The 57,671-nt window shown below is 72.5% G+C and carries 44 protein-coding genes, 1 tRNA gene and 1 other RNA gene (1 of these 46 running past the window's edge); 34 read left to right on the top strand and 12 right to left on the bottom strand.

From position 1 onward, the window contains the following. Positions 1–536, bottom strand: the 5' end (the start) of a protein-coding gene (locus tag ACFVWY_RS30725; protein WP_389878096.1) for a CDP-glycerol glycerophosphotransferase family protein. It extends 2,962 nt beyond the left edge of the window; 536 of the gene's 3,498 nt are visible here — the first part of the coding sequence; the start codon lies at positions 534–536; the stop codon falls past the left edge of the window. A 384-nt stretch (positions 537–920) separates the two neighbouring features. Here ACFVWY_RS30725 and ACFVWY_RS30720 point away from each other — a divergent pair, with 384 nt between their 5' ends. The 3 genes from ACFVWY_RS30720 to ACFVWY_RS30710 all read left to right on the top strand — a co-directional run bounded on the left by ACFVWY_RS30720 (position 921) and on the right by ACFVWY_RS30710 (position 4,215). After that, a complete protein-coding gene (locus tag ACFVWY_RS30720; RefSeq protein ID WP_389878095.1) occupies positions 921–2,162 on the top strand; it encodes a glycosyltransferase family 39 protein in 1,242 nt (413 codons plus the stop codon). Positions 2,163–2,210: 48 nt separating this feature from the next. Further along, positions 2,211–3,725, top strand: a complete 1,515-nt coding sequence (locus tag ACFVWY_RS30715; RefSeq protein ID WP_389878094.1) for a methyltransferase domain-containing protein — start codon at positions 2,211–2,213, stop codon at positions 3,723–3,725. 115 nt (positions 3,726–3,840) lie between these two features. After that, positions 3,841–4,215: a hypothetical protein gene (locus ACFVWY_RS30710; protein WP_389878093.1), complete on the top strand. Its 375-nt coding sequence runs from the start codon at positions 3,841–3,843 to the stop codon at positions 4,213–4,215. A 60-nt stretch (positions 4,216–4,275) separates the two neighbouring features. On the opposite strand, the gene ACFVWY_RS30705 is transcribed toward ACFVWY_RS30710, so the two are convergent. From ACFVWY_RS30705 to ACFVWY_RS30690, 4 genes are all read right to left on the bottom strand, one after another. Beyond that, positions 4,276–5,187 (bottom strand): carbohydrate ABC transporter permease, encoded by a 912-nt coding sequence (locus ACFVWY_RS30705; protein WP_389878091.1) that lies wholly within the window; start codon positions 5,185–5,187, stop codon positions 4,276–4,278. After that, the gene (locus ACFVWY_RS30700; protein WP_389878089.1) at positions 5,184–6,611 is read right to left on the bottom strand and encodes a carbohydrate ABC transporter permease; all 1,428 of its coding nucleotides are present in this window, start codon (positions 6,609–6,611) and stop codon (positions 5,184–5,186) included. Before ACFVWY_RS30700 ends, ACFVWY_RS30705 begins: the two co-directional genes overlap by 4 nt. Positions 6,612–6,615: 4 nt before the next feature. Beyond that, positions 6,616–7,977 (bottom strand): ABC transporter substrate-binding protein, encoded by a 1,362-nt coding sequence (locus ACFVWY_RS30695; protein WP_389878088.1) that lies wholly within the window; start codon positions 7,975–7,977, stop codon positions 6,616–6,618. Between the two features lie 142 nt (positions 7,978–8,119). Continuing rightward, on the bottom strand, positions 8,120–11,494 hold the full coding sequence (locus ACFVWY_RS30690; protein ID WP_389878086.1) for an FHA domain-containing protein: 3,375 nt from the start codon (positions 11,492–11,494) through the stop codon (positions 8,120–8,122). A 509-nt stretch (positions 11,495–12,003) separates the two neighbouring features. Between ACFVWY_RS30690 and ACFVWY_RS30685 the strand changes: the two genes are divergently transcribed. The 4 genes from ACFVWY_RS30685 to ACFVWY_RS30670 all read left to right on the top strand — a co-directional run bounded on the left by ACFVWY_RS30685 (position 12,004) and on the right by ACFVWY_RS30670 (position 17,671). Further along, positions 12,004–13,659 (top strand): serine/threonine-protein kinase, encoded by a 1,656-nt coding sequence (locus ACFVWY_RS30685; protein ID WP_389878084.1) that lies wholly within the window; start codon positions 12,004–12,006, stop codon positions 13,657–13,659. Between the two features lie 262 nt (positions 13,660–13,921). Continuing rightward, positions 13,922–15,160, top strand: a complete 1,239-nt coding sequence (locus ACFVWY_RS30680) for a serine/threonine-protein kinase (RefSeq protein ID WP_389878082.1) — start codon at positions 13,922–13,924, stop codon at positions 15,158–15,160. A gap of 124 nt (positions 15,161–15,284) precedes the next feature. Continuing rightward, positions 15,285–16,391 (top strand): peptide chain release factor 2, encoded by a 1,107-nt coding sequence (gene prfB / locus ACFVWY_RS30675; RefSeq protein WP_389878081.1) that lies wholly within the window; start codon positions 15,285–15,287, stop codon positions 16,389–16,391. A gap of 356 nt (positions 16,392–16,747) precedes the next feature. Continuing rightward, complete coding sequence (locus tag ACFVWY_RS30670; protein ID WP_389878079.1) at positions 16,748–17,671, top strand: LPXTG cell wall anchor domain-containing protein; 924 nt, start codon at positions 16,748–16,750, stop codon at positions 17,669–17,671. 108 nt (positions 17,672–17,779) lie between these two features. On the opposite strand, the gene ACFVWY_RS30665 is transcribed toward ACFVWY_RS30670, so the two are convergent. Beyond that, positions 17,780–17,980 (bottom strand): hypothetical protein, encoded by a 201-nt coding sequence (locus ACFVWY_RS30665; RefSeq protein ID WP_376689374.1) that lies wholly within the window; start codon positions 17,978–17,980, stop codon positions 17,780–17,782. A gap of 270 nt (positions 17,981–18,250) precedes the next feature. Here ACFVWY_RS30665 and ftsE point away from each other — a divergent pair, with 270 nt between their 5' ends. From ftsE to ssrA, 5 genes are all read left to right on the top strand, one after another. Continuing rightward, positions 18,251–18,940, top strand: a complete 690-nt coding sequence (ftsE, locus tag ACFVWY_RS30660) for a cell division ATP-binding protein FtsE (protein WP_148838248.1) — start codon at positions 18,251–18,253, stop codon at positions 18,938–18,940. Positions 18,941–18,963: 23 nt separating this feature from the next. Further along, on the top strand, positions 18,964–19,881 hold the full coding sequence (gene ftsX / locus ACFVWY_RS30655) for a permease-like cell division protein FtsX (RefSeq protein ID WP_389878077.1): 918 nt from the start codon (positions 18,964–18,966) through the stop codon (positions 19,879–19,881). A 67-nt stretch (positions 19,882–19,948) separates the two neighbouring features. Next, on the top strand, positions 19,949–21,133 hold the full coding sequence (locus ACFVWY_RS30650; protein ID WP_389878075.1) for a S41 family peptidase: 1,185 nt from the start codon (positions 19,949–19,951) through the stop codon (positions 21,131–21,133). A gap of 18 nt (positions 21,134–21,151) precedes the next feature. After that, positions 21,152–21,640, top strand: coding sequence for an SsrA-binding protein SmpB (smpB, locus tag ACFVWY_RS30645; RefSeq protein WP_389878073.1), 489 nt, complete (start codon positions 21,152–21,154; stop codon positions 21,638–21,640). Positions 21,641–21,759: 119 nt separating this feature from the next. After that, positions 21,760–22,129: a transfer-messenger RNA gene (gene ssrA, locus ACFVWY_RS30640) on the top strand. Between the two features lie 67 nt (positions 22,130–22,196). On the opposite strand, the gene ACFVWY_RS30635 is transcribed toward ssrA, so the two are convergent. Beyond that, a complete protein-coding gene (locus ACFVWY_RS30635) occupies positions 22,197–23,531 on the bottom strand; it encodes an NAD-dependent succinate-semialdehyde dehydrogenase (RefSeq protein WP_389878071.1) in 1,335 nt (444 codons plus the stop codon). Between the two features lie 647 nt (positions 23,532–24,178). Between ACFVWY_RS30635 and ACFVWY_RS30630 the strand changes: the two genes are divergently transcribed. Then, the gene (locus ACFVWY_RS30630) at positions 24,179–25,429 is read left to right on the top strand and encodes a beta-ketoacyl-[acyl-carrier-protein] synthase family protein (RefSeq protein ID WP_389878070.1); all 1,251 of its coding nucleotides are present in this window, start codon (positions 24,179–24,181) and stop codon (positions 25,427–25,429) included. A 4-nt stretch (positions 25,430–25,433) separates the two neighbouring features. Here the strand turns inward: ACFVWY_RS30630 and ACFVWY_RS30625 are convergent, their stop codons facing one another. Continuing rightward, complete coding sequence (locus tag ACFVWY_RS30625; protein WP_389878068.1) at positions 25,434–26,696, bottom strand: MFS transporter; 1,263 nt, start codon at positions 26,694–26,696, stop codon at positions 25,434–25,436. A gap of 82 nt (positions 26,697–26,778) precedes the next feature. Between ACFVWY_RS30625 and ACFVWY_RS30620 the strand changes: the two genes are divergently transcribed. The 3 genes from ACFVWY_RS30620 to ACFVWY_RS30610 all read left to right on the top strand — a co-directional run bounded on the left by ACFVWY_RS30620 (position 26,779) and on the right by ACFVWY_RS30610 (position 29,750). Continuing rightward, positions 26,779–27,789: a LysR family transcriptional regulator gene (locus ACFVWY_RS30620; protein WP_389878067.1), complete on the top strand. Its 1,011-nt coding sequence runs from the start codon at positions 26,779–26,781 to the stop codon at positions 27,787–27,789. A gap of 202 nt (positions 27,790–27,991) precedes the next feature. Further along, positions 27,992–29,158: a uroporphyrinogen-III synthase gene (locus tag ACFVWY_RS30615; RefSeq protein WP_389878066.1), complete on the top strand. Its 1,167-nt coding sequence runs from the start codon at positions 27,992–27,994 to the stop codon at positions 29,156–29,158. A 220-nt stretch (positions 29,159–29,378) separates the two neighbouring features. Then, entirely contained in the window at positions 29,379–29,750 is a 372-nt protein-coding gene (locus ACFVWY_RS30610; RefSeq protein WP_389878064.1) for a DUF4259 domain-containing protein, read from the top strand. A gap of 166 nt (positions 29,751–29,916) precedes the next feature. Here the strand turns inward: ACFVWY_RS30610 and cpt are convergent, their stop codons facing one another. Next, positions 29,917–30,450: a chloramphenicol phosphotransferase CPT gene (cpt, locus tag ACFVWY_RS30605; protein ID WP_389878063.1), complete on the bottom strand. Its 534-nt coding sequence runs from the start codon at positions 30,448–30,450 to the stop codon at positions 29,917–29,919. A 166-nt stretch (positions 30,451–30,616) separates the two neighbouring features. On the opposite strand from cpt, the gene ACFVWY_RS30600 reads away from it, so the two are divergent. From ACFVWY_RS30600 to ACFVWY_RS30580, 5 genes are all read left to right on the top strand, one after another. Next, positions 30,617–31,180: a GNAT family N-acetyltransferase gene (locus tag ACFVWY_RS30600; RefSeq protein WP_389878062.1), complete on the top strand. Its 564-nt coding sequence runs from the start codon at positions 30,617–30,619 to the stop codon at positions 31,178–31,180. 109 nt (positions 31,181–31,289) lie between these two features. Beyond that, a complete protein-coding gene (locus ACFVWY_RS30595; protein ID WP_389878129.1) occupies positions 31,290–31,892 on the top strand; it encodes a CGNR zinc finger domain-containing protein in 603 nt (200 codons plus the stop codon). A 145-nt stretch (positions 31,893–32,037) separates the two neighbouring features. Then, the gene (locus ACFVWY_RS30590; protein ID WP_389878060.1) at positions 32,038–34,422 is read left to right on the top strand and encodes a HelD family protein; all 2,385 of its coding nucleotides are present in this window, start codon (positions 32,038–32,040) and stop codon (positions 34,420–34,422) included. Positions 34,423–34,899: 477 nt separating this feature from the next. Next, positions 34,900–36,336, top strand: a complete 1,437-nt coding sequence (locus ACFVWY_RS30585; RefSeq protein WP_389878058.1) for an NAD-dependent malic enzyme — start codon at positions 34,900–34,902, stop codon at positions 36,334–36,336. A gap of 333 nt (positions 36,337–36,669) precedes the next feature. Further along, positions 36,670–36,951: an HU family DNA-binding protein gene (locus ACFVWY_RS30580; protein ID WP_003968811.1), complete on the top strand. Its 282-nt coding sequence runs from the start codon at positions 36,670–36,672 to the stop codon at positions 36,949–36,951. Between the two features lie 202 nt (positions 36,952–37,153). Here ACFVWY_RS30580 and murA read toward each other — a convergent pair whose 3' ends face one another. Further along, a complete protein-coding gene (murA, locus tag ACFVWY_RS30575) occupies positions 37,154–38,494 on the bottom strand; it encodes a UDP-N-acetylglucosamine 1-carboxyvinyltransferase (RefSeq protein ID WP_389878056.1) in 1,341 nt (446 codons plus the stop codon). Positions 38,495–38,770: 276 nt separating this feature from the next. On the opposite strand from murA, the gene ACFVWY_RS30570 reads away from it, so the two are divergent. From ACFVWY_RS30570 to ACFVWY_RS30525, 10 genes are all read left to right on the top strand, one after another. Then, positions 38,771–39,331, top strand: coding sequence for a YqgE/AlgH family protein (locus ACFVWY_RS30570; protein ID WP_389878054.1), 561 nt, complete (start codon positions 38,771–38,773; stop codon positions 39,329–39,331). A gap of 30 nt (positions 39,332–39,361) precedes the next feature. Continuing rightward, the gene (locus ACFVWY_RS30565) at positions 39,362–39,655 is read left to right on the top strand and encodes a DUF3039 domain-containing protein (protein WP_072484142.1); all 294 of its coding nucleotides are present in this window, start codon (positions 39,362–39,364) and stop codon (positions 39,653–39,655) included. Positions 39,656–39,901: 246 nt separating this feature from the next. After that, complete coding sequence (locus ACFVWY_RS30560) at positions 39,902–41,206, top strand: extracellular solute-binding protein (protein WP_389878052.1); 1,305 nt, start codon at positions 39,902–39,904, stop codon at positions 41,204–41,206. A gap of 2 nt (positions 41,207–41,208) precedes the next feature. After that, the gene (locus ACFVWY_RS30555) at positions 41,209–42,162 is read left to right on the top strand and encodes a carbohydrate ABC transporter permease (RefSeq protein WP_389878050.1); all 954 of its coding nucleotides are present in this window, start codon (positions 41,209–41,211) and stop codon (positions 42,160–42,162) included. Further along, a complete protein-coding gene (locus ACFVWY_RS30550; protein WP_389878048.1) occupies positions 42,159–43,007 on the top strand; it encodes a carbohydrate ABC transporter permease in 849 nt (282 codons plus the stop codon). The genes ACFVWY_RS30555 and ACFVWY_RS30550 overlap by 4 nt, the downstream gene beginning before the upstream one ends. Before the next feature lie 3 nt (positions 43,008–43,010). Then, a complete protein-coding gene (locus ACFVWY_RS30545; protein ID WP_389878047.1) occupies positions 43,011–44,660 on the top strand; it encodes a beta-N-acetylhexosaminidase in 1,650 nt (549 codons plus the stop codon). A 344-nt stretch (positions 44,661–45,004) separates the two neighbouring features. Next, on the top strand, positions 45,005–45,901 hold the full coding sequence (locus tag ACFVWY_RS30540) for an FAD binding domain-containing protein (RefSeq protein ID WP_389878046.1): 897 nt from the start codon (positions 45,005–45,007) through the stop codon (positions 45,899–45,901). Then, positions 45,898–47,769 (top strand): 2Fe-2S iron-sulfur cluster-binding protein, encoded by a 1,872-nt coding sequence (locus tag ACFVWY_RS30535; protein ID WP_389878045.1) that lies wholly within the window; start codon positions 45,898–45,900, stop codon positions 47,767–47,769. Before ACFVWY_RS30540 ends, ACFVWY_RS30535 begins: the two co-directional genes overlap by 4 nt. Next, a complete protein-coding gene (locus tag ACFVWY_RS30530; RefSeq protein ID WP_389878044.1) occupies positions 47,766–50,099 on the top strand; it encodes a xanthine dehydrogenase family protein molybdopterin-binding subunit in 2,334 nt (777 codons plus the stop codon). The genes ACFVWY_RS30535 and ACFVWY_RS30530 overlap by 4 nt, the downstream gene beginning before the upstream one ends. After that, positions 50,096–50,686, top strand: a complete 591-nt coding sequence (locus tag ACFVWY_RS30525; protein ID WP_389878042.1) for an AAA family ATPase — start codon at positions 50,096–50,098, stop codon at positions 50,684–50,686. Before ACFVWY_RS30530 ends, ACFVWY_RS30525 begins: the two co-directional genes overlap by 4 nt. Before the next feature lie 294 nt (positions 50,687–50,980). Here ACFVWY_RS30525 and ACFVWY_RS30520 read toward each other — a convergent pair. Continuing rightward, positions 50,981–51,055, bottom strand: a tRNA-Cys gene (locus ACFVWY_RS30520). A gap of 186 nt (positions 51,056–51,241) precedes the next feature. Between ACFVWY_RS30520 and ACFVWY_RS30515 the strand changes: the two genes are divergently transcribed. Continuing rightward, positions 51,242–52,705 carry an MFS transporter gene (locus tag ACFVWY_RS30515; protein ID WP_389878040.1) on the top strand — a complete coding sequence of 488 codons (1,464 nt, stop codon included), beginning with the start codon at positions 51,242–51,244 and terminating at the stop codon, positions 52,703–52,705. A gap of 381 nt (positions 52,706–53,086) precedes the next feature. Then, a complete protein-coding gene (locus ACFVWY_RS30510) occupies positions 53,087–54,868 on the top strand; it encodes a DEAD/DEAH box helicase (protein ID WP_389878039.1) in 1,782 nt (593 codons plus the stop codon). A gap of 82 nt (positions 54,869–54,950) precedes the next feature. On the opposite strand, the gene ACFVWY_RS30505 is transcribed toward ACFVWY_RS30510, so the two are convergent. Beyond that, positions 54,951–55,481, bottom strand: a complete 531-nt coding sequence (locus ACFVWY_RS30505; RefSeq protein WP_389878037.1) for a hypothetical protein — start codon at positions 55,479–55,481, stop codon at positions 54,951–54,953. A gap of 442 nt (positions 55,482–55,923) precedes the next feature. Between ACFVWY_RS30505 and ACFVWY_RS30500 the strand changes: the two genes are divergently transcribed. Continuing rightward, positions 55,924–57,543: a hypothetical protein gene (locus tag ACFVWY_RS30500; RefSeq protein WP_389878036.1), complete on the top strand. Its 1,620-nt coding sequence runs from the start codon at positions 55,924–55,926 to the stop codon at positions 57,541–57,543. Positions 57,544–57,671 lie beyond the last annotated feature (128 nt).

The following is a 57,671-nucleotide window of genomic DNA, read 5'->3' as shown; positions in this document are numbered from 1 at the left end:
CCCTCCGGGAAGGAGAAGCCGTGCCGGTCCCAGAACGAGCGGCGGAACACCTTGTTCCAGGCCGGGCGGTCGGCGAGCAGCCTCGGCTCCCGCCCGATGTGCGTGCGGGCCCGGCTCTCGGCCATCCAGCGGTACGGGCGGGCCTGCTGCCGCCCCTGCTCGGTCAGCCACCACACATTGCCGGTCGCCAGATCGGAGCCGGTCGACTCCAGCGAACCCAGCATCCGCGCGTAGGCGTCGTGCACGACGATGCCGTCGCCCCCGGCGAACGCCAGGTACGGCACGCCCGGCGTGGTGTGCCGCACCCCCGTATTGCGGGCCGCCCCCGGACCGCCGCCGGGGTGGCAGACCCGGCGGAAGCGCCGGTCGCGGGCGGCGAAGCCCTCGGCGACGGCGGTACCGCGCTCCGCCGAACCGTCGTCCACCACGACCACCTCGATGTCCGTGACCGACTGCTCGGCCACCGAACGCAGGCAGTCCTCCAGATGGTCCGCGTGAGGGTGGACCGGGACGACGACACTGAGGCGCGGTTTCATGTACGGACAACACGGGCGAACGCCCCGGGTCACCGGCACTGCCCCGAACGGGTGATGGCATCCGAGGCGCGAGGTTGCCGCGCGACCCGGCCCGGCCACCGCGCCCCGGGAGGCCGAGGTCCACGTCACCCGTGTGCGGCGCGGGATTCGGGGCGTTCGCGGAGCCGGACCGGACGGCAACCCCAACACCACCGATCTCACCCGTTCGTGAAAGACCGCGACCGGCGCCGGTGACGCTGCCGGGTACCGCGCCCGCGCTGAACCGTCCGGGTGACGCGCCGCCGCGCGGGCGGCCGGGACCTCTGGCGCATTCACGTAATGGTCCGCACAAGTGCGGCATTCGATACATCGCTCAGCGTCCTCGGGTTGCTACGTTCTGTTTTCATGGGTATCCGAACGCGATGCGAGACCTGGAACGTGCCCCGCGCAAGAGCGGTGGTGCTCATTGCCGCGGCCGTGGGTCTGCTCACCCGCCTGCTGATCGCGGCACATATGCGGGGCCCGGCCGATGTGCACATCTTTCGCGGATTCGCCCAGGCCGTCGTCCGTTACGGACCCATCCGGATTTACGAACAGCCGCTGCCCGGACTGCCCGTCTACAATCATCCGCCCCTGGCCGGATGGATACTGCTGGGCCTGAATGAAATCTCCGAACTGGGCATTCCCTTCGGTACGTTGATCAGGGCCCCCGCCTCGATCGCCGATTTCTTCTGCGCGCTCGTCGTGTTCGAGATCGTGCGCCGCCGCGCCTCCCTCGGCGCCGCCGTCGCCTGCGGAATCGGCGTGGCCGCCAGCCCCGTACTGATCGCCACCTCCGGCTACCACGGCAACACCGACGCGGTCGCCATCACCTTCGCCCTGCTCGCCGCGCACCTGCTGGCGGACCGGAAGGCGCCGCTGGCCGCCGGGGTGGCCGCCGCGCTCGCGATCAGCGTCAAGTTCATCCCCGTGGTGGTGATCCCGGCGCTGTTCGTCGTCGCGCTGCGGGCGGGGCGGCCGGTGCTCCTCCGCTTCGCCGCGGGCTTCACCGCGCTGTTCGCCCTGGTCTGGGGACCGGTCCTGGTGACCGTCCCGGAGAACCTCAGGGAGAACGTGCTGGAGTACGCCGGCGGCGGCTACCGGCTCTGGGGGCTGGTGCGGTTCGCCGACCTCTTCGGGCTGCCGGACTCCTTCATCACCTTCATCGAGGGCGACGGCCACTTCCTCTTCGTGCTGGCCTGTGTGGCGGCCGGGGTCTGGCTCGCCCGGCTGCGCCCCGCCCAGCTGCCCGTCGTCGTCGCCGTCACGATGGGCCTGCTGCTCCTGCTCTCCACCGCCTCCGCACTCCAGTACCTGACCTGGCCGGCCGCCGGGCTGTTCGTCGTCGGCTTCTGGCCGGGCGCCGCGTACAGCTGCCTGCTGGGCGTGACCGCGGTTCTCGGTTACCGGGGCCGCTCCGCCGTGCGCTGGAACGAAACGGTGCTGCACTTCGCCGAGTTCGGCTGGCTCGTGCTCGCCGCCGCCCTCGCCGCCGGGGTACGCGCGATCCTCGCCGCCCGCCCGGACCGGCCCGGGGGACCGCCCGCCGAGGAGCCCCAGATCGCCTGCCCCCGCACCTCGCACCCCACCGGCTCCGCCGTCAACTGACCCCTCCCCGGAATCCCCCACGCACCCTGAGCAACTGGAGAACGCCCCGTGACGGAAAGCCCGAGCCCCAGGATCGGCGTCCTGGTGGTCGCGTACAACGCCGAGACGACTCTGGAGCGGACCCTCGACCGCATCCCGGCGGACTTCCGCTCCAGGATCGCCGAGATCCTCATCCTCGACGACGCGAGCCACGACGCGACCTTCACCGCGGGCTGCCGCTGGTCGCAGACCGAGGGAATGCCGCGCACCGTCGTCATGCGGCACACCAAGAACCTCGGATACGGCGGGAACCAGAAGGCCGGATACGCCCTGGCCGCCGCGCACGGACTCGACATCGTCGTCCTGCTCCACGGCGACGGGCAGTACGCCCCGGAATTCCTCCCCGACATGGTCGCGCCCATCGAACGCGGCGAATGCGAGGCGGTCTTCGGCTCACGGATGATGACATCCGGCTCCGCGCTCAAGGGCGGCATGCCGATGTACAAATGGCTGGGCAACCGCATTCTCACCCGGGTGGAGAACTCCCTGCTCGGATCGCGGCTCACCGAATTCCACTCCGGATACCGGGCCTACAGCGTCGCGGCACTCAAGAAGCTGCCGATCCAGCGCAATACCGACGCCTTCGACTTCGACACCCAGATCATCGTCCAGCTGCTCGACGCCGGGATGCGGATCAAGGAGATCCCCGTCCCCACCTACTACGGCGACGAGATCTGTTACGTCAACGGCATGAAGTACGCGAAGGACGTCGTCAAGGACGTCCTCGAATACCGGCTCGCGGTCAAGGGGTTCGGCACCTGCGGCTGGATTCCCAAGCCCGTCGAATACGCCTTCAAGGAGGGCGACGGATCCTCGCACGCCGTCATCCTGGAGCGGATGCGCGGCCTCCCGCCCGGCCGGGTCCTCGACCTCGGCTGCTCCGGCGGCCTGTTCGCCCGGCGCCTCGAAGCCCTCGGTCACGAGGTGACCGGCGTCGACTACATCGAGGTCCCCGGCGTACGCGAGAACTGCACCCGCTTCCACCTCGCCAACCTGGAGGAAGGGCTGCCGGCGGAGCTGGGCACCGCGTACGACTACGTGGTCGCCGGGGACGTCATCGAGCACCTCTCCCGGCCCGACCGGGTGCTCGCCGAGGTCGCCCGGGTGCTGCGGCCCGGCGGCCGGGTGCTGCTCTCCGTACCGAACTTCAGCCACTGGTACTCCCGGCTGAGGGTCGCCTTCGGCGTCTTCGGCTACGACCGGCGCGGCATCCTCGACGAAACGCATCTGCGCTTCTTCACCCGGGCCAGCCTGCGCCGCACGGTCCGGGAGGCGGGCTACGACGTCCTCGAACTCGCCTCGACCGGCGCCCCGTTCTGGGCGCTGCTCGGCGGTGGACCGCTCGCCGGGGCGCTGGGCGGCGCGTCCAGGCTGCTCACCCGCATCCGGCCGACGCTGTTCGGCTATCAGCACGTCGCACTGCTTACCCCGCACGCGGCCGAGACGATCATCGCTGGAGAGCACGTCGATGTACAGGACATCCTCAACCGACAGTACGTCCCCGCCGACCGGGTCGGGGTCTGAGCCCGCCGTCCCCCGTCCCACCCCCGCGCCCTCCGCGCCCTCCGCGCCCCCCGCGTCCTCCGCGCCTCTCGCACCGGAGCGGCGGCTGCCGAGCGCCGCAGTCAGGAGCAAGTCCATGACCCTGTCCAGTCTGATCCTGCTGCTGTTCGCCGTGTTCTCCTCGGCGGGCGGTCAGATCATGCTCAAGCACGGGATGAGGACCGCCGCGGTCGCCGCGGACCACGGCGGCGGCTCCGTCGCGCTGCGGGCGGCGACCAGTCCCTGGGTCGTCGTCGGGCTGCTGGTCTTCGCGGTGTCCGCGCTGGCCTGGATGGCGACGCTGGCCAAGGTGCCGCTCTCCATCGCCTACCCGTTCAACGCCCTCGGGTACCTGCTGATCGTGCTGGCCGGGGCGACCGTGCTGCACGAACGGACGTCGATGTGGACCTGGAGCGGTTCGCTGCTGGTGGTCGTCGGCCTGGTCACGGTGATGGCCGGACAGCAGCGCTGAGACCGGTGCCGGACGGGGCCGGGGATGTCCCCGGGGCCCGGCCGGCACCGGCCGCGTCGGCTACTTGACCGCGCCCGCCATCACACCGGAGACGAACTGGCGCTGGAAGGCGAAGAAGACCGCCAGCGGGATCACCATCGACACGAAGGCGCCGGGCGCCAGCACGTCGATGTTGTTGCCGAACTGCCGTACCTGCTGCTGGAGCGCGACCGTGACCGGAGGCGAGTCCGAGTCCGCGAAGATCAGCGCGACCAGCATGTCGTTCCACACCCAGAGGAACTGGAAGATCCCGAGCGAGGCGATGGCCGGACCGCCCAGCGGCATCACGACCCGGGTGAAGAGCCGGATCTCACCCGCCCCGTCGAGCCGGGCCGCCTCCAGCAGCTCCCGCGGGATCTCCGCGAAGAAGTTCCGCAGCAGGAAGATCGCGAAGGGCAGGCCGAAGGCCGTGTGGAAGATTACCACCCCGAGGGTCGTCTCGAAGATCCCGACCGCGCCGAACAGCTTGGAGACCGGCACCAGAGCGACCTGCACCGGTACCACCAGCAACCCCACGACCAGCAGGAACCACCAGTCGCGGCCGGGAAACTCCATCCAGGCGAAGGCGTACCCGGCCAGCGAGCCGATCACCACGACCAGCACGGTCGCCGGGACCGTGATCATGACCGTGTTGAGGAGCGAGCCGGTGATGGTGGAGTTCTCCAGCAGCCGGGCGTAGTTGTCGAAGGTGAGCTCGGAGGGGGCCGTGAAGACCTTCCACCAGCCGCTCGACGCGATGTCGTCCGCCCCGCGCAGCGAGGACAGCAGCAGCCCGACCGTCGGCATCAGCCAGAACAGGGCCACCAGGACCAGGAAGATCCGCATCGCACCGCCGCCCGCGCGGGCGGCGAGCCGGGCGCCCAGCGACCGCCCGGCCTTCGCCGGGGCGTCCCCGGCGGTCGTGCTCGTGGCCGTGGTCGACGTCGTCGTCATCGGCGCCCCTCCTTCCGGATCCGGCGGATGTTCACGTACATCACCGGGAGTACCAGCAGCAGCAGGAGTACGGCGATGGCGCTGCCGATCCCGAGGTCCGCGTCCGTGCCGAACGACGAGCGGTAGAGCTGGAGCGCCAGCACGTTCGCGTCGTCCTGCGAAGAGCCCGGCGCGATGATGAAGACCAGGTCGAAGATCTTCAGCACGTTGATCATCAGCGTGACCAGCACCACCACCAGCACCGGCGCCAGCATCGGCACCGTGATCCGGCGGAACACCTGCCACTCGTTCGCCCCGTCCACCCGGGCCGCTTCGAGGAGTTCACGCGGCAGCCCGGCGAGCCCCGCCGCGATCAGCACCATCGCGAACCCGGCCCACATCCAGACGTAGGAACCGATGATCCCGGGAGTGACGAGCGTCGGGCCCAGCCATTCCACCCCGTGGTACGGCTCAGCGAAATTCGAGGCGGGCAGCCGGATCAGGGCACCGTCCGCCGCCGCGGGCAGGGTGAACGTACCGTCCGCGGCCGCCGTCGCCGAGGCGACGACCTCGCCGCCCTTGACCGCCTCGACCTTCAGCCCCTTGAGGCCGAGCTCCTTGGCGTCGATGGCGTTGGGCCGTCCGCCGCCGCCCTTGGTGAAGTCCAGCCAGGCGGTGCCGAAGACCGCGCCGGTGGCCGCCCCGGTGGTCCGGGCGGGCTTCGCGTCCTTCGGCATGTTCGCCGGGACCACCCCCACCAGCGGCAGGTGCACCTGCTGCCCGGCCCGTGCCGGCTCCTTGGTGACGAAGGAACCGCCACCGCCCGCCTTGAGCGGATGGACCGGCAGCGGATGCGCCTTCGGGTAGCTCGACGACTCGTTGAACGTGTCGTGCACCCCCACCCAGACGGCGTTGGCGACCCCGCGCTCCGGAGCGGCGTCGTACACCAGCCGGAAGATGATGCCCGCGGCGAGCATGGAGATCGCCATCGGCATGAAGACCACCAGCTTGAACGCGGTGCCCCAGCGGATGCGTTCGGTGAGCACCGCGAAGATCAGCCCGAGGGCCGTGGACACGGTGGGTGCGAGCACCACCCAGATCGCGTTGTTCTTCACCGCCGTACGGATCGTGTCGTCCGTGAACAGCGCCTTGTAGTTGTCGAGTCCGGCGAAACCCGTACCCGCCTGGTCGAGGAACGACCGGTAGACGGAGTACACGATCGGATAGACCACCAGCGCGCCCAGCAGCACCAGCGCGGGCGCCAGGAAGAGCGCCGCGATCAGCCGGCGGGTTCCGGTCACGCTCCGGCCGCGCGCCCGCCCGCCGGGCCCGTGCCCGGCGGACGTGTGCCGGACGGGCCCCGGCTCGTCGGGAGTGCGCGGGGCGGACGTGTGCTTGTCGGCGGGTGGCACCGGCTCGGCGCCCCCCGCTGCGGCTGTCGTCATCGCGTCAGCTCTTGTACGCCTTGGCCGCGTCGGACTCCAGTTTCGCCTGGGCCCCCGCGATGTCCTTCGGGTTCTTCAGGAAGTCCTGGAGGATCTTCCACTCGCCCTTGCCGGGCGTCCCGCCGAACGACTGCGGGGCCTGGTCGGACATGTCGAACCGGACCGCGTCACCGGCCGAGATCAGCGCCTTCGCCATCGTGCGCTGCACCTCGTTGGGGTACGCGGCCCCGTCCAGGGACTTGTTCGGCGAGATGAACCCGCCCTGTTCCGCCATGATCTTCGCGGCGTCCGCCGAGGCCAGCCAGGTCAGCAGGGCCTGCGCGCCCTTGCCGTCCTTCAGCGCCACCGCGGCGTCGCCGCCCGTCACGACGGGGGACTCGGCGCCGACCGCCGGGAACGGGAAGACCTTGGCGTCGGTCCCGACCTTCGCCTTCGTCTGCCCGATGTTGACCGCCACGAAGTCGCCCTCGTAGACCATCGCGGCCTTGGGCTGGTCGCCGCCGGTGAACGTCTGGGTGACCGAGGCCGGGAACTCCGTCTGCAACGCGCCGTCGGCGCCGCCCGCGATCAGCGACGGCTTGCCGAAGAGCTCGGCCAGCGTGGACAGCGCGTCCTTGACGGACGGGTCCGTCCACTTGATCTTGTGCTGGGCGAGCTGGTCGTACTTCTCCGGACCGGCCTGGGAGAGATAGACGTTCTCGAACCAGTCGGTGAGCGTCCAGCCGTCCGCGCCGCCGACCGAGACCGGGGTGACGCCCGAGGCGGAGACCGTCTCGGCGGTCTTCAGGAAGTCCTTCCAGGTCTTCGGCTCGCTCGCGCCCGCGTTCTCGAACGCCTTGGCGTTGTACCAGACCAGGGACTTGTTGGCGGCCTTGAAGTAGACCCCGTACTGGGTGCCGTCCACCGCGCCGAGATCCTGCCAGACCTGGGAGTAGTTCTTGGCCAGCTGGGCCTTGGCCTCGGGGCCGACCGGCTTCGCCCACTTCTTCTGCGCGGCCTGCTGGATCGCGCCGACCTGCGGGATCATCGCGATGTCCGGCGGCTGACCGCCCGCGATCTTCGTACCGAGGAAGTTGACGATCGGGTCCTGCGCCGGGACGAAGGTGACCTCCGCGCCGGTGCGGCTCTCGAACTCCTTGAGGACCTTGACGAAGTTGGCCTGTTCGGCGCCGGTCCAGACCGCCGCGACCGACAGCTTCTCGCCGTCCAGCTTGGGCAGTGAGACGCTCGACGAGCCGCCCTTGCCGCTTCCCTGGCCCCTGGCCGGTTCGTCCTTGCCGTCGTCGCCGCCGCACCCGGTGAGGGCGAGGGCGCCGACGGCGGTGAACACCGCGGCGGCCCTGCTGATCCGAAGGGTTGTGCGCATTGCTTCCCCGTCTCTCACATCGTTGTGTGCGCACAGTCCTACGCCCGGTGCTGGGGGCCCGCAATACCGCTTCCCGCCTCAACTCCCGTATCGTGATGGGCTCGTGACGCGATGTCAGAGCATGTCCGGACCCGGTTGCCGCTCAGGAGGGGACGGGGCCGAACGGCGCTATCGGATCGGCGTCGACCGAACGGGCCGCCCACTCCAGCGCACTGGCCAGCAACGCCAGATCGGTCGGCCCGTTGCCCAGCTCGCGGACCGGGCGCCGGGTCGGCGGATCGCCCATCCGCTCCCACTCCAGCGGTACGACGGTGGGCCGCAGCGTGGCCGTACGCGGAATGCGCCCCGTCACCCGGCCGCCCTGGAAGGGGGTGACCCGCCCGTCCGGATGGCCGAGCCTGCCCCGGCCGGGCGCCGGGTCCTCCGGCGAACGCGGCGCCACCGGCGCGTCCAGCACGATGCGCAGCCGGGCCCCGTGGGCCAGGTCCGTGTCCTCCGTCCGCTCGGGGCGGGCGGACGCCGCGACCAGGTGCACGCCCAGCCGTCCGCCCTCCCGCGCCACGGCCTCCAGGGCCCGCACCACCGAACCCGCGGCGGGGCGGCCCGGACTGCCGAGCGCCGGGGCGACCAGCGCGTCGAAGTCGTCGGCCAGCACGACGAGCCGGGGCAGCGGGGTGGGGCCGGGCCCGGCGGGCCGGGCGGCCGGGCGCAGCCGGAGCGTTCCGCTCGCCGGGGCGTCCACGTCACCGCGCTGCTCCGCGGCGGACGCCGGGCGCTGGCCGACCATCCGCCGCGCCACGTCCTGACGGTGGTGCCACTCCGCGAAGTCGTACGGACCGAGCAGCTCGGCGCGGCGCTTCAGCTCGCCGCTCAGCTCCTGGGCGAACTCCCGCATCCGCACCGGATCGGAGGCCACCAGATGGGAGAAGGCGTGCGGCAGCTCCTCGCAGGGGCCGAGGCCCTCGCCCCGGTCGCCGCCCGCGCCGTCGACCAGCATCAGGCCCAGCAGATCGGGCCGGGCGGCGGCGGCGAGCGAGGCGGCGACGGCCCGCAGCAACTCCGTACGCCCGCTGCCCGCCGGTCCCTCGACCAGCAGATGGGGGCCCTCCTCCGACAGGTCCACGCTGACCGGGCCCCGGGGCCCGGCCCCGAGCACCACCACGGGCCGCCCGACCGTCACGGACCCTTCGGGCGCGGCGGGGGCCGGCACCGCCCGGGGCGGGCCAGCGGCCGGGGGAGCGGTGGTGATCCGGGGGGTGTCCTCGCCGCGCGGTCCGCTCACCCGGTGCGCTCCGTGTCCCGGCCCGGCGGTACGGGGACGTCCGGCCCCCGGGGCCGTGCGCCCGGAACCGGGGGCGTCGAACCCGTCCTCGGGGACGAGGGAGTGGCCGGGGGCACCGACATGGGTGGCGTGCTCGCTGCCGGGGAACGGGGCGCCGCCCACCCGCTGCGCCCCCACCCGGGAGCCCGACGCGCGCGGATGCTCCGTACGCCCCGAGCCGGGGCTCCCCGCGCCGGAGCCGCCGTCCGCGGCGCCGTCCGTCCAGCGGCCCGCGCCGCGCACCGTGGCGCCGGGCTGTTCGTCGGCGGTGGAGGCCCAGCGCGCCATCAGGGACGCCGGAGTGGCACGGGCCAGCCCCAGCTCGTCCAGCAGCCGGGCGGTCGTCGGGAGAGCGGCCGCCGACCGGCCGTGCGCCGTGGCCGCCCCCTCCACGCGCAACGGCGCCAGCGCCCGGCCGAACCGTTCCGCCCAGTGCGCCGACACCGCGTCCACCGAGGCGACCGTGCCGCGCCCGGCGGCCTGCCCGCCCGCGGTCCGCAGCAGCCGCAAGGCCGTCGCCACGTCGCCGCTGAGCATCGCCACCGCCCCGCATTCGCGGAAGGGGATCGAGGCGTGGCAGGCGGCCTCGTACGTCGCCGCGACCGGTGAGGTGGGGGTGGCGGCAGGGGTCTCGGCCAGACAGATCAGATGGATGCCCGCCGCGGCACCGGCGGCGGCCAGCCGCGCGGCGTTCTCGCGCAGCGCCGCCGAGCCCGGGTCGCCGTCGAGGACCACCACGGTGTACGGACCCGTGTGCCGGGCCGCGGCCTCGGCGACCGTGGCGCGGTCCAGACTCGCCCAGCCGGGCCCGAGCGGGCCGTCGTCCAGGCGCCGGACCAGTTCCGTGACCCGGGCGGTGGCCTGGTCGCGGTCGTGGGCGAGGAGCAGGCGGCAGTCCTGGCCGTGCGCCGGGCGCAGATGGGGCAGCCAGCCGAGCCAGGACCACTCGCGTCTGCGCTCCTGCGCGCCGCGTGCCCGGTCCACGCTGATCAGCACGATCTCCAGGTCGGCCGGGGAGTGCAGCGCGGCGAGCTGCGCCACCACGGACCGGGCGAGCCCGGCGAGCCGGGTCCGCGGACCCGCGAGGCCGAGCGAGCCGGCCTCCCGCAGCCCCACCGTCACCGGGACCACGGGCAGCTCCGCCCGGTCGGCCGTGCCCAGCCGCACCACGAGTGCCTCGGGGTGGCCCGCGCCGCGCTCCCAGAGCCGGGGGCCGGGGCCGAGCGCGGTCAGCAGCACGGCCGCCGGATCGGGCCAGGCGCTCCGCTCCCCGCCCGCCGACGACGCCGGGGCGGCGGACGACGGCGGCCCGGCGTCCCCGGGCCCCTGGGACTCCGGTCCCGGCGCGGCCTCGCCCCGGCCGCCCGCGAGGCGGCGTGCCCAGGCACCGATCCCGCCCCTGCGGGGCGGCTCGTCCTGCGGCGCGGGGGCGGCGGGCGGCCTCGCGCCGTCCGCCGCCAGGCCCTCGCCGTCATGGCCGGCGTCGGCGCCGGAGCGGGCGGGGACGGGCGGGGCGTGGTCCGGCCCGGGGCCGTCGGCGGCACCCGCCGTACCGGACACCCGGAGGTGGCCCTCGCCGTCGGGGGCGGTCGGCAGGGCGGGCGTCGGCGCGCCGGACGTGAGCCGGAGCGCGGACTCGCCGAGCCGCAGCAGCGCACCGGGCTTCAGCCGGACCGGGCGGTCGTGGACCTCCGCACCGTCGAGCAGGGTGCCGTTGGTGGAGTCGAGATCGGCCACCGAGACCGTGCCGTCGCCCAGGACCGTCACCACGCAGTGCAGCCGGGACACGTCCGGGTCGTCGAGCGGTACGTCGGCGTCGGCGGAGCGGCCGATCCGGATGCGGCCGCCGTGCAGCAGATGGACCCCGCCCGCGTCCGGCCCCGCGACCACGTGCAGCCGCGCCGGGACCGCGTCGTCCACCGCCTCGTCCTCGCCGGGGACCTGGAGGGAGAGCACCGCCCCGTCCACCAGCGGCGGCTCACCCAGCGCGCTGCGCTGTCCGTCGAGCCGCTCGCGCCCGGCGTACAGCACCACCGCGCCGCCGCCGAGCTGGCCCTCGGGCCCCAGGACGGCGGTGGCGAGCTGGGACGCCACGGTGGCGAGGGCCGTCCCGGGCGGGGCGGTGACCAGCACGTCGCACGCGCGCGCCGGAGTCTGGCCGCTGCGCGGCGCGAGGACGGTCAGCCGGATCTGCATCGCCGTCAGCGGTCCCTTCTGCGCGCTGCGCCGAGCAGGGGAAACGCCCTGTGACCCTCCCCCCACCCGTCACGGACGCGTCGTCCGGTACAAGGTTCGTCACGCACCGAGGGGCCGAACCCCACAGTCCGTGCTGGAGGCATCCTCGCACTTGCCACTGACATCGCGCCCGGGGGTGGCTGCTTAACGATCTTGAAACGTCGGCTGTGCGCCCATAAGTGCCTGCTTGGAACGGTGCCGACGGGGACGGAACCGTTCCGGAACCACCTCCGGGGCGGTTCTTCGAACATGAGTGCGGCAACCATCGGCCCGGAAAGGGCGTCTTGTTCCAGGACGCCCGAAGTCCCCGAGGGGTGCCGTCAGGGCGTACGGGCCGACACGAGGCCCTGGGATCTGTCCCGAAACCGCCGCCCGCCGGACGGTTTGACGAAAGGCCCTAGAGTAAGCCGGAACTCCCGGGCGGAATCCGGGAACACCGTAAGCACCACGATCTGCAGGGAGCGCATGACGTGCGGCCGGTAGGCAGCAAGTACCTCCTGGAGGAGCCGCTGGGACGCGGCGCCACGGGCACCGTCTGGCGGGCCCGCCAGCGGGAGACCGCGGGCGCCGAGGCGGCCGTCGCCGGTGAGCCCGGCGAGACCGTAGCGATCAAGGTCCTGAAGGAAGAACTGGCCAACGACGCCGATGTCGTGATGCGGTTCCTGCGCGAGCGCTCCGTGCTGCTCCGGCTCACCCACGAGAACATCGTGCGCACCCGCGACCTGGTCGTCGAGGGTGATCTCCTCGCCCTGGTCATGGACCTGATCGACGGCCCCGACCTGCACCGCTATCTCCGTGAGAACGGTCCGCTCACCCCGGTCGCCGCCGCCCTGCTCACCGCGCAGATCGCCGACGCGCTCGCCGCCAGTCACGCCGACGGCGTCGTGCACCGCGACCTGAAGCCCGCCAACGTCCTGCTGGACGAGAGCGGCGGCCAGATGCGCCCGATGCTCACCGACTTCGGCATCGCCCGCCTCGCCGACTCACCGGGGCTCACCCGCACCCACGAGTTCGTCGGCACCCCCGCCTACGTGGCGCCCGAGTCCGCCGAGGGCCGTCCGCAGACCTCCGCCGTCGACATCTACGGCGCGGGCATCCTGCTGTACGAGCTGGTCACCGGCCGCCCGCCGTTCGCCGGTGGCACCGCCCTCGAAGTGCTGCACCGGCATCTCAGCGAGGAGCCCGTCCGCCCCGGCAACGTCCCGGCCCCGCTGTGGACGGTGATAGAGCGCTGTCTGAGCAAGGACCCCGACCGGCGGCCCAGCGCCGAGAACCTGGCCCGCGGTCTGCGTGTCGTCGCCGAGGGCATCGGCGTGCACGCGAGCTCCGCCCAGATCGCCGCGGCCGACGGAGTGGGCGCCCTGCTCGCCCCCGACCCGGCCCCCGCGGCCGTCCCCGGGGATCCCGGCGCGGCGGACCCGACCCAGGTGCTGCCGGCCAACGCGGGCTCGTACGACCCCGCCGCCGCCACGAGCGTCCTGCCGCAGACGGGGCCGGGCGCGGGCGGGCACGCCGACCCGACCTCGGTCCTGCCTCCCGTGCCGCCGCGCCCGGACGGTCCCCCGCAGCCCGAGGATCCGCACCCCTGGCAGTCCCAGCTCCGGGCCGCCCGCGACCGCAACGACCAGACCCAGGTCCAGTACCTCGACCCGAGCGAGGACCCGCTGCGCAGGCGCCCCCAGCGCCCGCAGCCTCCACAGCAGCACCAGCACCAGCAGCAGCCCCCGCAGCAGCACCAGCAGCGGCGCCAGCCGCAGCAACAGCAGTACCCCCAGCACCAGTACCAGCCCCAGCCGCCGCAGCAGCCCCAGCCGCAGCGTCAGCAGTACGCGCCCCCGCAGCAGCCGGCGGCGCCGCAGCCACCGGCCCCGCGCCAGCCCCGCGAGCCGAGGCAGCGCAGCGCCAATCCGATGCGGATCCCCGGCCTCGGCTGCCTCAAGGGCTGTCTGTTCACGCTGGTGCTGCTCTTCGTCGCGGGCTGGCTGATCTGGGAGCTGACTCCGTTGCAGGACTGGATCGGCCAGGGCAAGAGCTACTGGAAGGCGATCAGCGACGCGGTCTCCACCGTGGGCGACTGGATCTCCGAGCTGGGCGGCGGCGACTCCGGCAGCACCGGCACCCCCTGAGCCACCACCGCACCGGCGGCCCCTGAACGGCTGCCACCGCACCGGCGGCCCCCGAACGGCCACCGCACCGGCGGCCCCGAGGAGCGGCCGCGCCCATCAACTCTGTAGCTATATCGACTTCCGCGGGCCAGTTTCCCCCGCATATCGCCCGCGGAAGTGAGGCTTGGCGCCATCCCGGGCACTCAACCACCCGGCCGACGCGTAACTTTGTCGACCGGGGGTCATGAGCGACGGTCCATCGCCAGCCGCTGAGGGAGCAGTCTTGGCACGGAATATCGGCAGCCGGTACACCGCACACCAGATCCTGGGGCGCGGCAGCGCGGGCACGGTCTGGCTCGGCGAAGGGCCCGAGGGCCCGGTGGCCATCAAGCTGCTCCGCGAGGACCTCGCGTCCGACCAGGAGCTGGTCGGACGCTTCGTCCAGGAGCGCACCGCCCTGCTCGGCCTCGACCATCCGCACATCGTCGCCGTCCGCGACCTCGTGGTCGACGGCAACGACCTGGCCCTGGTCATGGACCTGGTGCGCGGCACCGACCTGCGCACCCGGCTGGACCGTGAACGCCGCCTCGCGCCCGAGGCCGCCGTGGCGATCATCGCGGACGTCGCGGACGGCCTCGCCGCCGCGCACGCAGCCGGGGTGGTCCACCGCGATGTCAAGCCGGAGAACATCCTGCTCGACATGGAGGGCCCGCTCGGTCCCGGCGGCGCGCACCCGGCGCTGCTCACCGACTTCGGTGTGGCCAAGCTGATCGACACCCCGCGCCGCACGAAGTCCACCAAGATCATCGGTACGCCGGACTACCTGGCGCCCGAGATAGTCGAGGGGCTGCCGCCGCGCGCCGCCGTCGACATCTACGCGCTCGCCACGGTCCTGTACGAACTGCTCGCCGGTTTCACGCCGTTCGGCGGCGGCCATCCCGGGGCGGTCCTGCGGCGGCATGTGACGGAGACGGTCGTCCCGCTCCCCGGCATCCCCGAGGAACTCTGGCAGCTCCTGGTGCAGTGCCTGGCCAAGGCCCCCGCCTCCCGGCTGCGCGCCTCCGAGCTCGCGGCCCGGCTGCGCGAACAGCTCCCGCAGCTGGCGGGCATCCCGCCGCTCGACGTGGACGAGCCGGACGCGGAGCCGCAGGCCCGCGGCTACGACGAGCAGAGCTACGCCCCCGCTCCCGAGGAGCCCCGCCGCCGCGGCGCGGTCCCGCTGGTCCCCGGCTCGTCCGCCGACTCCAACCGGGACACCCACACCAGCATGCGCGTCCCGGCTCCCGACGAGCTCTCCGGCGGCCCCCGGGGCACCGCCAGGGCCCCCCGCTCCCCGGGCGCCCCCCGCCCCGGCTCGGCCCGCAACAAGTCCGCCGCCGTCCGCAAGCGCCGCATCGTGCTGGGCGGCGCGGCCCTGGCGCTGGTGGCCGCGCTCGGCGTGGGCGGCGCGCTGGCGCTGGGCGGCGACGACACGGAGGCACCCGAACGGGAGCCGGGGAGCTCGGCGCCGGAGTCACCCTGACCCGGCCGCGCGAGAGCCCCGAACCGGCCCGCGTCCGGCCCCGTGAGGGCCTGGCGCGGGCGGTTGCCGGGACGAATCGGACAGCCCGAGGAACGTCCGCGCCGACAGCCGTTACGCTGGACCCGTGGCAGTCGTCGATATTTCCGAAGAGCTGAAGTCCCTCTCCTCGACCATGGGGTCGATCGAGGCCGTCCTGGACCTGGATGCGCTGAGGGCGGACATCGCCGCGCTCGAGGAGCAGGCGGCCGCGCCCTCCCTCTGGGACGACCCCGAGGCGGCGCAGAAGATCACCAGCAAGCTTTCGCATCTCCAGGCGGAGGTCCGCAAGACGGAGGCCCTGCGCGGCCGCATCGACGACCTCGGTGTCCTCTTCGAGCTCGCCCAGGACGAGGACGACGCCGACGCGCTGGCCGAGGCCGAGACGGAGCTGGACGCCGTCAGGAAGGCGCTGGACGAGATGGAGGTCCGCACCCTCCTGTCCGGCGAGTACGACGCCCGTGAGGCCCTGGTCAACATCCGCGCCGAGGCCGGCGGAGTGGACGCGGCGGACTTCGCCGAGAAGCTCCAGCGCATGTACATCCGCTGGGCCGAGCGGCACGGCTACAAGACCGAGGTCTACGAGACGTCGTACGCGGAGGAGGCCGGCATCAAGTCGACCACCTTCGCCGTGCAGGTGCCGTACGCCTACGGCACGCTCTCCGTCGAGCAGGGCACCCACCGCCTCGTCCGGATCTCCCCCTTCGACAACCAGGGCCGCCGCCAGACGTCCTTCGCGGGTGTCGAGGTGCTGCCCGTGGTCGAGCAGACCGACCACATCGAGATCGACGAGTCCGAGCTGCGCGTGGACGTGTACCGCTCCTCGGGCCCCGGCGGCCAGGGCGTCAACACCACGGACTCCGCGGTCCGGCTGACCCACCTGCCGACCGGCATCGTCGTCTCCTGCCAGAACGAGCGCTCGCAGATCCAGAACAAGGCGTCCGCGATGAACGTCCTCCAGGCGAAGCTGCTGGAACGCCGCCGCCAGGAGGAGCAGGCCAAGATGGACGCCCTCAAGGGCGACGGCGGCAACTCCTGGGGCAACCAGATGCGGTCGTACGTCCTGCACCCGTACCAGATGGTCAAGGACCTGCGTACGGAGTTCGAGATGGGCAACCCGGAAGCGGTCTTCAACGGCGAGATCGACGGCTTTCTCGAGGCCGGTATCCGCTGGCGCAAGCAGCGCGAGAAGTAGGCGGCGACAGCCTTCCCGGCGGTGCCGGAGACCCACACGGTCTCCGGCACCGCCGTTTTCCGTGGAGGAGCGGTGGCCGCCGCTCGTGCGGGCGCGGTGGTGCGTGCGTCACAGTCGTGCCTCCGTCTGGTGACCAACTGCGACCAAAGCGGCGCATAGCGCACGGAACGGCCTTGACGTAGTTCTTAACCGCCGACAAGGTGCTAGGGCAGCATGCGTATGTCTGGGACGGGTGTGAACGGGGGCGGGCGGCATGACCATGACTCTGTGGGGCGCCGTTCGGAGCGAACTCCGGGGAGCCGGGGCCCGCATATGGCTGCTCCACTGACGAGAACAGCTACTGGGGGTAGCAGCACATGACGAAGAAGACGCGCGTACGCGTCGCGAGGATCGCCGCGGGTGCGGTCATCGCCGCGGGTGCCTCGCTCACCGCCGCCGGTGTCGCTTCGGCGGTCGGCGTCGATGTCAACGTTGCCGGGCTGTCGGCCGAGGCCCAGATCAATGGTGAGGGCGAGGGCGAGTGCAGCCCGATCGACCCGCGCTGCAACGAGAACGGCGGCGGCGAGTCCAACGGCGGTAACTCGTCCAACGGCGGCAACGAGTCCAACGGTGGCAGTGAGTCCAACGGCGGTAACTCGTCCAACGGTGGCAACGAGTCCAACGGTGGGAACGAGTCCAACGGTGGCAGTGAGTCCAACGGCGGTAACTCGTCCAACGGTGGCAACGAGTCCAACGGTGGCAACGAGTCCAACGGTGGCAACGAGTCCAACGGCGGTAACTCGTCGAACGGTGGCAACGAGTCCAACGGTGGGAACGAGTCCAACGGCGGTAACTCGTCCAACGGTGGCAACGAGTCCAACGGCGGCAACGCGTCCAACGGTGGGAACTCCTCCACCAGTGGCAGCCCGTCGACCGGCGGTAACTCCTCCACCGGCGGCTCCGGCAACCACGGCGGCACCTCCTCCGCCGGCGGCTCTGGTGACCAGGGCGGTACCTCCGGCACCGGTGGCACCTCCGGCACCAGCGGTTCCACCGGCGGTTCCGCGACCGGCGGCGACGACTCCTGCACCGTCGACCTCGACGGCGCCAAGTGCGCGGACAACACCACCCCCGACTCGGCCGGCAACCAGCCGGTCGAGCAGGGCAAGGGCAAGGACGAGCTCGCCGAGACCGGCGCCGCCGAGACCACCTTCCTGGTGATCGGCGCCGCCACGATGATCGCCGGAGGCATCGGCTTCCGTATCCTGCCGCGCCTGATGAACGGCCGCGCGGTCGCCTAAGGACTGCCGTCCGCACCGGGTCCGGCCCGGCGCACAGGCACAGAGGGGCCCGGGACGCCACATGGCGTCCCGGGCCCCTCCATGTACGTACGCCCGGACGGAACGGTCCTACGCGCCCTGGTGCGCCAGCAGCGCCAGGGCACCCACCAGCACCACCAGCAGGGCCACCAGCATCGCCGGGTTCAGCCCGGCGAACATGCCCTGTCCCTGCTCCTGCTGAAGCCGCTCACGGCTGGCCCGGCACACGGGGCAACGGCCCTCGCTGACGGGCGCCGCGCAGTTCGCGCACACCAGTCGGTCGTAGGTCATGCGCCTTCCTCCTCCCGCGCGGCGGAGCCGCAACGCGTTTCCGCTCCGCACAACGCTCAGGGAAACGCAACCGTTCCCCCTACCACTGTGCCAGCTCGCGCGGATTTCGGCGCGGCCCGCCGGAGATCACCCGTTCCGTCATACTTGTCACCCGCGTCCGGCCGGTGCTGTTCCGACACAAAACGCCCATCCCTGGACGTGCGCCTGCACGCCTCAGTCCGGTTCGCGTATGGTCACGCACACCTACTCCCGGCCGACCGTGGTGCATCCGTGATCCGATTCGACAACGTCTCCAAGACCTACCCGAAGCAGAGCCGCCCCGCTCTACGGGATGTGTCCCTCGATATCGAGAAGGGCGAGTTCGTCTTCCTGGTGGGCTCCTCCGGCTCCGGCAAGTCCACCTTCATGCGACTCATCCTCCGTGAGGAACGTGCCAGTCAGGGCGCGGTCCACGTCCTGGGCAAGGACCTCTCCCGCCTGTCCAACTGGAAGGTGCCGCACATGCGCCGCCAGCTGGGCACGGTGTTCCAGGACTTCAGGCTCCTGCCCAACAAGACCGTCGCGGAGAACGTGGCGTTCGCGCAGGAAGTCATCGGCAAGCCGCGCGGCGAGATCCGCAAGGCGGTGCCCCAGGTCCTCGACCTGGTCGGCCTCGGCGGCAAGGAGGACCGGATGCCCGGCGAGCTCTCCGGTGGTGAGCAGCAGCGCGTGGCGATCGCGCGGGCCTTCGTGAACCGTCCCATGCTGCTGATCGCGGACGAGCCCACGGGCAACCTCGACCCGCAGACCTCCGTCGGCATCATGAAGCTGCTGGACCGGATCAACCGGACCGGCACCACCGTGATCATGGCGACCCACGACCAGAACATCGTCGACCAGATGCGCAAGCGCGTCATCGAGCTGGAGAAGGGCCGTCTCGTACGCGACCAGGCGCGCGGCGTCTACGGCTACCAGCACTGAGCACCGAGCACTGAAAGGACGCCATGCGCGCCCAGTTCGTCCTGTCGGAGATCGGCGTCGGCCTCCGTCGCAACCTCACGATGACCTTCGCCGTCGTCGTCTCCGTCGCCCTCTCGCTCGCCCTGTTCGGCGGCGCGCTGCTCATGCGCGAGCAGGTCAGCACGATGAAGGACTACTGGTACGACAAGGTCAACGTCTCGATCTTCCTCTGCAGCAAGAGCGATGTGACCTCGACGCCCAAGTGCGCCAAGGGTGCCGTCACCACCGAGCAGAAGAATCAGATCAAGAGTGATCTCGGCAAGATGGACGTGGTCGACACGGTCACCTACGAGTCGGCCGACGAGGCGTACAAGCGTTACCAGGACCAGTTCGGCGACTCGCCCATGGCGAGCAACATCACGCCGGACCAGATGCAGGAGTCGTACCGGGTCAAGCTCCACGACCCGAAGAAGTACAAGGTCGTCGCCACCGCCTTCGCGGGCCGTGACGGGGTGCAGTCCGTGCAGGACCAGAGAAGCATTCTGGACAACCTCTTCGGTCTGATGAACGGCATGAACGTGGCCGCCCTCTTCGTGATGGCGCTGATGCTCGTCATCGCGCTGATGCTGATCGTGAACACCGTCCGGGTGTCCGCGTTCAGCCGACGGCGCGAGACCGGGATCATGCGGCTCGTGGGGGCCTCCGGCTTCTACATCCAGATGCCGTTCATCATGGAGGCCGCGTTCGCCGGTCTCATCGGCGGCGTGCTGGCCTGCGTCATGCTGCTGGCCGGCCGGTACTTCCTGATCGACGGCGGCCTGGCCCTCCAGAGCAAGCTGACCCTGATCGACTTCATCGGCTGGGACGCGGTCTTCACCAAGCTGCCCCTGGTCCTGGCAATCGGCCTGCTGATGCCCGCCGTTGCCGCGCTCTTCGCGCTCCGCAAGTACCTCAAGGTGTGACATGCGCCCCCTGGGCGCGCGGCCAACCGGCCGTGCGCCCAGGGGGCGTTGTCCTAGACTCGGCGCCATGCCGGGCCCCGCGCAGTGTTTCGGGCCCCGCGGCGTGCGCCGCGGGGCTGCCCTGACCTTGGTCTTCGCGGGCGTGCTGACCGCCGGGGCCGCCGCCGGCGCCCTGCCCCGCGACGGTCACGACTCCGCGGCGCCGGTCACCCGTTCCGTCGCCTCCGCCGTCAACAGCGACGAGGTCACCGCCGCCGCGGCGCGCGCCGTCGCCGACGGCAAGTCCGGCCAGGAGGCGGCGGCGAAGGCCGTCAGCCGCAGCGGGGACCGCTGGGGCGCGGTGTACGACGACCGGCAGTACGCGGAGTTCGAGCGGTCCCTGGACGGCTCGTACACCGGCGTCGGGATCTCCGCGAGGCGCGCCGCGAACGGGCGGGTCGAGGTGACCCGGGTCCAGCCCGGCAGCCCTGCGGACCGGGCGGGCATCGCGCCGGGCGACCTGCTCCGCACCATCGACGGCCACCGGGTCGACCGCCGCCCCGTCGCCGAGGTCGTCGCTCTGCTGCGCGGCGACCGTACGGAGGCGGCCGAGGGCAGCACGGTGGTCCTCGGCATCGAGCGGGGCGCCCTCGCGCGGACCGAGACGCTGCGCCGGGCCAGGCTCACCACCGAGGCCGTGACCATACGGCGGATCGGCGCTGGCCGCCCGGAGCCCGAAGCCGTACTGATCGAGGTCGACTCCTTCACCAAGGGCTCGGGCGCCAAGGTCCGTGACGCGGTCCGGACGGCCCCCGGCGACGCCGGGGTGCTCCTCGACCTGCGCGGCAACTCCGGCGGACTGGTCACCGAGGCCGTCACCGCCGCCTCCGCCTTCCTGGACGGCGGCCTGGTCGCCACGTACGACGTGCACGGCGAGCAGCGCGCCCTGTACGCCCAGCCCGGCGGCGACACCTCGCGCCCGCTCGTCGTCCTGGTCGACGGCGGCACGATGAGCGCCGCCGAACTGCTCACCGGCGCGCTCCAGGACCGGGGCCGCGCCGTCACCGTGGGCTCGCGGACCTTCGGCAAGGGCTCGGTCCAGATGCCCAGCAGGCTTCCGGGCGGCGGAGTGGCCGAGCTGACCGTCGGCCACTACCGCACCCCGGCGGGGCGCGGGGTCGACGGGCGCGGCATCACCCCGGACCTCGCGGTCGGCTCCCGGGCCGAGCAGCGGGCCAGGACAGTATTGAGTGGCCTCGGGGGTGGGCCGTAGTGCGAAAATGGCCGCACTATGGCTAAGGAAAAAGACACGGGGCGCAAGCTCATCGCGCAGAACAAGAAGGCGCGGCACGACTACCACATCCTCGACACCTACGAGTGCGGTCTCGTCCTCATGGGCACCGAGGTCAAGTCGCTGCGGCTGGGCCGGGCCTCCCTGGTGGACGGCTTCGTCCAGATCGACGGCGGCGAGGCCTGGCTGCACAACATCCACGTGCCCGAGTACGTGCAGGGGACCTGGACCAACCACTCGGCCAAGCGGAAGCGCAAGCTGCTGATGCACCGGGCCGAGATCGACAAGCTGGAGTCGAAGTCCAGCGAGACGGGCCACACGATCGTGCCCCTCGCGCTGTACTTCAAGGACGGCCGGGTCAAGGTCGAGATCGCGCTCGCCAAGGGCAAGAAGGAGTTCGACAAGCGGCAGACCCTGCGCGAGAAGCAGGACCTCCGCGAGACCAACCGCGCGATCTCCGCCGTCCGCAGGCGCCAGCGGAGCGCCTGAGGCCCCGGTCCCCGGGGCCTCGCCGGGCTCCGCCAGGAATAGGCTGGCATCGTCGCACGTTGGTCACGTACGATGGCAACGCACTCCACAGCGGGTGCGCGCATTTGAAAAAACAACATGGGGATGATCGGTTTCGACAGCGGATGTCGAAGCAGGGGAAGCGTGTCGAGGAAGCGGCAATGATCTCGTAAACCATATGTCGCAACCAATAATCGCCAACACCAAGCGCGATTCCTTCGCCCTCGCTGCCTAAGTAGCGACTTGCGAAGTGTCAGCCCGGGGGTGATCCCGACCCGGATCCTGGCATCATCAAGGGATCTAAACTTCTAGACCCGGTCACGGGGCCTAGAAGGAAATCAAACAGTGACTGAGCCCGTCGGAGACTTGTCCGCGTGATCTCCGGGGCCGAGAAAATCGCAGCGGACTGCACACGGAGAAGCCCTGGTTCCGCACCGTTGGACGCGGGTTCGATTCCCGCCATCTCCACAATTCCCATGTGAGCCTCCGCCCCGCGAGATTATTCGCGGGGCGGAGGCTTTTTCATGCCCGCCGTCGGCTACGCCACCGTGCGGATGAGCTTCTTGTTGACGAACTCCTCGATACCCGGACGGCCCAGCTCGCGGCCGAAGCCGGAGCGCTTGATGCCGCCGAAGGGCAGCTCGGCGCCTTCGGCGCCGACACCGTTGATGAACACCATGCCGGCCTCGATGCCGTCGGCGACGCGGGCGGCCTGCGCGGCGTCGGTGGTGAAGACGTACGAGCCGAGACCGTAGGGGGTGTCGTTGGCGATCCGCAGCGCGTCCTGCTCGTCGGCGGCACGGAAGACCATGGCGACCGGGCCGAAGAGCTCCTGGCGTGCCGTGGCGTGCTCGGTGGTGAGACCGGTGAGAACCCCGGCCGGGAAGTGGGCGCCGCTGCGTTCACCCTCGGTGTGCAGGGTGGCACCTTCCGCGACGGCCGCGGCCACCTGGCGCTCCAGGGTGTCGGCCGCGGCGACCGAGGACAGCGGCGCCCCGGACTGGCGGGCGAGGAGCGCGGTGGTGAACTTCTCCACGAACGGGTCGTAGAGGTCGGAGGTGACGACGAATCGCTTGGCGGCGTTGCAGGCCTGACCGGTGTTGTCGAGGCGGGCGGAGACCGCGGCGTCCACGACGGAGTCGAGGTCGTCGGTGGACAGCACGAGGAACGGGTCGGAGCCGCCGAGTTCCAGGACGACCTTCTTCAGGTGCCGTCCGGCGATCTCGGCGACGGCGGCACCGGCGCGTTCCGAGCCGGTCAGGGACACGCCGTGGACGCGCGGGTCGGCGATCACCTCGGCGATCTGCTCGTTGGTGGCGTACACGTTGACGTACGCGCCGGTGGGGAAACCGGCCTCGGTGACCAGCCGCTCCAGCAGTGCCGCGGTGGCCGGGCACTGCGGGGCGTGCTTGAGGACGATGGTGTTGCCCAGGGCGAGGTTCGGGGCGGCGAACCGGGCGACCTGGTAGGCGGGGAAGTTCCACGGCATGATGCCGAGCAGCACACCCACCGGGCCGCGCCGGACGACGGCGCGGCCGGGGCCGGAGGTGACGGGAAGCTCCTCGTCGGCGAGGAACTCCTCGGCGTGGTCGGCGTAGTAGTGGTAGATGTCGACGCAGAAGTCGATCTCGCCCTCCGCCTCGTCGAGCGGCTTGCCCATCTCGCGCACGATGCCCGCCGCGAGTTCGGCGCGGTGCTCGGCGTGCAGGTCCCCGAGACGGCGCAGAAGCGCGGCCCGCTCGGCCACGGAGGTGCTCCGCCCCCAGGCGGTGGCCGCGTGGGCGGCGGCGACGGCCGCGGTCACCTCGGCGTCGGTGGCGGTCGGGTAGGACTGGGCGGTCGTGCCGGTGGACGGATCGGTGACGGCGTACATCAGGTCTCCAGGAAGTGCGGGGGTGGCGGGGCCACGTCGGCCTTGTGGCCAATTGTGGCGTGAGGCCGGTTTCGCGGAGCCTACCTACGGTTCGGGGAGGGTGCGGGCACCGGCGGCGGACGTGACGCCCTCGAAGGCGGCGGACGCTCCGCCGGGCGGGCGGGCGGACGCCGCCGGTCACCCGCGTCCAGCGGCGGCCGCCCCGCCGGAGGCGCGCGTGCCCGCGGGAGGCTCTGCCGCCCCGGGGCGGCGGCCAGGCCCCAGGGGCGGGCCCTGGGGCCTTCCAGCGCTCCCTCGCCCCGGTCTCGGGCGGCCGGGTCCGGCAATGCCGGCACGCGCTGGCCCGACGCGCGGCAGCTGTCCCGCCGCCGCCCCGCGCTCCACGGCCCGCGGCTGCCCCGGCGCCCCGGCCGCCGTCCTCGCCGCGCCTCCGGCACGTTCTGCCGAGAGGTACGACAGGGGTTCTCGCGGGTCGGCCGCCGGTGGGCGCGACGCAGTGACCCCTTCCGCGGTATTTATGGAGAGGGCATAAGATTCCGCTTTCGAATTGGTGGGCCGTGATCCTGATTTCCCATGTCAGTGCTGGGACGATCGTCGTGGAGTGAGTCGGGTGTCATGTAGCACCTGCACAATTCGAGGAGGCTCGCATGACCCGGAACGACGCTGTGAATCGGCCCGCTCGGCACGCTTCTGGCGGTCGTGTGCGGGTGACGGGCATCGGGGCGATGACGCCGCTGGGAGACGACGCGTCGTCGTTGTGGTCGGGGTTGCTGGACGGGAAGTCCGGAGTGCGGCTCCTGACGGAGGAGTGGGCCGAGGAACTGCCCGTCCACGTCGCCGCCGGGCTCACGGTGGATCCCGCCTCGCTGCTTCCGAGGACCGAGGCCAGGAAGCTGGACCGGGGCGAGCAGATCGCCCTCCTCACCGCGCGGGAGGCCTGGCGGGACGCCGGTGCTCCGCAGGTCGAGCCGGAGCGGCTCGCGGTCGTCATCGGCACGGGAACCGGCGGCGTCCTCACCACCCTGGGCCAGGACGACATCTTCGAGCGCTCCGGGGCCCGCCGGCTGTCGCCCTTCGCGGTGCCCATGCTGATGCCCAACGGGCCTGCCGCATGGGTGAGCATGGACCTGGGGGCGAAGGGCGGGGCCAGGACGGTGGTGAGCGCCTGCGCGTCCGGCGCGGAGGCGCTCGCGCTGGGACAGGACCTGATCCGGGCCGGCCGGGTGGACGTGGTCGTCGCGGGCGGGGTGGAGGCGTGCCTGCACCCGTTCACCCTCGCGGCGTTCGCCCAGATGAAGGCGCTGTCGACGCGGTCCGCGGACCCGGAGGCCGTGTCCCGCCCGTTCGACGTCGGGCGGTCCGGGTTCGTCATGGGCGAGGGCGCCGGGATGATGGTGCTCGAACGTGAGGAGTTCGCCCGCGCCCGGGGTGCGCGTGGTTACGGCGCGCTGGCCGGAGGCGCCGTGAGTTCGAGCGCGGACCACATCACGGCCTCCGACACGGATGGCCAGGTCCTCGCCATGGAGCTGGCGCTGCGTGACGCCGGTCTGGCCCCGGCGGACATCGGGGTCGTCCACGCCCATGCCACCTCGACGGAGTCCGGTGACCTGGCGGAGGCCGAGGCGATCGCCCGGGTGATCGGCGACCACGCCGCGGTGACGGCGACGAAGTCGATGACCGGCCACATGCTGGGCGCGTCCGGAACGATCGGTGCCATGGCCGCGCTGCTCGCGCTCAGGGACGGTACGCTCCCGGCCACGCTCAACCTTGACGAGCCCGATCCGCGCGTGCGCCTGGACGTGGTGCGCGGCGAGCCGCGTACCGGCCAGTGGCCGGCCGCGCTGGCCAACTCGTTCGGCTTCGGCGGGCACAACGTCACCCTCGTCCTCACCAGGTGACGGATCAGCGTTCCCGGGGCGCCCGGACGCCGGCCGCCGCCAGGGCCAGGGCCAGGGCCGCCGCGCAGACCGGTAGGACGTAGCCCTGTACGCCGCCGACGTGCTCCACGAACCAGCCGCCGGTCGCCGAGCCCGCCGCGATGCCGCCCAGCAGCGCGGTCACGGCCAGGGTCATGCCCTCGTTCAGCTGGCCCTCGGGCGTGAGGCGCTGGACCAGCGTCATCCCCGTGACCATGGTCGGGGCCGTCGCCGCGCCGGCCAGCAGCAGTGCGGCGGCGAGGGCGGGCAGGGAGGAGGCCGAGGCGGCGGCGAACAGGGGCAGGGACATCAGTGCCGTCATCCCCGTCAGGCAGACCAGCAGACGGCGCCGGATGCTCGCGGCGGGGCGCAGCGAGCCGTAGAACAGCCCCGCCACGCAGGAACCGGCCGCCTGGAGCGCCAGGACCGCGCCGCCCGCGTGGGCGATCGTGACGACCTCCATCGAACCGAAGACCGCCCCGGTGGCCAGGAAGGCGGCGAGCAGCGGAGGCATGCCCCGGGTGCGGAGCGGGGAGCCGGTGTGCGCACGGGGTGCGACGGGTGGTTCGGTGGCGCGCTGGGCGGCGAAGACCAGCACGCCGGTCATCAGCAGGACCGCCGCGACCAGCGTCCCGGCCTCCGGGAAGAGCGCCCCGCACAGCAGTGCGGCGAGGGCCGGGCCGAGCATGAAGCAGAGCTCGTCGGCCGCCTGTTCGAAGGAGTTCGCGGTGTGCAGGGCGGCCGGGTCGCCCCGGTGCAGATGCGCCCAGCGGGCCCGGGACATTCCGCCGGTGTTCGGGGTGGTGGCGGTCGCGGCGTAGGCGGCGAAGAGGGTCCAGGCCGGGGCGTCGTAGTGCACGCAGAGCAGCAGTGCCAGCGAGCCGAGCACGGCGATCGCGGTGGCGGGCACCGCGATCCTGGCCTGGCCGTACCGGTCGACGAGCCGGGCCGTCCAGGGGGCGACCACCGCCGTCGCGGCGAGGCCGGTCGCGGTGACGGCCCCGGCCAGGGCGTACGAGCCGCGCGCTCCGGCGATCATGATGACCGCGCTGACGCTGAACATCCCGCTGGGCAGCCGCGCGATGAGATTGCCCGCGGTGAAGGCGCGGGCGCCCGGGGTGGCGAGCAGCCGACGGTACGGATGGGCGGACGCCCGGCGGACGGGGACGGTGCGCGGGGCGACGACCAGCCGGTCACCGCAGACGGCGAGCAGGGGGGCGGAGGCGGTGGGATCGGTCTCGTACGGCATGGGGCAAGCCTCCGGGCGGGTGGTCTCCGGGGTCCAACACCTTCTCCGCAGTGATTGACGCACCTGTGTTGTAAATTTCGGTGTGGCCTCCTCCGCCGCCGGACCCGGCGCCCCGACGCAGCACCCCCGCCCCCACATCGACCCCAGGCTCCTTCGGGTCTTCGTCGCGGTCGCCGGGGAACTTCACTTCACCCGCGCCGCCGCCCGCCTCTACGTCGCCCAGCAGGCACTGAGCCGCGACGTCCGACGGCTGGAACACGAGCTGGGCGTGGAGCTGTTCGTACGAACCACCCGGCAGGTCGCCCTCACCGCCGACGGCGAGCGGCTCCTGCCGTACGCGCGACGGGTGCTGGACGCGCACGCCGAGCTGACCGCGGCCTTCGCCGACCGGGCGGACCTGCCCCTCTTCGTCGATCTCAACACCGACGGCATGGCAGCCTCCCGGGTGCTCGCCCGCGCCCGGGAACTGGCCCCGCGCTGCGAGCTGATGGCGCGCTTCGAGAGCGGGCTGACCTGGGCGGCCGACGAGATCCTCGCCGGCCGCCTCGACGTCTCCTTCGGCCGCGCCGCCGGACTCGGCCCCGGGGTGCGGGCCCGGCTGGGCATGCGGCCGGTGCGGTACGAGCCGATGGCCGTCATGCTCCCCGACACCCATCCGCTCGCCGCGCAGGCGACCGTCGCGCTCGGCGACCTGGCCGGGGAGACCGTCTACGCGGGCGCCGGGAATCCGCGCACCGTGGAGTGGACGGACTTCGCCCGGCTGCTCTTCGCCGCGTGGGACATCGAACTGGCGCCACCGGCCCCGCTCGCGATCGGCGTGGCCGAGTTCCAGCGGGTCATGGAGAAGTCCCGAAGCCCGGTGCTGGTCGTCGACGACTTCCCGCCGATGCCGCGGACCGTGGTCCGCTCGCTGGTCGACCCGGTACCGCTCTCGCCCCTGGTGCTGGTCTGGCGCAAGGGGCTGCGCCATCCCGGGCTCGACGCCCTGCGCGAGGCGGCGGACCAGCTCGCGGCCGAGGAGGGGTGGCTGGTGCGCCCGCCCGGCAGCTGGCTGCCGGAACCCGACGCGGCCCTGATGCTCACCAGCGGGTGAGCCGGGGCGTATACCGTCGCCGTACGTCGTCCGGCGCGAAACGCAACGTCGTCCGGCGGCACGCGTACGGCGTGACGGGCGGGAAACGGATGGCGTAACGAGCGGGAAACACGGGCGAACCAGCGCCGTCACGCATCCCGCGCATCATGGGCGACCGCGGAACCGGAAGCGACAGCAGCGGGACGGGAGTCGGGCCGACCACATGCACCAGGACGACACACACCACGGACCCCTCACGGGCTTCACCGTCGGGGTCACCGCCGCGCGCCGCGCGGAGGAGTTCGGCGCCCTGCTGGAACGGCGGGGCGCCGCCGTCGTGCACGCCCCCGCCCTGCGGACCGTGCCGCTCGCCGACGACCGCGACCTGCGCGCCGTCACCCGGGACGTCATCGGCTCCCCGCCCGACGTGGTCGTCGCCACCACCGCGGTCGGCTTCCGGGGCTGGATCGAGGCCGCCGCGGACTGGGGCCTGGCCGACGGGCTGCTCCAGGCGCTGGGCGGGGCGGAGCTGCTGGCCCGTGGCCCCAAGGCCAAGGGCGCCGTCCGGGCCGCCGGGCTGACCGAGACGTGGTCGGCCGCCTCCGAATCCATGGCCGAGGTGCTGGAACGGCTCCTGGGCGAGGGGGTGGCGGGGCGCCGCATCGCCCTCCTGCTGCACGGCGACTCGCTCGCGGAGATCATCGGGCCGTTGCGCGCGGCGGGCGCGGAGGTCCGCCCCGTACCCGTCTACCGCTGGACGGAACCCGAGGACATCGCCCCGCTCGACCGGCTGCTCGACCTCACCCTCGCCCGCGGTCTGGACGCGCTCACCTTCACCAGCGCCCCGGCCGCCACCGCGCTGCTCGGCCGGGCCGAACACCGCGGGCTGCTCCCGGAACTGCTGGGCGCGCTGCGCGAGGACGTGCTCGTGGCCTGCGTCGGGCCGGTGACCGCCCGGCCGTTGGAGGACCGCGGCATCGGTACCGTGCGGCCGGAACGCTTCCGGATCGCTCCGCTCGTCCAGCTCCTGTGCTCCGAACTCCCCGCCAGAGCGCCGGAGCTGGACGTGGCCGGACACCGGGTGGCGGTCCGTGGGCACGTGGTCCTCGTGGACGGCGAGCCGTGCCGGGTGGCGCCCGCGGGGATGGCGCTGCTGCACGCCCTGGCCCGCCACCCCGGCCGGGTGGTCTCCCGCGCCGAACTGCTGCGTGCCCTGCCCGGCGGCGGCACCGACGAGCACGCGGTGGAGACGGCCGTGGCACGGCTGCGGACGGCGCTGGGCGACCCCGGCCTCATCCGTACGGTGGTCAAGCGCGGCTACCGGCTGGCGCTGGACCCCTCTGAGGGCCGCGTGGACGCTCCTCCTGCGGAACCCGGGCATCAGCGTTGATGTCAGTGCCCGCTGCTAGGGTCTTTCGTTTGGATCAGGCTGGATCAGGGAGCGGGGGCTGGTGCGTGCAGCTGCAAGGCGGAGGAAGGAGCCGACGCGGAGCGTCGGTGACTGACGACAACGCGGCAGATGTGCGTGCCGGCCCCCGCGAGCCCGGCATGATCCAAACGAGAGGCCCTAGAACGGGGAGGGACAACAGCGCGGGAGGAAGGGGGCCTTCGTGGGCACCTGGGGCAGTGGGAATTTCGACAGCGACGCGGCCGCGGAGCATCTTTCGGAGATCACCGGGCGGCTCGTCTCGCGGATCGCGGAGGCGATGGCCGGTGACCCGGTCCTTCTGGAGCCCGACGAGTACGACGGCGTCACCGTGCCGTGCGACATCGAGCTGTTCTGCCTGATCGCGGAGCAGGGCTACGTCGGCGCGGGCGTCCCGGAGCCGGGGGTGGTCGCGGGCTGGCGGGAGACGTTCATGGGCGTGTGGGAGCGGACCATCGACGGGCTGGAGCCCGGCCCGGAGTACAAGGAGGGCAGACGGGCCGAGCTGACCCGCACCTTCGACCGGCTGGCCGCCCTGGCGGAACGGGCGCACTGAAGGGACACCGGATTCGGCCGGCGCCGCTGCGGGGGAAGCGGCACGGCGGGTGGCGGCGCGCGTGCGCGGTCTCCGTCCACGTGCGCGGCCCCGGCTCACCCGCGAGGTTTTAGCCCTCCCGCGAGGTCTCAGCTCTCCCGTGCTGTCTCAGTTCATCCGTGCCGTCTCAGTTCACCCGTGTGGCGATGGCGCGTGCGCAGTCCAGGGACTCGGTGACGCCGGTGTCGACCTCGATGTCGTAGGCCACGCCCTTGTGCACGATCTCCGCCTGGGAGGCGGCCATGCCGATGACCCGGTCGCCACGGGCGATCTCGCGCCCGGCCGCGATCCCGGGATCGCAGCGCACGCCGACCCAGAGCACCTCAAGGCCCTCCAGATGGGCGCGCAGACGGTCCTGGGAGGCCGCTCCGCCGAGGAACACGTCGTCGATGATGATCCGGGCCCCGGCGCGCGCCATGGCGGCGACGCCCGTCGTCCACGCCTCCTCCAGCTCACGGAAGCCGTCGCCGGTGACGACCTCGCCCTGCTCCCCGAAGGCGATCCCGGAACCGGACCCGGTCAGGGACGGCGGCAGCCGGTCGACCAGGTCGTCGACGCCGAGGCTGATCCAGGGACGGGGCAGGATCGCCTTCAGACAGCGGGTGATTCCGCTCTTGCCGGAGCTGGATCCACCATTCAGGACGATGACGTGCGTACTCACGTGACCGGCTCGCCTTCGAGAGTCGTGTGTTCCGAAAGAGGCGCGTCGCGGCGCGACGCGCCTCCATTGTGCAAACGGGCGGCCGGGCGAACGGGCGGACGGGCGGGCGCGCGGCCGGTGGCCGGAGACCGCGTCGGGCCGCCCGGCGCCGGGATACCGTGCGGGGATGACCGACGACATTCACCGGCTCGACGCGGAGATACGGCTCCGCCCCGTCAGGTGGGACGACGCCGCCTCCCTCGCCGCCTCGCTGACCCGCAGCCGTGCGTACATGCAGCCGCGGGAGCCCGTCCGGCCCGACCACTTCTACACCGAACAGGGCCAGCAAGAGCGGCTGGCCGGGCTGCTGGCGGACTGTGCGGCGGGCCGGGCGCGGGCCTGGGTGCTGGCCGACGAGGAGGACCGCGCGGTCGGCGGGTTCAACGTGAACGGCATCGTGCTCGGCCCGCTGTGCAGCGGGGCGCTCGGCTACTGGGTCGACGTGGAGTACGCGGGCCGCGGGCTGGCCACGGCCGCGGTACGGCGGATCTGCGAGGTGGCCAGGGACGGGCTGGGGCTGCACCGGATCGAGGCGGGGACGATGGTGGACAACATCGCCTCGCAGCGGGTGCTCGCCAAATGCGGCTTCGAGCAGTACGGGACGGCACCGCGCTTTCTCCACATCAACGGGGACTGGCGCGACCACCGCCTCTTCCAGCGGATTCTGCACGACGGCCCGCCGCGCGGCTGAACCTCCCCGGGGCGTCCGCGCCCCGGCGCGGTGGCAGGGGTTCCGGGCGGGCTCCGGGAGGGGCACCCTGGGGGAGACCCGACCGGCGACCCGAGGCGGTGGCATGCCCATGATGGCCGGCAAGAGCTCGTGCGACTGGCGGTTCGAATCGGGCCGCCCCTGCCTCGACCTGGTGGCGACGGGGATCGGGACCACCGGGGCGTGCGAGCTGCTGGACGGTGCCGAGCGGCTCGCCGACTGGCTGGTCGCCACCGGACTCGTACCGGACGGCACCCGGCTGGAGGCCGTGGACGAGAGCTGGGTGGCGCGCTTCCGGCAGCTACGGGCCGGGGTCGACCGGCTGCTGACGGCGGAGCTGGGCGGCCGGGGCGACCGGCGCGCCCTGGAACGGGTCAACGCGCTCGCCGCCGGAGCGCCCCCCGGGCTGCGGGCCGTGCACGGCCGGGGCGGCAAACTGGTGCGGACCCTGAGCCGCGATCCCGAGTGCGCGGAACTCCTGGCGGCCGTCGCCCGCGATGTCGTCGAACTCCTCACCGACCCGGTGGCACGGGCCGGGCTGCGCCGCTGCGAGGCCGGAAGCTGCCGCCGCTTCTATCTGGACACCTCGCGCGGGCGCCGCAGGCGCTGGTGCTCCAGCGAGGTGTGCGGCAACCGTGAACGGGTGGCCAGGCACCGGCGCCGGGCGGCGGCCCGGTCCTCGGACGCGCCCTGAGCCCCGGACCGTACGGCGTGTGACGAGCGGTCTTTGCCCGACCGAGACCCGGGAAGGACCAATTCGATATGCGCGGCAGGTGCGCGGCGGGCACCGCTTCGCCTAAGGTTGACGGCTGCCCAATGCACGTCAGAAGGGGGCCTCGGTGGCCGCGCAGGATGCCGCTGTCGATTCGTTGCGGGACCGGGAGATCGGTGTCGAGCAGAAACATCTCGACCGTGTGTACCACCGCCTTGAGGAGAAAATCCACGAGGCGGAATTTCTCATGGACGACGCCGTCAAACGCGGCCAGGTCGGAACGCCCGGGGCGCTCGCCGAGCGCGACGCCCAGGTCTTCCGTGCCGGAATTCATCTCAACCGGCTGAACAGCGAGTTCGAGGACTTTCTCTTCGGCCGGATCGACCTGCTGCTCGGCAAGGACGGCGAACGCGGCCCCGACGGCGCGTACACCTCCGTCGAGGTGGCCGACGACGCGGTGCGCGAGGACGGCACGGCCGACATCGCGGAGACGCTGCACATCGGCCGGATCGGGGTCCTCGACTCCGACTACGCGCCGCTGGTCATCGACTGGCGCGCCCCGGCCGCCGCGCCGTTCTACCGCTCGACGCCGAAGGACCCTGGCCGGGTCGTACGCCGCCGGGTCATCCGCTCCAAGGGCCGCAAGGTCCTCGGCGTCGAGGACGACCTGATGCGTCCCGAGCTGACCGCGCACCTCGACGGCGAGAAGCTGCCGGTGATCGGCGACGGCGCCCTGATGGCGGCGCTCGGCCAGGCCCGCAGCCACACCATGCGGGACATCGTCTCCTCGATCCAGGCCGAGCAGGACCTGGTCATCCGGGCCCCCGCCGCCTCCGTCACCGAGGTCTCCGGCGGCCCCGGCACGGGCAAGACCGCCGTGGCGCTGCACCGGGCCGCGTACCTCCTCTACCAGGACCGGCGGCGGTACGCGGGCGGCATCCTCATCGTCTCGCCGACCCCGCTCCTGGTCGCCTACACCGAGGGCGTGCTGCCCTCGCTCGGCGAGGAGGGGCAGGTCGCGATCCGCGCGGTCGGCTCGCTCTCCGACGACGCGGCCGGTCTTGAGGGCGCCACCACCTACGACGAGCCCGCCGTCGCCCGGATCAAGGGTTCCTCGCGGATGCTCACCGTGCTGCGCAAGGCCGCCCGCGGCGCCCTGGAACAGCCCGGCACCCCCCGCAGGCCGCAGCGGACCGGCGGTCAGCTGGCCTTCGGCGACGACGAGGCGGCCACCACCGCCCCGGTCACCCCGACCCGGCTGCGGGTCGTCGCGTTCGGCGCCCGCGTCGAACTGGAGGCCGAGGAGCTGCACCGCATCCGGCAGTCCGTGCTCGGCGGCACCGCCCCGGTCAACCTGCTGCGCCCGCGCGCCCGCCGGCTGCTGCTGGACGCCCTGTGGAACAAGTCCTCCGGCCGGGGCCGCTACACCGACCCCGAACTCGCCGCCGAGCTGCGTTCCTCCTTCGACGAGGACGTCTCCACCGAGACGGACTTCCTCGACTTCCTGAACGCCTGGTGGCCCGAGCTGAATCCGCGCGGGGTGCTCGCCGCGATGGCCGACGAGAGGCGGCTCGGCCGCTGGGCCCGCCGGGTGCTCAACCAGGGCGAGGTGCGCCGCCTCGCCCGCTCCCTGAAGCGGCTCGACCGGGCGGGCAAGGGGCCCCTCTCCGTGCACGACGTGGCGCTCCTCGACGAGCTCCAGACGCTGCTCGGGGCCCCGCTCCGGCCGAAGAAGAAGCGCGAGGCCGACCCGCTGGACCAGCTCACCGGCCTGGACGAGCTGATGCCGCAGCGCGAGGAGACCCAGCGCGAGCGGGCCGAGCGGCTGGCCGCGGAGCGTACCGAGTACGCGCACGTCATCGTCGACGAGGCGCAGGACCTCACGCCCATGCAGTGGCGGATGGTGGGCCGCCGTGGCCGCCACGCCACCTGGACGATCGTCGGCGACCCGGCGCAGTCCTCCTGGTCCGACCCGGACGAGGCCGCCCGCGCCCGCGACGAGGCGCTCGGCAACCGGCCGCGCCGCCACTTCACCCTCACGGTGAACTACCGCAACCCCGCGGAGATCGCCGCGCTGGCCGCCAAGGTGCTGGAGCTGGCGATGCCCGGGATGGAGGCGCCCGCCGCGGTCCGCTCCACGGGTGTGCGGCCCCGCTTCGCGGCCGTCGGCGACGGCGAGCTGGCGGCCACGGTGCGCGAGGAGGCGAGGCGGCTGCTCGCCGAGGTCGACGGCACCGTGGGCGTGGTCGTCGCGATGAACCGCCGGGCCCAGGCCCGTGAGTGGCTCGCCGAGCTGGGCGAACGGGTGGTGGCGCTGGGCAGCCTGGAGGCGAAGGGCCTGGAGTACGACGCCACGGTGGTCGTCTCGCCCGCCGAGATCGCGGACGAGTCCCCGGCCGGGCTGCGGGTGCTGTACGTGGCGCTGACGCGTGCGACGCAGCAGCTCACGGTGGTCTCGGGGGCGCGGGACCTGCCCGACGCGGACGGGGTGCCGGACCTGCTGAGGGACTGAGGCGGGAAGGCTCCTCCCGGGCTGCCCCGGGGGAGCCGGATCGTTTTTCCGGTCAACCCGTGCCGTGGGGAATCACTTCTTCGGGGTCTTTGTTAGCCTGGTGTCGGCACCGGCTCGATCCAAGCCCCCGGGCCCAACCTTCGTCGCTTCGAGCGACCACTTGCCGCGAGGCGAGCATGGCGGGTCGGTGCCGTACATCTCTAGAGACAGACCCGCGTCACCTTCCGGTGGCGCGGGTCTGTTCTCGTTCGTGGGGCGGTGGGGGCGGCCGGGGCGGCCCCGAGGGGCCGGTTCCGTACAGGGCTTCCGCTCAGGGCTTCCACTGAGGCCGCCATATCTCGTATGGTGGAAAAAAGTTTCCGAAGAGTGGCAGTCATTAACGACTACCCGCCAGTAGGTGCGACGATCGGGAAGCGTGTCCGAGGTGAGAGCCCCGGTCGCGCGGCAATGAAGCTAAGGAAAGCGAAGGACTCGGCCATGGCAACGGCGCCCAGCGTCTCGTACTCGATGACGGTCAGGCTGGAGGTGCCCGCGAGCGGTACCGCGGTCTCCCAGCTCACCACGGCCGTGGAGTCCTCCGGCGGGTCGGTCACCGGTCTCGACGTGACCGCCTCCGGCCACGAGAAGCTGCGGATCGACGTCACCATCGCCGCCACCTCCACCGCGCACGCCGACGAGATCGTCGAGGGCCTGCGGGGCATCGAGGGCGTCGTCCTGGGCAAGGTCTCCGACCGTACGTTCCTGATGCACCTCGGCGGCAAGATCGAGATGGCGTCCAAGCACCCCATCCGCAACCGTGACGACCTCTCGATGATCTACACCCCCGGCGTGGCCCGGGTCTGCATGGCGATCGCCGAGAACCCCGAGGACGCCCGCCGTCTCACCATCAAGCGCAACTCCGTCGCAGTCGTGACGGACGGCTCCGCCGTGCTCGGCCTCGGCAACATCGGCCCGAAGGCCGCCCTCCCGGTGATGGAGGGCAAGGCGGCCCTCTTCAAGCGGTTCGCGGGCATCGATGCCTGGCCGCTGTGCCTGGACACCCAGGACACCGACGCCATCGTCGAGATCGTCAAGGCGATCGCCCCCGGCTTCGCGGGCATCAACCTGGAGGACATCTCCGCCCCTCGCTGCTTCGAGATCGAGGCCCGGCTGCGTGAGGCCCTGGACATCCCGGTCTTCCACGACGACCAGCACGGCACCGCGATCGTCGTCCTGGCCGCGCTGACCAACGCCCTGCGCGTGGTGGGCAAGAGCGTCGGGGACGTGCGGGTCGTCATGTCCGGCGCGGGGGCGGCCGGTACGGCCATCCTGAAGCTCCTGCTGGCCGCGGGCGTCAAGCACGCCGTCGTCGCCGACATCCACGGCGTGGTGCACGCGGGCCGCGAGGACCTGGTCTCCGCCGCCGCCGACTCGCCGCTGCGCTGGATCGCCGACAACACCAACCCGGAGTCCATCACCGGCACCCTCAAGCAGGCCGTCGTGGACGCCGACGTCTTCATCGGCGTCTCCGCGCCGAACGTGCTGGACGGCGCCGACGTCGCCGCGATGGCCGAGGGCGCGATCGTGTTCGCGCTCGCGAACCCGGACCCCGAGGTGGAGCCGGCGATCGCCCGCCAGACGGCGGCGGTCGTCGCCACCGGCCGTTCCGACTTCCCGAACCAGATCAACAACGTGCTGGTCTTCCCGGGTGTCTTCCGCGGCCTGCTGGACGCGCAGTCCCGCACGGTCAACACGGAGATGATGCTCGCCGCCGCGGGCGCCCTCGCCGACGTGGTCGCCGAGGACGAGCTGAACGCGAACTACATCATCCCGTCGGTCTTCAACGACCGGGTCGCCGGTGCCGTCGCCGGTGCCGTCCGGGACGCCGCGCGAGCGGTCACCGGGGGCGCGAAGGGCGCGGGCGACCGCGCCTGACCCCGCTTCACGGTCCCGGCGCACGGCGCGTCGCGGGACGCGGTGCCCCAAACGCCCCTTTAGGGTGGGCGGGCGGCGCGTCCCGGCGAGTACCGCAACCGCTGCGGAACGCTTCCGGAGAGTCGACGGAACGTCACCACGGTGAGGCCCTGGCGCTTTTCGTGTGACTCCGGAGGGTGCCGGATTGGCGTTACCGCCGCAGGTGGGGGCAGGATGCGTAATCGGGCGCGAGGGTCTGACGACAGACCCGGGTCCGGGGACTGTCCGAGGGCCCTGGCAGCATCGGCTTCGATCTCACGCCTCACAGGCAAGAAGAACACGGGAGTAACAAACATGAACCGCAGTGAGCTGGTGGCCGCCCTGGCCGACCGCGCCGAGGTGACTCGCAAGGACGCCGACGCCGTGCTGGCCGCGCTCGCCGAGACCGTCGGTGAGATCGTCGCCAAGGGCGACGAGAAGGTCACCATCCCCGGCTTCCTGACCTTCGAGCGCACCCACCGTGCCGCTCGCACCGCTCGTAACCCGCAGACCGGCGACCCGATCAACATCCCGGCCGGTTACAGCGTGAAGGTCTCCGCGGGCTCGAAGCTCAAGGAAGCCGCCAAGGGCAAGTAAGCCCCACAGCCCCACAGGCGCGACGAAGGGCGGTCACCCATCCCGGGTGGCCGCCCTTCGGTGTACGGCCGTCAGGGCCCCGTTCTGTGCCTCTGCGAAGCCTTGCCCCGCGACGCGCCCGGCCCCGGCGGCCCGGGAACGCGCGAACGGGGGCCCGGAGCAGTGCCCCGGACCCCCGTCAGCAGCCTTCCGGCGCCCGCTCTCAGACCAGCGAGCCGCCCGGCAGCTCGACCTTCGCGCCGAGCTTCTCCAGCTTCTCCATGAAGTTCTCGTAGCCGCGGTTGATCAGGTCGATCCCGTGCACCCGCGAGGTGCCCTGGGCCGCCAGTGCGGCGATCAGGTACGAGAAGCCGCCCCGCAGGTCCGGGATGACCAGGTCCGCGCCCTGCAGCCGGGTCGGTCCGGAGACCACCGCCGAATGCAGGAAGTTGCGCTGGCCGAAGCGGCAGTCGGAGCCGCCCAGGCACTCGCGGTAGAGCTGGATGTGCGCACCCATCTGGTTGAGCGCGGAGGTGAAGCCGAGCCGCGACTCGTACACCGTCTCGTGGACGATGGACAGGCCCGTGGCCTGCGTCAGGGCCACCACCAGCGGCTGCTGCCAGTCGGTCTGGAAGCCGGGGTGCACGTCCGTCTCCAGGGCGATGGCGTTCAGCGCGCCGCCCGGGTGCCAGAAGCGGATGCCCTCGTCGTCGATCTCGAAGGCGCCGCCGACCCTGCGGAAGGTGTTGAGGAAGGTCATCATCGAGCGCTGCTGCGCGCCCCGTACGTAGATGTTCCCCTCGGTGGCCAGTGCCGCGGACGCCCAGGAGGCCGCCTCCAGGCGGTCCGGGATGGCCCGGTGCGTATAGCCGTCCAGCCGGTCCACACCGGTGATCCGGATGGTCCGGTCGGTGTCCACCGAGATGATCGCGCCCATCTTCTGCAGTACGCAGATGAGGTCCTCGATCTCCGGCTCCACGGCCGCGTTGGACAGTTCGGTGACGCCCTCGGCGAGCACCGCCGTCAGCAGCACCTGCTCGGTGGAGCCCACCGACGGGTACGGCAGCCGGATCTTGGTGCCGCGCAGCCGCTGCGGTGCCTCCAGGTACTGGCCGTCCGCCCGCTTCTCGATGACCGCGCCGAACTGCCGCAGCACGTCGAAGTGGAAGTCGATCGGCCGGCCGCCGATGTCGCAGCCGCCCAGACCCGGGATGAACGCGTGGCCGAGCCGGTGCAGCAGGGGGCCGCAGAAGAGGATCGGGATGCGCGACGAGCCCGCGTGGGCGTCGATGTCGGCGACGTTCGCGCTCTCCACGTGCGTCGGGTCCAGGATCAGCTCGCCCGGTTCGTCACCCGGACGGACCGTCACGCCGTGCAGCTGCAGCAGCCCCCGGACCACCCGCACGTCCCGGATGTCGGGCACGTTGCGCAGCCGGCTGGGCCCGCTGCCGAGCAGCGCGGCGACCATTGCCTTCGGCACCAGGTTCTTGGCGCCTCTGACGCGGATCTCGCCCTCCAGCGGGGTTCCGCCGTGGACAAGCAGGACATCGTCTGTGCCGGTCATGAATCTCGCGTTCCGGAGTGGTCGGGCAGGGGGCCAAACGAAAGAGTAATGGCCCGCGCCCCCCTCTCCGTAAGAGAACGGGGGGTGTACGAACGTCATGAATCCGCCACAACACGCTCTGCTTCCCCGGTCTTGCGGACTGTCACCGTCCGCATGGTCATCCGGAAAGCGCGCTCCCCGTGCACCCGTGCGCCCTGAGCTGCGCCGCGTCCTGTCGGGTGTCCGGGCGGCCCACTTGGCACCCGTGCGGGGCGAAGATGCGGGATCATTTCTGCCATGACCGAGGTGTCCTCGCTCACAGGGCGACTGCTCGTGGCCACACCCGCGCTCGCGGACCCGAATTTCGACCGCGCCGTGGTGCTGCTCCTCGACCACGACGAGGAGGGTTCCCTCGGCGTGGTCCTGAACCGGCCGACCCCGGTGGGCGTCCGCGACATCCTGATGCCCTGGGCCGGTCTGACCGGTGAGCCCGACGTCGTCTTCCAGGGCGGACCGGTCTCGCTCGACTCGGCGCTCGGCGTGGCCGTGATCCCCGGCGACGAGGGCCCGCTCGGCTGGCGACGGGTGTACGGGGCGATCGGCCTGGTGGACCTGGAGGCGCCGCCGGAGCTGCTCGCGGCGGCCCTCGGCTCGCTGCGGATCTTCGCGGGGTACGCCGGCTGGGGCCCGGGGCAACTGGAGGCCGAACTGGCCGAGGGCGCCTGGTACGTGGTCGAGTCCGAGCCCGGCGATGTCTCCTCCCCGCGCCCCGAGCGCCTGTGGCGTGCGGTCCTGCGCCGTCAGCGCAGCGAGCTCGCGATGATCGCCACCTATCCCGACGACCCTTCGCTGAACTGAAGCTCCCGGCGGTCGGTACCCTTGGCGGTTATGAGCACTCTTGAGCCCGAGCGCGGGGCAGGTACCGGAACCCTCGTGGAGCCGACACCGCAGGTGTCGAACGGCGACGGCGACCACGAGCGCTACGCCCATTACGTCCAGAAGGACAAGATCATGGCGAGTGCCCTGGAGGGCACCCCCGTGGTCGCACTGTGCGGGAAGGTCTGGGTACCGGGGCGCGACCCCAAGAAGTACCCGGTCTGCCCCATGTGCAAGGAGATCTACGAGTCCATGGGCGCCGGTGGCGACAAGGACAAGGGCAAGGGCGGCAAGGACAAGAAGTAGTCCCCGCCCGTCCGGCGGCATCCTTCGGGCCCCCGGGGCGCGTTCTTCCACGCGCCCCGGGGGCCTTCGCGTTGCCCCGGCCCGCCCGTGCGCGCCGGGGCTTCGCGTTGCACGGGCTGCTCCACCGGGTCACAGAGTGGTAGAGACCACTTGTCGGCGCCTGCGCGCCCACCTACGCTCCTGCCAGTTGTGCAATGCGAAACGCACGTTGCGTATGTTGCAACACCTACCGGTAGGGGTTCCCGGATGAAACTGTCTGCCCGAATTGCCGCCCCGGTCGCGGCGCTTGTACTGGCGGGGCTCACCGCCACCGGCTGCGCGCCGCAGACGTCCGACAGCAGGGCCGAGGGGGACGCGAAGACCGGCACCCTGCGGGTCTGGCTGTTCCAGGAGGTCGGCAACAAGCCCAAGGAACAGGTCGTCGACGCGGCGGTCGCCGAGTTCGAGAAGACCCACAAGGGCGCGAAGGCCGAGATCGAGTACATCCCCGTCGACACCCGCGCCCAGCGCGTCAAGGCGGCGTTCAACGACCCGAAGAGTGCCCCGGACCTCATCGAGTACGGCAACACCGACACCGCCGGATACGTCAGGGACGGCGGACTCGCCGACATCAGCGAGGAGTTCGCCGCCTGGGACGAGGCCGGGGACACCGACCCGACCGCCCGGCAGTCGGTGACGGTCGGGGACAAGATCTACGGCGCCCCGCTCTTCGTCGGCGTACGGGCCCTCTACTACCGCACCGACGTCTTCCGGGAGCTGGGCATCGAGGCCCCCCGGACACAGGCCGAGCTGATCTCCACGGCGAAGAAGATCCACCGGAAGAAGCCGGACCTGTACGGACTGGCGGTCGGCGGCGCCTACACCTACGGCGCGATGCCGTTCATCTGGGCGGCGGGCGGCGAACTCGCCGAGGAGAGCGGTGGCACGTACAAGGCCGCCATCAACAGCGGCAAGGCCCGCGAGGGCATCGAGGCGTACACCTCGCTCTTCGGCGACGACAACTGCCCCGCCGCCAAGTGCGCGGCCCTGGGCGGCAACGCGACCGTCACCGCCTTCGCCTCCGGCAAGGCCGCCATGGCGATCGGCGGCGACTTCAGCCACGCCGCCGTGGAGGCGGGCCCGGTGAAGGGCGCGTACGCGGTGGTCCCGCTGCCCGGCGCGACGGAGGGGTCCATCGCCCCCGCGTTCGCGGGCGGGAACAACATCGGCGTACTGAGGAGCAGCGCGCACCGGAGCCTGGCGGTGGACCTGATGAAGTCGCTGACCGGCAAGCGGACGCAGGCGAAGATGTTCGACGCGATGGGCTTCCTGCCGACGTACACCGATGTGCGGGACGCCGCCGCGAAGAAGGAGCCGTTCGTCGAACCGTTCGTCCGGACGCTCGGCGCGGGCGCCAAGTTCGTCCCGGCCTCGCCGGGCTGGGGACAGATAGACGCCTCGCTGATCCTGCCCACGATGTTCCAGGAGATCGTCAGCGGCCGTAAGGACGTGGCGAAGGCGTCGGACGACGCGGCGGAGAAGATGGACGCCGCGTTCGCCGACGCGAGCTGACCATGACCGCGACCCGTACCGAGTCCAGCCCCAGGACCGGGGCCACGACCAGGTCCCGGGCCGGTGCCGCGCGCACGGCGCGCGGCACCGGCCGGACCCCCTGGCTCTATCTGCTGCCCGCGCTCGTCCTCCTCGGCGGGCTGCTCGTCTACCCGATCTACCAGCTCGGCCTGATCTCCTTCCTGGAGTACACCCAGGCCCAGGTCAGCGGCGGCGAACCGACCACCTTCCGGGGTCTGGGGAACTACGCCGAACTCTTCGGCGACGGCCAGTTCTGGCAGGTCCTCCTGGCCACCGTCCTCTTCGCCGCCGCCTGCGTCGCCGCCACCCTGCTGGCCGGCTGCGCGCTCGCCGTCCTGCTGACCCGGATCAGGGCCCTGCCCCGGCTCGCCCTGATGCTGGCCGCGCTCGGCGCCTGGGCCACCCCCGCGATCACCGGTTCCACCGTCTGGGTGTTCCTCTTCGACCCCGACTTCGGCCCGGTCAACCGGGTGCTGGGGCTCGGCGACTTCTCCTGGACGTACGGGCGCTACAGCGCCTTCGCCCTGGTGCTCCTGGAAGTCCTGTGGTGCTCGTTCCCGTTCGTGATGGTGACGGTGTACGCGGGCATCCGGGCGATCCCCGCCGAGGTGCTGGAGGCCGCGGCGCTGGACGGCGCCTCGCAGTGGCGGATCTGGCGCTCGGTCACCGCCCCGATGCTGCGGCCCATCCTCGTCGTCGTCACCATCCAGTCGGTCATCTGGGACTTCAAGGTCTTCACCCAGATCTACGTCATGACGGGCGGCGGCGGCATCGCGGGCCAGAACCTGGTGCTCAACGTGTACGCGTACCAGAAGGCGTTCGCGTCCTCGCAGTACAGCCTCGGCTCCGCGATCGGCGTCGTGATGCTGCTGATCCTGCTGGCCGTCACGCTGGTCTACCTGCGCCTGGTGCGGCGCCAGGGGGAGGAACTGTGAGCGCCCGGAACACACCGCGCATCCGCCGGCCCGGCCGGCTGGCCGCCGAGGCGGCGGCCCTGCTGATCGCCGCCGCGGTCGCCTTCCCGCTCTACTGGATGGTGCTCTCCGCCCTCAAACCGGCCGGAGAGGTCCAGTCCGCGAACCCCCGCCCCTGGACCCTCGCGCCGTCCCTGGACTCCTTCCGCCGGGTCTTCGAACAGAACGACTTCGGGCGGTACTTCCTCAACAGCCTGACCGTCGCCGGCACGGTCGTCGTCGCCTCCGCGCTGGTCGCCTTCCTGGCGGCGACGGCGGTCACCCGGTTCAGGTTCCGCTTCCGGACCACGCTGCTGATCATGTTCCTGATCGCGCAGATGGTGCCGGTCGAGGCGCTGGCCATCCCGCTGTTCTTCCTGATGCGGGACTTCGGCCAGCTCAACACCCTCGGCGCGCTGATCCTGCCGCACCTCGCGTTCTCGCTGCCGTTCGCGATCTGGATGCTGCGCGGATTCGTCAGGGCCGTCCCCGAGGCCCTGGAGGAGGCCGCGTACATCGACGGGGCGAGCCGCACCCGGTTCCTCTGGCAGATCCTGTTCCCGCTGGTCCTCCCCGGCCTCGTCGCCACCAGCGTCTTCTCGTTCATCTCCACCTGGAACGACTTCCTGTTCGCGAAGTCGTTCATCATCAGCGACACCTCCCAGTCGACCCTGCCGATGGCGTTGCTGGTCTTCTTCAAACCCGAGGAGAACGACTGGGGAGGGATCATGGCGGCATCGACCGTGATGACCGTCCCCGTACTGGTCTTCTTCGTACTCGTACAGCGCCGCCTGGTCTCCGGACTCGGCGGAGCGACAAAGGACTGACTCATGGACCTGGACCTGATCCCCGCCCCCGTGCACCTCGGTGACGAGGGGAGGCGCGGCTTCCTGTTCGACCCGTCCACCACCATCACCGCGGCCCCCGGGACCGGCAGCACCGAACGCTGGCTGCGCACCACGCTCGGCGCCGCCTTCGGGCTGCCGCTCGCCCCCGGCGGCGCGGACGCGGCGGACGCGGACGCCGGGAACACCGTACGGCTGCGCATCGACACGGACCTGGAGCCCGAGGGCTACCGCCTGACCACCGGGACCGGGCGGGGCGTCGAGATCACCGGCGGCAGCCCCGCGGGCGTCTTCTGGGGTGCCCAGACGCTCCGCCAGCTCCTGGGCGCCGAGGCCTTCCGCCGCGCCCCCGTCAGCCCCGGCGCGCAACGCTCCGTCCCCTTCGCGGACATCGAGGACCACCCCCGCTTCCCCTGGCGCGGCATGATGCTCGACGTGGCACGGCACTTCCTGCCCAAGGACGACGTGCTGCGCTACCTCGACCTCCTCGCCGCCCACAAGCTGAACGTCTTCCACTTCCACCTCACCGACGACCAGGGCTGGCGCATCGAGATCAAGCGCCACCCCCGTCTCACCGAGGTCGGCTCCTGGCGCCCCCGTACGAAGCACGGCCACCGGGCCTCCGAGCAGTGGGACGAGACCCCGCACGGCGGCTACTACACCCAGGACGACATCCGCGAGATCGTCGCGTACGCCGCCGAGCGGCACATCCGGGTCGTCCCCGAGATCGACATCCCGGGCCACTCGCAGGCCGCCATCGCCGCCTACCCCGAGCTGGGCAACGCCGACGTCGTCGACACCGCCGCCCTCCCGGTCTGGGACACCTGGGGCATCAACGCGAACGTGCTCGCCCCGACCGACACCACCCTGCGCTTCTTCGAGGGCGTGCTCGAAGAGGTCCTCGACCTCTTCCCCGCCGCCACCTCGCCGTTCATCCACATCGGCGGCGACGAGTGCCGCAAGGAGCAGTGGAAGGACTCACCCGCCGCCCAGGCCCGGATCGCGGAGTTCGGCCTGGCCAACGAGGACGAGCTCCAGTCCTGGATCATCCGGCACTTCGACACCTGGCTCACCGCCCGGGGCCGCCGCCTGATCGGATGGGACGAGATCCTGGAGGGCGGCCTCCCGGCGGGCGCCGCCGTGTCCTCCTGGCGCGGCTACGGCGGGGGCATCGCCGCCGCCGAGGCGGGGCACGACGTCGTCATGTGCCCGGAACAGCACGTCTACCTGGACCACCGTCAGCACGGCGGCCCCGACGAGCCGATGCCCATCGGCTTCGTCCGCACCCTGGAGGACGTCTACCGCTTCGAGCCCGTACCGCCCGGCCTCTCCGAGGAGGCCGCCCGGCACATCCTGGGCACCCAGGCCAACGTCTGGACGGAGGTGATGCAGAACCGGGCCCGCGTCGACTACCAGGTCTTCCCGCGCCTCGCCGCCTTCGCCGAGGTCGCCTGGTCGCCGCTGCCCGCCCCCGCCGCACGGGACTACGCGGACTTCGAGCGCCGCATGACCGCGCACTACGCCCGGCTCGACGCCCTCGGCGTCGACTACCGGCGCCCGAGCGGACCGCTGCCCCGGCAGAAGCGCCCCGGAGTGCTGGGCCGCCCTCTCGACGGACCACCCCCGAACGTGTGATCCCGGCCGCGGGTCCGAGCGGCCCCGGCCCCGGCCGGTACACCCCGAGCGGTGTGCCGGCCGGTGGTTTTTTGTCCGGAAGTCGCCCTGTCGCACGGGCGTGGCGCGATGCGGCGCCGCCCCGTCGCAACCGCGACAAGCGGCGACGAACAGCGGCAATTCACACTCCACACCGAATCAGTCCGAAACAGGAACATTCCCTCGATCAAGGAGAGATGCGCCCTTCGCGGACCCTCGCGTCGGTCCGATCCGAAGATGTGCCAGAGTTGCCACGTCCAGGCTTCGAGCACGTACCGTACGGCCAAACAGCCGGACAGCCGGGACACCGGGAAGGGGCAGCTGGGTTGACCACGCACGCACCGCAGGCGCCGCAGTCGGTGACGCTGCCGGCCTCGCTCGACGAGGCCGTGGCGGCGCTCGGCGCCATGCCCGCCGCCGTTCCCGTGGCAGGTGGAACGGACCTGATGGCGGCCGTCAACAAGGGGCTGCTGCGCCCCTCGGGCCTGGTCGGGCTCGGCCGGATCAGTGAGCTGCGCGGCTGGCACTACCAGGACGGTCACGCCCTGCTCGGCGCCGGACTCACCCACGCGCGCATGGGGCGGCCCGACTTCGCCGCCCTCATCCCCGCCCTGGCCGCCGCGGCCCGCGCCGCCGGTCCGCCCCAGATCCGTAACGCCGGGACGCTCGGCGGCAACATCGCCACCGCGGCCCCGACCGGCGACGCGCTGCCGGTGCTCGCCGCGCTGGAGGCCGAGTTGGTCGTCGCGGGGCCGGACGGCGCCCGCCGCGAGATTCCCGTCTCGCACCTGCTGGCCGGTCGCGAGATGCTCGGACCGGCCGAACTCATCGGCTTCGTACGGGTGCCGCTGCTGCACGCCCCGCAGGTCTTCCTGAAGGCCACCGGCCGCACCGGCCCCGGCCGGGCCACCGCCTCCGTCGCGATCGTCCTCGACCCGGCCCGGCGCGGGGTGCGCTGCGCGGTCGGCGCCATCGCGCCGATGCCGCTTCGGCCCCTGGAGGCCGAGCACTGGATCGCCTCGCTGATCGACTGGGACGCCGAGCGGGGGCTGGCCCCCGACGCGCTGGCCGCCTTCGGCGAGTACGTCGCCGCGGCCTGCATCCCCGACCACGAACCGCCCGCCGACGGGGGAGAGGCGCCACCGCTGCCCCCCGCCGTACTGCACCTGCGGCGGACCGTCGCCGCGCTGGCCCGACGCGCGCTGGGGAGGGCACTGTCGTGACCACCGAGGACCGCAACGAAGACCACGGACAGCAGGACCACCTGCGCCACGGCGGCTGGCAGCCGACGCCGCAGAGCGGCGAGTACGACGACGGCGCGACCGCCTTCGTCCAGCTGCCGCCGGAGGACCTGGCGAACATCCCGCTGGCCGCGCCCGGTCACGGCTACGTGCCGCCGATGATCGTGCCGCTGACGCCCGCCGCGGGGCTCGACCCGACGGCCACGGGCAACTGGGCGGTGCAGCCGGAGCACCAGCAGGGGACCGGCGCGGCGGAGCCGCAGGCCCCCGGCGCGGTGCACTGGCCGGACCCGAACCAGCAGCAGGGGCCGTACGACTACGGCTACGCGTACCCGCGGGCCGCCGCCCCGCAGGCCCCGCCCGCCCCGCACGACCCGTTCGCGCAGCTCCCGCCGGAGCGGTACGGGGAGACACAGCAGGCCACGGGGCAGTGGAACTTCACCGAGTCGGCGGAGTACGGCGTCCCCGCCGGGCAGGCCCCGCAGGCACCCCAGGCACCCCAGGCACCCCAGGCCCCGCAGGCTGAGCACCCGGGGCACGGCGGTCACACGGGGCAGTGGACGATTCCGGTCGCGGATGGTGAACTTCCCGAGGAATCCGGTGAGTTCGCCGCCTCGGCGCTGGCCGCGCAGTGGTACGGGAACCAGAGCCCGGCGGCCACGCTGCCGGGCGGTGCGCCCGCCCCATGGGCGACGCAGCCGCCGGTCGCGGAGCCGGAGCCGGTCGTGCAGCAGCAGCCGGTCGCAGGGCCGGACCCGGTCATGGAGCCGGTCGTACAGCAGCAGCCGCAGCCCGTCGTGGAGCCGGAGCCGGTCGCAGGGCCGGACCCGGTTATGGAGCCGCAGCCGCAGCCGCAGCCGCAGCCGCAGCCGCAGCCCGTCGCGGAAACGGAACCTGAGCCGGTCCCCGTCGTCGTGGCGGAACCCGGACCGGAACCCGTGGCGGAGCCCGTACCGGCCCCCCTCGCCGAGGCGGTCGCGGTGACGGCGCCCGCGGCGGAGCCCGTTCCGGTCGTGGAAGAGCCCCCCGGGCAGGCCCCGGAAGCGGACCAGGCCCCCGAGGCGGAGCCCGAACCCGGGCCGGAGCCCGAACCCGAGCCGGAGGCCGACCCCGGCACGCCCTCGGATCCCAGCGAAGCGCCGGGGACTCCCGAAGCGCCCGAGACCCCTCAGGCCGTGGACGGTCCGGAGGTCCCGGAGGTCCCCGAGGCCCCGGATGCCGCCGACGCCCAGCCGCCCCTCGGCCTCGCCGACGAGCACCCCGCCGTCTCCTACGTCCTGCACGTGAACGGCACCGACCGCCCGGTCAGTGACGCCTGGCTCGGGGAGTCGCTGCTCTACGTGCTCCGCGAGCGCCTCGGCCTCGCCGGGGCCAAGGACGGCTGCTCGCAGGGCGAGTGCGGCGCCTGCAACGTCCAGGTGGACGGCCGGCTGGTCGCCTCCTGCCTGGTCCCGGCGGCGACCACGGCGGGCAGCGAGGTCCGTACCGTCGAGGGCCTCGCCGTGGACGGCGAACCCTCCGACGTCCAGCGCGCCCTGGCCAGGTGCGGGGCCGTCCAGTGCGGCTTCTGCATCCCGGGCATGGCCATGACCGTGCACGATCTGCTGGAGGGCAACCACGCCCCCAGCGAACTGGAGACGCGCCAGGCGCTCTGCGGAAACCTCTGCCGCTGTTCCGGCTACCGCGGCGTCCTCGACGCCGTCAACGAGGTCATCGCGGGCCGCGAGGCGCCCCACGTCCCCGCCTCGTCGGACTCCACGTCCCCGGAGCCCGACGAGGCCGGTATCCCGCACCAGACGGCCCCCGGGGCCGGTAGCGAGCCGCACGCCCAGGACGGAGGCATGGCGTGAGCAACGACGCAGCCACCGCTGCCAACGCCACCAGCACACGGATCAGCACCCCGGCGTTCGGCGGTCCCGCCGAACCGCCCGCGTTCGGCCTCGGCGTCTCCCTGCCGCCCGCCGACGCCCGCGCGAAGACCGAGGGCACCTTCCCGTACGCCGCCGACCTCTGGGCCGAGGGCCTGCTCTGGGCGGCCGTGCTGCGCTCCCCGCACCCGCACGCCCGCATCCGGTCCGTCGACACCTCGGCCGCCGTCGCGATGCCCGGCGTACGGGCGGTGATCACGCACACCGACATCCCCGGCGAGAGCCTGTACGGGCGCCGTGTCGTCGACCGCCCGGTCTTCGCCTCCGACCTGGTCCGTCACCACGGCGAGCCGATCGCCGCGGTCGCCGCCGACCACCCCGACACGGCCCGGCTCGCCGCCGCGGCCATCGCCGTCGACTACGAGGTCCTCGAACCGGTCACCGACCCGGAGCAGTCCTTCGCCGCCGAACCCCTGCACCCCGACGGCAACCTGATCCGCCATATCCCGCTCCAGTACGGAGACCCCGAGGCCACCGGCGAGGTCATCGTCGAGGGCCTGTACCGCATCGGCCGCCAGGACCCGGCCCCGATCGGCGCCGAGGCCGGGCTCGCCGTGCCCCGCCCGGACGGCGGCGTGGAGCTCTACACCGGCTCCACCGACCCGCACGCCGACCGTGACCTCGCCGCCGCCTGCTTCGGCCTCGAACCCGAGCGGGTCAAGATCGTCGTCACCGGCGTCCCCGGCGCCACCGGCGACCGCGAGGAGCCCGGCTTCCAGCTCCCGCTCGGCCTGCTCGCCCTGCGCACCGGCTGCCCGGTCAAGCTGGCCGCCACCCGCGAGGAGTCCTTCCTCGGACACTCCCACCGCCACCCCACCCTGCTGCGCTACCGCCACCACGCGGACGCCGACGGACGGCTGGTCAAGGTCGAGGCGCAGATCCTGCTCGACGCGGGCCCCTACGCCGAATCGTCCTCGGAGTCGCTGGCCGCCGCCGTCGCGTTCGCCTGCGGCCCGTACGTCGTGCCGCACGCCTTCATCGAGGGCTGGGCGGTCCGTACGAACAACCCGCCCTCGGGCCATGTGCGCGGCGAGGGCGCGATGCAGGTCTGCGCGGCCTACGAGGGCCAGATGGACAAGCTGGCCGCCAAGCTCGGCATCGACCCGGCCGAACTGCGGCTGCGCAACGCCCTGTCCACCGGCGACATCCTGCCCACCGGCCAGACGGTGACCTGCCCCGCCCCCGTCGCCGAACTCCTCACCGCCGTACGGGACTTCCCGCTTCCCGCGCTCCCCAAGGACACCCCGGAGGGCGACTGGCTGCTGCCCGGCGGCCTCGAAGGCGCGGGCGAACCCGGTGCGGTGCGCCGGGGCGTCGGCTACGCGCTGGGCATGGTCCACATGCTGGGCGCGGAGGGCGCCGACGAGGTCTCCACGGCCACGGTCCGCGTCCACGACGGCATCGCCACGGTCATCTGCGCCGCGGTCGAGACCGGGCAGGGCTTCTCGACCCTGGCCCGCCAGGTCGTCCAGGAGACCCTGGGGGTCGAGGAGGTCCACGTGGCCTCCGTCGACACCGACCAGCCCCCGGCCGGACCGGCGACGCACGGCCGCCACACCTGGGTGTCGGCCGGGGCGGTGGAACGCGCCGCGAAGATGGTCCGCACCCAGCTCCTCCAGCCGCTGGCCCACACGTTCGGCATGTCCACGGAGCTGCTGCAGATCGCCGACGGCAAGATCACCTCCTACGACGGGGTGCTGTCCACCACGGTCAGCGAGGCGATGGACGGCAAGGAGCTGTGGGCCACCGCCCAGTGCCGCCCCCACCCGACCGAGCCGCTCGACGCGTCCGGCCAGGGCGACGCCTTCGTCGGCCTCGCCTTCTGCGCGGTCCGCGCGGTGGTGGACGTCGACATCGAGATCGGCTCCGTCCGGGTCGTCGAGATGGCGGTCGCCCAGGACGTCGGCCGGATCCTCAACCCGGCGCAGCTGGCGACCCGGATCGAGGCCGGGGTGACCCAGGGCATCGGCGCCGCGCTCACCGAGAACCTCCGCACCGCCCGCGGCCTGATCCGCCACCCCGACCTCACCGGGTACGCCCTCCCGACCACGCTGGACGCCCCGGACATCCGGATCGTCGAGCTCATCGAGGAACGGGACGTGGTGGCCCCCTTCGGCGCCAAGCCCGCCTCGGCGGTCCCGGTGGTGACCTCTCCGGCGGCGGTGGCGGCGGCCGTCCGCGCGGCCACCGGCCGTCCGGTCAACCGCCTCCCGATCCGTCCCCAGGCGGCCGTGGTCGTTCCCGGCACATGAGCGGGCCACGGCCGGACGAGGCGCGGGCGGCGGGACCGGCCGGGTCCACCGGTGGCCTGGGCCCCGCCGTCGTCCTCATCACCGGGGTGATGGCCGCCGGGAAGTCCACCCTGGCCCAGGCCCTCGCCGAGCGGCTGCCCCGGTCGGTCCACGTGCGCGGCGACGTCTTCCGCCGGATGGTGGTGTCGGGCCGCGCCGACACCGTGCCGGGCGCGCCGGAGGAGGCCGCCGACCAGCTCCGGCTGCGCTACCGGCTCTCCGCGATGACGGCCGACACGTACGCGGACGCGGGCTGGACCGTCGTCGTGCAGGACGTCGTGCTGGGCGAGGAGCTGACCCGCTACGTCGGCCTCGTCCGTACCCGCCCGCTGTACGTCGTCGTGCTCGACCCGGAGCCGCGGGCCGTCGCCGAACGCGAGGCCGGACGGCCCAAGAACGGGTACGGGGCGGGGTGGACGGTGGAGTCGCTGATCGGGGTGGCACGCGCGCAGACGCCACGGATCGGGCTCTGGCTGGACACCTCGGGCCAGACCGTGGCGCAGTCGGTGGACGCGGTGCTCGCGGGGCTGGACCGGGCGCGGGTCTGAGGAGCCGCCCGGCGGGCCCGTCGAGGTCACCGGTGCCGGGCCCGCCGTCCTCGGGCGGGTATCCCGGGCCGCGTCCGCCCGGCGGAGCCTGGCACACCCGCTCGCCGCGTTGCCGGGCCCACCCCGGTACGTTCAGCACCGGCGCGCCCCCGCCTCGCGCGTGGGGGCACCGGCACGCGGTCTCGCTCTCGACGCGGGCCCACACCGTCCCCGCCTCGCGCGCGCGGGCACCAGGCACCGTCGGGCCCGCCCTTCGGGCAGACGACGCTTCGGTACGCGCCCTGCTGTCCTGCCTGGAGGCCGTGACCGGATTCGAACCGGTGTAACTCGAGTTGCAGTCGAGCCCCTGAACCACTCGGGCACACGGCCGGGTTCCCTCGGCGTGCCTCGACGGTAGGCCCGGGGCCGCGCGCGGCTCAAGGGGCGGAGCCGGGACGCCATACGACTGCCATACGGCGTTCACGATCGGCCCCGCGGGTCCTACGTCCAAGGGACGAGCACAGGGCCGTCCTCCGACAGGGTCCGGGCGGCTCTCCGCCCCTTACGCTTGGGCGCATGAGTGCCCTGGAACCGCGTGACGACACCGATACCCGACCGCTCGCCGCGCAGGCCCCGGCCACCGTGCCGACCGGCGGGGTGCTGGGCCGGAGCCACCGGGCGCTCAGCATCGGCATCGTCTCCGTCGTCTTCCTGATCGCCTTCGAGGCGACCGCCGTGGGCACCGCGATGCCGGTCGCCGCGCGCGAACTCCACGGCATCGCGCTGTACGCGTTCGCGTTCTCCGCGTACTTCACGACCAGCCTCTTCGCCATGGTGCTCTCCGGCCAGTGGGCGGACCGGCGCGGGCCGCTGGGGCCGCTCGCCGCCGGGATGAGCGCCTTCGTGGCGGGCCTGCTGCTCTGCGGGACCGCCGGCGGCATGTGGGTCTTCGTCGCGGGCCGGGCCGTCCAGGGCCTCGGCGGCGGGCTGGTGATCGTGGCCCTGTACGTGGTGATCGGCCGGGCCTACCCGGAGCGGCTGCAGCCCTCGATCCTGGCCGCGTTCGCCGCGAGCTGGGTGGTCCCCTCGGTGGTCGGGCCGCTCGCCGCCGGATCGGTCACCGAGCACCTGGGCTGGCGCTGGGTCTTCGTCGGCATCCCCGTCCTCGTGGTCTTCCCGCTGGCGCTCGCGCTGCCCCAGATCCGGCGGCGGGCCTCCGGACCGGCCGACCCCGCGGCGCCCGTCGAACCGTACGACCGGCGGCGCATCCGGCTCGCCCTCGGGATCTCGCTGGGCGCGGCACTGCTCCAGTACGCCGGGCAGGAGCTGAACTGGTTCGCGCTGCTCCCGGCCGCCGCCGGCTTCGGCCTGCTCGTCCCGGCGGTGCGGGGACTGCTGCCCCCGGGCACGGTGCGGGCGGCGCGCGGGCTGCCCGCGGTGGTGCTGCTGCGCGGGGTGGCGGCGGGTTCGTTCATCGCCGCCGAGTCGTTCGTACCGCTGATGCTGGTGACCCAGCGCGGGCTCAGCCCGACGATGGCCGGATTCTCGCTCGCGGCCGGGGGCGGGACCTGGGCGCTCGGCTCGTATCTTCAGTCCCGGCCGCGCCTGGAGCCCTGCCGGGGGCGGCTGATGGTGGGCGGCATGGTGCTGGTCGCCGTGTCGATCGCCGCCGCGCCGGCCGTGCTGATCGACGCGGTGCCGGTCTGGACCGTGGCGGTGGCCTGGGGCTTCGGCTGCCTGGGCATGGGCGTGGTGATCGCCTCGACCAGTGTGCTGCTGCTGAAGCTGTCGGCGCCGGAGGAGGCGGGCGCGAACTCGGCGGCCCTCCAGATCTCCGACGGGCTCTCGAACGTCCTGCTCCTGGCGGCGGGCGGGGCCGCCTTCGCGGCCCTGGGCGGCGGCACGTTGGGCGCCGTGCACGACGCGACGGCGTCGGCCGCCACCGGATCCCACCCGGCGGCCTTCGCGGCGGTCTTCCTCCCGATGGCGGTGGTGGCCCTGGCGGGGGCCTGGGTGGCGGGCCGGGTCCGGGCGAAGTGAGCCGGACCACTCCGGCCCCGCCCGGGGGCACCACTCCGGCCCCGCCCCGGGGTGCCGTTCCGGCAGGGCCGGGAGGGGGCCGCCGAGCGGAGCGGGCTTCTCGACGGGCCCCGTGGCCCGCTCCGGCCTGACCACCGAAGACGTCCCTCCCCCCGTCGGCCACCGGTGGGACGCAGGAGGCGGAGAGGCGTCCCCCGGGGGCCGCGCACGCCGGTTGCCGGCGGCGTGTGAGAGCCGTCGCACTTGCGCGCGGGGCGGTGAAGTTCACGGGGGATTCCGCGCCGCTCCCCGGTAGGGTGGCCCGGTTGTCGTATCGCGTGCGCGTCCGATCCGTGCGCACCGGCAGCGCCCCACGTACCCGAGTGCCCCGAACCGGAGACCGTGACTACTACCGCCTCCCACCACCTCTCACCCGCCTTCCCCGGCCGCGCCCCCTGGGGCACGGCCGGAAAGCTGCGAGCCTGGCAGCAGGGCGCCATGGAGAAGTACATCCAGGAGCAGCCGCGCGACTTCCTCGCGGTCGCCACCCCCGGCGCGGGGAAGACCACCTTCGCGCTGACCCTCGCGTCATGGCTGCTGCACCACCACGTCGTGCAGCAGGTCACCGTGGTCGCGCCGACCGAGCACCTGAAGAAGCAGTGGGCCGAAGCGGCGGCCCGGATAGGCATCAAGCTCGACCCCGACTACAGCGCGGGCCCGCTGAGCAAGGAGTACGACGGCGTCGCGATCACCTACGCGGGTGTCGGTGTCCGCCCGATGCTGCACCGCAATCGCTGCGAGCAGCGCAAGACCCTGGTGATCCTCGACGAGATCCACCACGCCGGTGACTCGAAGTCCTGGGGCGAGGCCTGCCAGGAGGCGTTCGACCCGGCCACCCGGCGGCTCGCGCTCACCGGCACGCCGTTCCGCTCCGACACCAACCCGATCCCCTTCGTCGTGTACGAGGAGGGCAACGACGGCATCCGGCGCTCCTCGGCCGACTACACCTACGGCTACGGCAACGCGCTCGCCGACGGCGTCGTCCGGCCCGTGATCTTCCTCAGCTACAGCGGCAACATGCGCTGGCGCACCAAGGCCGGTGACGAGATCGCCGCCCGGCTCGGCGAACCGATGACCAAGGACGCCATCGGGCAGGCCTGGCGCACCGCGCTGGCGCCCACCGGCGAGTGGATCCCCAATGTGCTGGCCGCCGCCGACAAGCGGCTGACCGAGGTGCGCAAGGGCATCCCGGACGCGGGCGCGCTGGTCATCGCCACCGACCAGGACTCCGCACGCGAGTACGCCAAGATCCTCAAGCGGGTCACCGGCGAGAAGGCCACGGTGGTGCTCTCCGACGAGAAGGCCGCCTCGAAGAAGATCGACCAGTTCAGCCAGGACGGCTCCCGCTGGATGGTCGCGGTCCGCATGGTGTCGGAGGGCGTCGACGTGCCGCGCCTCGCCGTGGGCGTGTACGCGACCACGATCTCCACGCCGCTGTTCTTCGCGCAGGCCGTCGGCCGCTTCGTGCGTTCCCGCAGGCGGGGCGAGACGGCCTCCGTCTTCGTACCGACCATCCCGATGCTGCTGCAGTTCGCCAACGAGATGGAGGTCGAGCGGGACCACGTCCTCGACAAGCCCAAGCGGGGCAGCGACGAGGAGAACCCGTTCGCGGAGGAGGACAAGCTCCTCGCCGACGCCGAGAAGCTCCAGGACGAGGAGACCGAGGACCAGCTGCCCTTCGAGGCGCTGGAGTCCGACGCGGTCTTCGACCGGGTGCTGTACGACGGTGCCGAATTCGGCATGCAGGCCCACCCCGGCAGCGAGGAGGAGCAGGACTACCTGGGGATTCCGGGGCTGCTGGAGCCCGACCAGGTGCAGCTGCTGCTCCAGAAGCGGCAGTCCCGGCAGATCGCGCACAGCCGCCAGAAGCCGGCCCAGGACGCCGACCTGCTGGAGAAGCCGGCCGGGGCGCGCCCGGTCGTCACCCACAAGCAGCTGCTCGGCCTGCGCAAACAGCTCAACACGATGGTGTCGGCGTACACCCACCAGAGCGGCAAGCCGCACGGGGTGATCCACACCGAGCTGCGGCGGGCGTGCGGCGGCCCGCCGAGCGCGGAGGCCACGGCCGGGCAGATCCAGCAGCGGATCGAGAAGGTCCAGGAGTGGGCCACCCGGATGAAGTAGGCGCTCCCGGTGCGGGCCCGGCGCGGGGACGGAGGTCCTCGCACCGGGCCCGCGTCCGTCCCGGGGGACGGCTGTCCGGTGGCTACCAGACGTGCGGTGCGGACTGCGTGACCGTGGCGACGCACGGCACCGTGGCCGACGTCGGGGACGACGCCACGATCTGCAGGGACCAGTTGGTGGCGCTCGGGGGAGAGGACAGCACCTTGGAGTTCGTGCTGTCGCCCGCCGCCAGGGTGCCGGAGGTGAGCTTCAGCGGGCCCAGGGTGATCGGGTTGCCGCCGCTCATACCGGGGTTGGTCTTCCCGGAGAACTGCACCTCGCTGGTGACGCCGCCCGAGGTCTTGGTGAGCTTGAGCGTCGTCGTGATGCTGTTCGGGTCGGCGGTCGTGCCCGTGGGCATGGTGATCGCGCTGGACGTGATCTTGATGGTCTTGGCCGTACCCGAGTCGGCGGCGGTCAGGGTGGCCTGACCGCTGCCCCAGGTGCCGCAGTCGTACGTGGCCGTCGCGGCGAGCGGGGCCACCGCGTGGGCGGCCGGGGCCAGGGCGAGGGCACCGGCCACGGCACAGGCCGCGGTCAGGACGAGTGGAACGCGTCTTCGGTTCGACGACATGACGGGAGAACTCCTTCCGGTTCTGAATTCCGCAGATATGCCGAAGAGTCGCCGCGCATGCGCCGAAGAACCACTGAAGAACCGCTGAAGAGCCGCTGAAGAGCCGCCGAAGAATCTCCGGAGTTTCGTCGAAGTTTCACCGAAGTGGATCGGGTCATTCTTCGTCGGACCGCTCTTCCGTGGATCATTCTTCTTCTCTATCCGCGCGCCGGGCCCGGCATTTCGATGCAGTGAAACGGTGATCTTCAAAGAAGTCAAGAGATGGCGGCAGGGCCTCTTGAAATTCCCGCGGAAATGCTTTTCGAGCATTTCAGTCGATGATCAATCGGTTCTCCCAAGGATCAATCGGTTCTCTCTTGACTTCTGTGCACCCGGCCCCCTCAATGTGCGCAATCAATGGCCCATGGAGGGGTGTCTGGTGATACGACGACGAAGACCCGGCGTGACCGGTCTGCTCGCTGCCTGCTTCGCGCTGACGCTGGGCTGCGCCGGGGCGAGCGCCCAGGCCGTACCCCTCGCGGACGGGCCCGCCGCCGCGGCAGCCACGATCACCCCGACCGTCCACTGCGTCCTGCCCGCCGGGCAGGGGGAGGCGACCGGACCGCAGGACATGACCGTCGAGCTGTCGCCCGCGGTGGTCGCGCCCGGCGGCAAGGTGCACGCGAAGGTCACCCTCGGGCCGTCCCCGGCCACCAGCGGTCTTCCCCTGGAGGACGTGCCGACCATCCCCAGCATCGATCTCGCCCTGTCCGGCGGGGCGAGCGGAACCGTCACCGTGCGGGGTGCCGAGATCACCCTGGACATCCCGTCCGGCACGCCCATCGAGATCCCGCCGTACGAGGGCGACTTCCTGGTGCCCGCGAACGCCTCCGGGCCGGTCTCGTTCGCCGCCGTCCGCACCCTGACCCAGACCAAGGTGCTCGGCTCGGTCTTCGAGACGCCGTGCGACGTCGTCGAGGGCGGCACGGGCCTCGGCTCCGTCACGGTGGAGGGCACCGGTTCCGCGCCCGCCACCCTGACCGCGCCCGCCGGTCCCGTACGCCCCAGCACCGCCGTGACGCTGGGCGGTTCGGGGTGGACGGCCGGCGGCACCCCGGTGCCCTCGCTCTGCGCCGTGGGCGGGGGCGGCTGCGATCCGCTGAAGTTCAAGACCAGCGACCTCGGCATCGACAGCGGCGGCGCCCTGCACGGCACGGCCACCCTCGCGGAGTCCGGCGCGGTGCCGGACGGCGCGTACGAGGTGAAGGTCAACGACGGCACGAAGGAGGCGACCGCGCCCCTCACCGTCAGGGCCGTGGCCGCCGGGGACCGGGAGATCTCGCTCTCGCGCAGCCGCGGCCCGGTCGGCAGCGTGATCACCGTCAGCGGGAAGAACTACAACCCGGACCGCTGGATCAACGTCATCGGGCTCGACGCGAGCGGCACCGGGCTCGACGACAGCGCGGTCTACGTCAAGAGCGCCCCGGACGGCACCTTCTCCGTCGAGTTCACGGTGGTCTCCGACGCCGTCGTCGCCGTCCAGGCCGACGAGGGCAACGACCCGGCGACCGTACGCACCGCCCCGTTCACCGTCTCGGACGACGACGGCGGGGGCGGGGGCAGCGCCGACCAGAAGCTGAACACCTCGGTCCGGGCCGGGACCTTGTCCATGGTCCAGGACGGCGACACGGTCGACTTCGGGACGACCGTTCTGGGCACCGGCAGCGGTGTGCAGCGCTCCCGGCTCAACCGGGTCGAGGTGGAGGACGCCCGCGGCGTCGACAGCGGCTGGTCCCTGACCGCCACCCTCACCGCCTTCACCGGCGGCGGCGGAACCATCCCGGCCGACGCCGTCCGGTGGACACCCCGCTGCACCGCCCAGCAGGGCAGCGTGGGCGTACCGGTGGCCGGATCGCCCACCGTGCTCGGCAGCACGGCGGCGAGCCTGTGCCGGATGGACCCGGACGGCGCCCGCCCGTTCACCGGCGGCCGGTTCGACGCCGACGCCGATCTCACCCTCACCGTCCCCGGAACCACCCGGCCCGGGGATTACAGCGCCACCCTCACCCTCACCCTTCTCTGATCCGCGATCCGCGATCCGCTATTCGAGATCGGCTATTCGAGACGGCTCTCCGCGATCCGCTATCCGCGGGAAAGGTGACGGGAAAGAAAGGAAAGTCCCGGAGGCGCCCGCCCGCTCCGATGCGCACC

Origin of the sequence: Streptomyces sp. NPDC058195 (assembly GCF_042883525.1) — a bacterium.
Taxonomy (GTDB): domain Bacteria; phylum Actinomycetota; class Actinomycetes; order Streptomycetales; family Streptomycetaceae; genus Streptomyces.
The sequence above is the reverse complement of the archived record's forward strand: the minus strand, read 5'-3'. Positions and strand labels throughout refer to the sequence as shown.

Excerpts from the sequence above, each read along its gene's own strand:
- ACFVWY_RS30720 (WP_389878095.1), top strand. The coding sequence starts at position 921 with ATGGGTATCCGAACGCGATGCGAGACCTGGAACGTGCCCCGCGCAAGA.
- ACFVWY_RS30570 (WP_389878054.1), top strand. The coding sequence starts at position 38,771 with ATGACCGAGGTGTCCTCGCTCACAGGGCGACTGCTCGTGGCCACACCC.
- ACFVWY_RS30580 (WP_003968811.1), top strand. The coding sequence starts at position 36,670 with ATGAACCGCAGTGAGCTGGTGGCCGCCCTGGCCGACCGCGCCGAGGTG.
- ACFVWY_RS30650 (WP_389878075.1), top strand. The coding sequence starts at position 19,949 with ATGCCGGGCCCCGCGCAGTGTTTCGGGCCCCGCGGCGTGCGCCGCGGG.
- ACFVWY_RS30525 (WP_389878042.1), top strand. The coding sequence starts at position 50,096 with ATGAGCGGGCCACGGCCGGACGAGGCGCGGGCGGCGGGACCGGCCGGG.
- ACFVWY_RS30690 (WP_389878086.1), bottom strand. The coding sequence starts at position 11,494 with ATGCAGATCCGGCTGACCGTCCTCGCGCCGCGCAGCGGCCAGACTCCG.
- ACFVWY_RS30565 (WP_072484142.1), top strand. The coding sequence starts at position 39,362 with ATGAGCACTCTTGAGCCCGAGCGCGGGGCAGGTACCGGAACCCTCGTG.
- ACFVWY_RS30595 (WP_389878129.1), top strand. The coding sequence starts at position 31,290 with ATGATGGCCGGCAAGAGCTCGTGCGACTGGCGGTTCGAATCGGGCCGC.
- ACFVWY_RS30545 (WP_389878047.1), top strand. The coding sequence starts at position 43,011 with ATGGACCTGGACCTGATCCCCGCCCCCGTGCACCTCGGTGACGAGGGG.
- ACFVWY_RS30625 (WP_389878068.1), bottom strand. The coding sequence starts at position 26,696 with ATGCCGTACGAGACCGATCCCACCGCCTCCGCCCCCCTGCTCGCCGTC.
- ACFVWY_RS30585 (WP_389878058.1), top strand. The coding sequence starts at position 34,900 with ATGGCAACGGCGCCCAGCGTCTCGTACTCGATGACGGTCAGGCTGGAG.
- ACFVWY_RS30515 (WP_389878040.1), top strand. The coding sequence starts at position 51,242 with ATGAGTGCCCTGGAACCGCGTGACGACACCGATACCCGACCGCTCGCC.
- ACFVWY_RS30700 (WP_389878089.1), bottom strand. The coding sequence starts at position 6,611 with ATGACGACAGCCGCAGCGGGGGGCGCCGAGCCGGTGCCACCCGCCGAC.
- ACFVWY_RS30600 (WP_389878062.1), top strand. The coding sequence starts at position 30,617 with ATGACCGACGACATTCACCGGCTCGACGCGGAGATACGGCTCCGCCCC.
- ftsX (WP_389878077.1), top strand. The coding sequence starts at position 18,964 with ATGCGCGCCCAGTTCGTCCTGTCGGAGATCGGCGTCGGCCTCCGTCGC.
- ACFVWY_RS30665 (WP_376689374.1), bottom strand. The coding sequence starts at position 17,980 with ATGACCTACGACCGACTGGTGTGCGCGAACTGCGCGGCGCCCGTCAGC.
- ACFVWY_RS30710 (WP_389878093.1), top strand. The coding sequence starts at position 3,841 with ATGACCCTGTCCAGTCTGATCCTGCTGCTGTTCGCCGTGTTCTCCTCG.
- ACFVWY_RS30705 (WP_389878091.1), bottom strand. The coding sequence starts at position 5,187 with ATGACGACGACGTCGACCACGGCCACGAGCACGACCGCCGGGGACGCC.
- murA (WP_389878056.1), bottom strand. The coding sequence starts at position 38,494 with ATGACCGGCACAGACGATGTCCTGCTTGTCCACGGCGGAACCCCGCTG.
- ACFVWY_RS30695 (WP_389878088.1), bottom strand. The coding sequence starts at position 7,977 with ATGCGCACAACCCTTCGGATCAGCAGGGCCGCCGCGGTGTTCACCGCC.
- ACFVWY_RS30635 (WP_389878071.1), bottom strand. The coding sequence starts at position 23,531 with ATGTACGCCGTCACCGATCCGTCCACCGGCACGACCGCCCAGTCCTAC.
- ACFVWY_RS30615 (WP_389878066.1), top strand. The coding sequence starts at position 27,992 with ATGCACCAGGACGACACACACCACGGACCCCTCACGGGCTTCACCGTC.
- ACFVWY_RS30630 (WP_389878070.1), top strand. The coding sequence starts at position 24,179 with ATGACCCGGAACGACGCTGTGAATCGGCCCGCTCGGCACGCTTCTGGC.
- smpB (WP_389878073.1), top strand. The coding sequence starts at position 21,152 with ATGGCTAAGGAAAAAGACACGGGGCGCAAGCTCATCGCGCAGAACAAG.
- ACFVWY_RS30555 (WP_389878050.1), top strand. The coding sequence starts at position 41,209 with ATGACCGCGACCCGTACCGAGTCCAGCCCCAGGACCGGGGCCACGACC.
- ACFVWY_RS30560 (WP_389878052.1), top strand. The coding sequence starts at position 39,902 with ATGAAACTGTCTGCCCGAATTGCCGCCCCGGTCGCGGCGCTTGTACTG.
- ACFVWY_RS30670 (WP_389878079.1), top strand. The coding sequence starts at position 16,748 with ATGACGAAGAAGACGCGCGTACGCGTCGCGAGGATCGCCGCGGGTGCG.
- ACFVWY_RS30505 (WP_389878037.1), bottom strand. The coding sequence starts at position 55,481 with ATGTCGTCGAACCGAAGACGCGTTCCACTCGTCCTGACCGCGGCCTGT.